The sequence below is a fragment of the Parachryseolinea silvisoli genome (assembly GCF_021190955.1).
Lineage (GTDB): Bacteria > Bacteroidota > Bacteroidia > Cytophagales > Cyclobacteriaceae > Ohtaekwangia > Ohtaekwangia silvisoli.
This window is the reverse complement of record NZ_JAIOAO010000004.1, coordinates 173,015-230,685: the sequence shown is the minus strand read 5'-3', so window position 1 is coordinate 230,685 and position 57,671 is coordinate 173,015. Positions and strand designations below refer to the sequence as shown.

The window sequence follows — 57,671 nt, the reverse complement described above, 5'->3', positions numbered from 1 at the left end:
AACCAGGTAGCCAACACACTATACCTCAACAAGGGCAATTTTACTTTTGAAGACATTACGGCCCAGGCAGGTGTGGCCGTGCCACAGGGTTGGAAGACCGGTGTGACACTGGCCGATGTAAACCAGGATGGTTGGCTCGATATATATGTATGCCGCTCTGCGCGAACGGACTCTACGCTACGTAAAAATTTGCTCTTCATCAATAACCACGACCTGACCTTTACGGAGCAGGCAGCACAGTATGGCGTGGCCGATGACTCTTATTCTACACAAGCGGCATTCTTTGATTACGACAAAGACGGAGACCCCGATTTGTTTGTACTCAACCACTCCATCCCGAAGTACGGCGGCTTTAGCAAACTACTGGCTGGTCTTAAACATCAGAAGGGCGATAAGTTTGGCAGCCGCCTGTACCGGAACGACGGCGGCAAGTTTACGGATGTGAGCGAAAGCGCAGGGCTCATCAATAACGTCTTGAGCTTTGGACTAGGTCTGGCGATTACAGATTTCAACAACGATGGATGGTCGGATCTGTATATCTCCAACGACTTTAATGAAGAAGACTATTTATATATCAACCAACGTAATGGCACGTTTAAAAATACCATTACAACTGCCACAGGGCACGTATCGTTATTCTCGATGGGCTCTGACGCCGCAGACATCAACAACGATGGCTTGACTGACCTCATCACACTCGACATGTTGCCTGAAAGCAACGAACGCATCAAACTTTCGTCGGGTGATGACAATTACGACAAGTATAATTTGCTTCTGGAAGCAGGCTTTCACGACCAGACCATGCGCAATATGCTGCAGATCAATAACGGCGACGGTACGTTTTCAGAAGTCGGGCAGCTGGCCGGTGTTTCGAATACCGACTGGAGCTGGGCTGCTTTGTTTAACGACTACGACGGTGATGGCTGGAAGGATCTATACATCACCAACGGTTATGAGAAAGATTATACCAACATGCAGTTCCTGAAGTTTACGGTAGACGAGCAGGTGAAGGCCCGTACCACCGGCACCGCGCCCAACCTGCAGTTAATCCTGGACCAAATGCCGTCCATTCAGGTTGGCAACTGTGTGTTTAAGAACAATGGTAACCTGACATTTAGCAAAATGAATACAGACTGGGGCATAACGCGGTTGTACAAATCGAACGGTGCGGCGTATGCCGACCTGGATAACGACGGCGACCCCGACCTGGTGGTCAATACCTTGAACGAGCCAGCCGTGCTATATCGCAACCGCAGTGTGGAAGATCATCAGGCCAGATTTCTGACCGTAGACCTGCGGAAGCATAATGCCGGTCGCTCGCTCGCGGGTACGCAGGTGACGGTATACCAACCGGGTCGTGTCCAGCACTATGAGTTCGAACCGGTGCGGGGGTTTCAGTCGTGCAGCTACACGCCTATGCAGATCGGCCTGGGCGCCGACAGCGTGGACTCGGTGCGTATTACCTGGCCGGATAATAAAAGTCAGCACTTTACAAAAATCTCTACCGTGCTGGAACCAGAGTATGCACAAGCCACTACTTTCTATCACTATTCGCCTACTGCAAAGCCGTTGTTCATGGCGACCCAGGCCCCCGGCTGGCAACATGTTCCGCCCAGGGTGAATGACTTTAAGCGTCAGTTTCTGTTGCCGCGGATGTACTCACGCTCGGGTCCGCGCATGGCGCAAGCGGATATCAACCACGATGGGTTGGAAGATCTCTACCTTTGCGGGCCGCAAGGCCAGCGTGGCACCTTGTTGCTGCAACGGAAAGACGGCACGTTTACGGAAGCGACTGTGTCGGTGTTTGAGCAGGATAAGGCGTACCAGGATGAAGATGCTGCCTTTTTGGACGCCGATGGCGACGGCGATGCAGATCTGTACGTGGTGAGCGGTGGCTATCAGTTCCAACCGAACGATGCCCTGCTACAAGATAGACTATACCTGAACGATGGCCACGGGCAGTTTACACGCGGTACATTACCAACGGAAACGCTGGCAGGATCATGCGTTGCTGTACTGGATGCGGACGGCGACAAGGACATGGATATATTTGTCGGCACCGGTATAACGCCGGGACAATACCCCATCGCCTCGGCCAGCGTATTGCTGATCAATAATGGTAAGGGCACCTTTACTTCGAGTACGGATGGCGTATTTACCGGATTGGGCATGATACGCGACGCGAAGGCGGCGGACATCAATCGTGATGGTAAGACCGATCTGGTCGTGGCCGGTGAATGGACACCCGTGCGTACGCTGATCAACCAGGGCGGCGCAGCGTTTGCTGATGCTACGGCTACCTTCTTTGCCGGGAACACGTCGGGCTGGTGGAACTGTCTGAAACTGGAGGACCTGGACAGCGATGGTGATGTCGATATCGTAGCCGGTAACTATGGGGCGAATCATCAGTACAACGTTACAGCGGAACACCCCGCGACGCTGGTCTATAAAGACTTTAATAAAGACAACCAGATCGATCCTTTCTTCTGTTATTATATAGGCAATCAGTCCTATCCGTTTGCCAGTCGCGATGAAGCGCTGGGGCAAGTGACGTTCCTTAAGCCACGGTTCAACGATTACACATCGTATGCCAACGCTACGCTGAGCACGATGTTTACCCCCGAAGAGCTGGACGGTGCGACGACGCTTTCCGCGCCCTTCTTATATACGGCCTATTTCGAAAATCAAGGCGGCCGATTTGTACAGCACGCATTGCCTGTTCAGGCACAGTTTGCGCCGGTATATGCTATTGCTACCAGTGATGTAGATCACGATGGCGACTCCGATCTGATCCTGGCAGGCAATGAGACAAACGTGCGTGTTCGTGTCGGCCGGTCGGATGCGCTCAGCGGTGCGGTGCTGTTGAATGATGGCAAAGGAAACTTTTCCTATCTACCTCAAAACCAGAGCGGCTTGCAGCTGCGGCATGATACGCGGGCACTTGCGGTGATTGCCACCGGGGGCTCGACTTTACTAATGAGTGGCGCTACCGGACAACCTTTGACATGCTATCGCCTGACGCAACGGCCACTCCCGTAAAATCATATACCTATACTGTATCCTATACCAAAAACGGCCACGACGAGAACTGATATCGCCGATTATACCGTTCATGTAAATATCGGTGTATGCCAGCGGCGTACACCGTATATTAATTTCACGTTAGCTATATACTCGTTATGGAAACAATACAACCTCTACGACAAAAGGAACGACTTTTCATTTTGGATGCCATTCGGGGCATTGCCCTGTGTGGCATCCTGATACTGAACATCGGTGGCTTTGCCCGGCCGCATCAGGCTTCGCGCCACCTATTAGTCTACAACGAAACATCCCCCGTGGATCTTGCCTCCTGGTACGTTACCAACTTCCTGGTGGAAGGGTCTTATCGCGGGTTGTTTTCGATGCTGTTTGGCGCGGGCATGTTGTTGCTCGTACACCGGCTCGCCAAGCAACACACGGGTCTTGCCGCAGCCGATATTTATTATCGGCGACTGATCTGGCTGTTGCTCTTCGGCTTGTTTAATGCATACGTATTGCTGTGGTTCGGCGATATTCTCTATGCGTATGCGCTTTGCGGACTGTTTTTATTTCCTTTTCGTAATAGTTCTGTTAAGCTGCTGCTGGTACTCGCGGTTTTTTGCTTTGCGGTGACGGTCTATAAAGGTTGGTCCCGCACCACCGAACGACTGGCGGTGCGCGAACGGGCACTCGCAGCCCTGGCACTTGAGAAACAGCAGAAGCCGCTGACCGACAAACAACAAGAGGACCTTAAAGCCTGGAAGACAATCGAAGAAAAAAGCAGCGTTGCCAAACTGCGCGAGGGCGCCGGGAAGAAGATCAACGAGATGCAAAAGTCCTATCCCGAAGTTTGGGAACACCTGGCCCCGATGATACGGGCATTTGAAAGCACCAAGATCTATGACGCCTTTTTCTTTGACGTGATGTTGTTCATCTTTCTGGGCATGGCCTTCTATAAGACGGGCATCCTGACCGGCGACAAACCTTTGTGGCTGTATGGCGTGTTTGTCGTCGTGGGGTATACGCTGGGATTCGGCTGGGGTATACTGGAAGGGAACGCCTACCACGCGGCGAATTTTGATTATTACCGGTACTTGGAGATCCGGCCTATCAAGATCGAGATATACCAGTTACACCGCTTGTTGGTGACATGCGGGCACATCGGATTAATCGTGCTGGCGTGGAAGAGCGGCTGGATGGATTGGTTTCTCAACGCTTTTGCTAACGTGGGACAGCTGGCATTTACCAATTACCTGATGCAGTCGGTGCTGTGCACCTTGTTCTTTCACGGCTATGGTTTGGGATTTTACGGTAAGCTTACCCGCAGCGAGCTTTGGTATGTTGTTGTGGGCGTGTGGGTGTTTCAGATTATCTTCAGCGCGATATGGCTGCGGTATTTTCTGTACGGGCCGTTGGAGTGGGTGTGGCGGAGCTTGACGTATTGGAAGCGGCAGCCGTTGGTGCGGCCTGTCTCAGGAACGATGGTAACTGCAGCATAACACTTCGGTTATCGCTGTAAAAACAGAAAGGGCGCCTGATCCAGACGCCCTTTCGTGTATTTGGAACTACTAGAAATTTGCTTTGTCAACATCCCACCAGAGGCGTGTGCCGCCAGTATTCGGACCCTTCAGGCGGGTAACCGCATTGTCGACGGCAGTACGGTTGGTCTGGAACTCAGCCTGAGGATACGGAAGTCTTCTGATCTGGACGTCCGTGTCGATCGAGCCACCACTTCTATTGACGTAAACCGGGAACAGCTTGGGATAGCCTGTGCGGCGGAATTCCGTCCATGCTTCCATGCCTTCGGGGAACATGGCAATCCATTTCTGGGTTATGATGCGCTCGAACTTGCGTTCATCGCTATCACTGTTGTCCCAGGCGATGGTGATGTTAGACATTGCGTCAATGTTGCGCTCGTCGTTCAACGGATCTACGTAATCAGCTTGTGTGCTGGTGTTGTCGGACAGGTAGCTGCCGATATTGGCACCCCACTGCTGCATCGATACCTGCACACCCTTTTCATAGTTCGCTTGCGCGTCACCTGCGCCAGCCCAGCCGCGCAGGGCAGCTTCCGCTCTCAGGAACCATACTTCGGCAGCAGACATAACGTGCTGGGCACGTGTCTGGGTAAATGTCGCCGTGTTGAGACTCGAGTAGGGCGTGTATCTCGCTTTCTCGACGATATCGGAACCTATCCGAATACCGATGTACTGGCCGGAGAAGTCGGGATCACCGGCGGCAGGAGTCGTTGTCTGCGCTACGTATATTGGCAGACGCGGATCGTTATATCCCTGCAGGTACGTGATAACGGATGCGTTGACGCGGTTATCAGCCCACTGCTCGGTAATCATGAACAGATCGCTTGTACCGTTGGTCACCTCGCGGGCGGCATCGTCGGCGGGTACTTCCATCAATCCGCCAGCGTGGGCGAGCGCCTTTTCTCCTTCACGCTTGGCAACTTCGGGAGCTACCTTTGCGATGTGCATAGCAAGACGCAGACGCAACGAGTTAGCAAACTTGATCCATTGGGTATAGTCACCTTCGTAGAACAGGTCTACCGATTCGAAAGGTTTCTGACCGTCGTTGGCAGGATTGCTTACGAATGCTCCAAGGTTATTTACGGCAGTATCGAGTTCCAGGAAGAACTGGTTATAGATATCCGACTCGCTGTCGTAGGCGATGTTCGTAGCGGACTTCCCTGCCGCACTATACGGAATAGGACCGAATTTCTCCGTTACGCGGTGCATAGCCTCGACTTTCATGATCAACGCGACAGCCCACAGGTCCGGGTTGGTTTGACCCAGGCCGCTGCGCTGCATCTGGTCGATATTTCGTAACACGAATGTATACATACCTTTAAAGGCATTGTTGTTCCAGCCGTCTACCAAACCGTAGTTCAGGTTGTTTTGAAACGAAAACGGGTTGGGGGACATCATATAGCCCGCGTATGCATCGGCACCCAGGTTCTGTGCCGTTTGATAGTCGTGGAACAGCTCGTGCTGCATCGTGGGAAACAACAGCTTCGCATCGTCACCCACGCCGGTGTTATCCGTATTATAATCTTCGAAGTTGTCCGTACAGCCCACCATTGCAGCGGCTGTCAGGAGTGCCAGAATATATTTTTTCATAGCTATGTAGTCTTTTATCGTTAGAGAGTAACATTAACCGAGAAACCGATATTGCGGGTCGCGGGCTGGCTGAAAATGTCTACACCGGAAAGACCGTTACCCGTCGAGAGTGTGAGTTCAGGGTCGAACGGAGCATCTTTGGAAATGTAGAACAGGTTACGACCGATGAGCGAGAAGCGGAGGCTTTTCACCACATTGCTTTTCATCGGGAACGTATAGCCGAGCGATGCTTCGCGCAGGCGTACAACGGTAGCGTCATACATGTATTGACCCATGATACCGTTGGGGCCGCCGGTAGTGCCGTACCATGCCTGGGCATCGACCGTCGAAACAGCTTCGCCTTCGGGGTTAACAGCATTTACGCGTATACCACCTTGCGCTCTTGCATCACCCGTTCTTTCCGAAACACCATACTGGTCCATGAGGGCTTCTGTCATCGACAGTACCTTTCCGCCGAAGCGGCCGTCTACAAGGACGTTGAGTACGAAATTACCGTAGTTAAACGTGTTGGTCCAGCCCATAGAGAACTTGGGGGTAGCGTTGCCGATGAATTCGAAGTTCGTCGTACGACGGGGAGCTCCGTTTGCATCGAGCATAACACGACCTTGCTCGTCGCGCATCAGCTGGTAACCGTAGATGTCGCCGATCATACCACCAACTGCTACCTGACCGAGGTAACCAAGGTTGTTGTTTCCTGTAACGACGAGGTTATTGATACCGCGGTCGGCAGCGATATCGATCACTTCGTTTACGTTACGTGAGCCGTTTAGCGAAGTATTCCAGGAGAACTTTTCACCGCGGATCACATCGTAGCCTACCAAAAATTCAAAGCCTTTGTTTTGCACTTCACCTGCGTTGATGTACGCGGTTTCGTAGAGGCTGGCGGCAGACGGTATCACCGGAATGAACTGGTTGAGGGTATTCGACTTGTAGTAGTTAAACATCACACTGAGGCGGTTGTCAAAGAACTTAAGGTCGGCACCAGCCTCGTACGTGCGGGTACGCTCGGGCTTGAGGGTAGCAAACGCCATCACACGACGCAGGTCTATCGCACCGGTGCTAGGATTGGTATAGTTTTGCGGATTCGTCACGTACAGCGGTACGGTGTTACCTACTTCAGCATAGTTCACGCGAACTTTCGCGAAGGTGATAGGCGAAGGCAGATCTACTGCATCCGACAGAACACCGGAGAGACCTACCGCAGGATAGAAGAACGAAACATCCGGTGTGTACGACAGGTTTGAAGACCAGTCATTACGGGCGGTGGCATTCAGATATAACCACTCGTGGTAACCAACATTAACCGTTCCGAACACAGATTGCAACTGTGTGTGGTTTTCGGGAATCGTCTTGGTGGCATTCATGTCACCGCTAGCCAGTACGTTTTGTGCCACGAAGAAGTTCGGGTTTCTCAGGCCAAGGCTACCGGGGCCTGTCTCCAGTCCAACGCGGCGGCTATCGGTAATGGAAGTACCTACGAGACCGTCAACTTTGATGGCACCTTCCATCGGAAGATTGAATGTCAGTAACGCATCGCCGTATTTTTGTGAAAGCGTCTGAGAATTGTACACGTAGAAGCCGTTGGGCGAACCGCCCGTCAAAGTAGCATGCGTACCAGAATACATCTTCGCTTCGAAGATATCTTCAATGTGGTCCATGTTGCCGCGGAGTTGCAGGCTGAGGTACTTATTGAATTCATACTTCACACTGCCTGACAGCAAGTACCGCTTGCGGTTTGCTTCGTTGGTATTTCTGTTAGCGACCCACCACGGGTTCTGACGAATATCTTCGGTATCGATCCAGTTCTGACGATCGTAGCCTGTTGCGCTGCTTATCTCATACTGATTTTTGTACGGCATGATGTCGGCGTTACGCGGGAACAGGTACAGGCCTACAAGTGGATTGAGGTAAAGACCTGCATTCGGTGCGTTGTCGATCGTTTGCGTGGTATAGTTGATGCTGGCATCTACACTCAGTTTCTTGTCCAGGAATTTGGCCGTCTCACGCAGGGAGATGTTGTTACGATCCAGATCGTTGGTCGGCATAACACCCTTTGCGCGGGTGTTGGCATACGAGAAGTATGTTTGCGCGATCTCGTTACCGCCTGACAGACTGAGGGAGTTTGTCCAGTTTGTACCCGTGCGGAAGAATTCGTCCGTGTTACGCTCACCGGTCCCCGCTGCAGCTGCACCCCAGCTTTGTTTCGCGGTTGCTGTGGTTCCGCCATAGGCATTCTGGAAATCGGGCGTATACGCCACGGTGCTTGCAGTGAAGGTCGAGTTGAAGTTTATTTGCGTCTGGCCTTCTTTGCCCTTCTTGGTGGTGATGAGGATCACACCGTTGGCAGCCTGGCTACCGTAGAGGGCCGCTGCAGAAGCGCCTTTCAGTACGCTGATGTTTTCGATATCGTCGGGGTTAAGCGTAGAAATCACGTCACCACCGTCGACGCTGGTCGAGCCACCGTAAGCGCTGTTTGGCTGCCCATTGGAGTTACCGCTGTTCGTCACAGGAATGCCGTCTACTACATACAGCGGCTGGTTAGAGCCGGAGAGTGAACGGTTACCGCGTAGCGTAACTTTGCTTGAACCACCCACACCGGATGCGCTAGGCGAAATGTTTACGCCAGGCACTTTACCGTTCAGGGTGTTCATGAGGTTATCTGTTTTTACGCGTGTCAGCTCGTCGCTGCTCACTTGTTGCGTAGCATACGTAACCGTTTTTTCAGAGCGCTTCACACCGAACGCGGTGACGACCACCTCGCCAAGTGAAAAGATGTCTTCCGTCATGGCGACGTCAATCTGTGTTCTGTTGGCGACTGCTACTTCTTCTGTACCGTAACCGATAAAAGAGAAGACGAGCGTACCTGTTGCGAGAGCCGGGTTGCTGAGGGTGTAGTTACCATCAGCATCGGTAGATGTTCCGATTGTCGTGCCTTGCAGCACAACCGAAACACCGGGCATTCCATTCCCTTCAGAAATGGACGTGACTTTTCCAGTAACCGTCTGCGCACCTGCGTAGGCACACACCAGCAACAAGAAAACTGTCAGCGGGATGCGAAACGTTGTTTTCATAAACATGTTAGCGTTTAATATTGTTAAGTTAGTTGCGGTTATTGCTAAACGCTTTTAGCTTACAGCTAAACCTATTTAGCAAAACGGGCGCAAAGTAGAATGTGCGAAAATGAAAAACAAGGACATACAACAATCGTGGACGCCAACGCTTACAACGTGTGCGTACACAATGTACTGTCCGGTTTGGAAAAGAGGGTTTAACGCACGGATTAGGGCATCCGGCCTTGCGGTGCATGTAAGATTAAATTTGCACGGCGCACATCTTCTTAATTTTTTAATGCGGCTACTTACCGTAATCTGGGGGAGTATTTTTTAAACAACGGTATACAACTGCTCGACAGAACAAAGCCCCACTGATTCAGTGGGGCTTTGACGTTACATATACACTATAGACTCGTTACTCGATGACGAGTCGCTGCTGCAGTGTTTCTTTTTCTGTCTTCAGCTGGATGAGGTATATACCTTTTTGCCAGCCGGAAACGCTAATCTGTGTCGTTCCTTCTTTCGTTACCGCAGACGTGTGCGATACCTGTCCGGTAGACGTGTTGACAATTTTTATAGCAGCTTGACCAACAGTGCCTTGTACGCTGACACCGATCATTACGCGTGCCGGGTTCGGATATACCGAGAGGGCCATACGCGCCGCTTGTGTCGTGCCGTACACTTCAAACTCGTACAGGGAATAGCCATACGTCGTACCGCGGGCAGTGCCGTTCAAACGTACGTAGCGCGCGGCTACCGCCGTGAGGGCGATGTCATCTGCAGCACCGTCGCCGGTCGTGGTGTTGTATACTTCGTTCCAGGCGTTGCCGTCGGTCGATACTTCGAGCGTGTAGTTTTTTGCATAGGCATTTTCCCACACCAGCTTCACACGGCGGATGTCGTACGTAGCGCCCAGGTCAACCGTTATGAATTGCGGATCAATGCCTTCAAGGCTCGCCCACCGGGTAGCCACGTTGCCATCGATGGCCAGGTTGGCCGGGAAGGTGGCGTCTTCGAGGGAGGACGCTACGGCTGTTTTGTTCAGCGCCAGGTTCACCAGTTGCTCTTCGCTGGCCGGTGTGCCGTATACTTCCACTTCCCACAGGGAGTAGCCATAGACGGTGTTGCGTTGGGTCGCATAGATGCGCACATAGCGGCCAGTGCCTGTTACCGGGATGTCGTTCGTGCCACCTGTGGCGGTGGTTGTGCTGTAGAGCTGTTTCCAGTCGTTGGCAGACGGATTATCAGACACTTGCACGTCAAATGCCTTCGCATACGCGGTCTCCCATACCGTGCGTACGCGGTTGAGGTCGTAGCGTGCGCCGAGGTCGATGTAGATCCATTGCGGATCGCTGAACAATGTCGACCAGCGGGTTGTCAGATTGCCGTCGACAGCATAAGCCTTCACATAGTCTGTGGTCTCTTCTGAAGAAACGGTAACGGGTTTGTTGCGTGCAATGTTCACCGGTGTTACCACGCTGACACTATTGCTTACCGCAGAGCTATTGCCCGCCGCGTCTTTTGCTTTGACGGTAAAGGTATAGGTGGTGTTCTCTACCAGGCCTGTAGCCGTATACGTGGTGCCTGTTGTAGTCGTCACCAGTACACCGTCTTTAAATACATCGTAGCCCGTAACCGCCACGTTGTCGCTCGATGCATTCCAGGCCAGGCTGACGCTGCCGGCGGCCACCGCGGTGCTGCGCAGGTTTGTCGGTGCGGTCGGTGCCTGGTTGTCGGCTTGTGTGCCGTATACTTCCAGGGCGAAGATGGAGTATCCATAGGCTGTGGCACGGGCCGAGGCGGCAATGCGCACATAGCGGCCGGTGGCGCTCAGGCCAGTATGATCATTGACCACCGTGTTGTTACCGGTGACCGCTTTAACTTGTTTCCAGTCGTTGGCGGCGGGGTTGTCCGATACTTGTATTTCATAGGCTGTGGCATACGCGGCTTCCCACGTGATCTTTACCCGGTTGACACTATACGGACCGCCGAGGTCCACATAGATCCACTGATCGTTAGAGAATGTAGACGACCAGCGTGTGCTGTAGCTGGCGTCTACCGCGTACGATGCCGCGTATTGCGGATCTTCCGTAGACGATGCCGTGACGGTTTTGTTCAGCGCCAGGTTGCCCGGCACCGGTGTGGCATTGTTACAAACATTACCGAGCGTATTGTAAATGGAGTTGATGTCGCCGTATTCGGACGCAATGTCCCAGATCATGATACCGGCGGCTGTGGTCTTGGCCAGGTTGGATTTCTGAACGTGTTCTGCCGTAGTGTTGTGCTGGTCGTAGAACGGAACACCGAGCATGCGCTTGTTTTGCGGCACGCCGCGGTTGGTCCAGTATTGCATGGCGTCGCGGGCCATGGAGTACGGGCCATAGCACATGATGTTGAGCAAATCTACGATGCTGACGTTGTCGTAGTTGTCACCATAATAAGCGCTTTCGGCGACCGCTGCTGTAAACAGCTTGCCCATGCCGTGCATGCGGGTAGCGATCACGGGAGCGAGTGCATTCCAGCGTGCTTTTGTGGTCGGATACTCCCAGTCGAGGTCGATGCCGTCGAGGTTGTATTGCGTTACCAATCGCGCGCAAGCCTCGGCCAGACGGTTGATGGACGCCGTGTTGGTAGCGATCGCTTCGAAGGGCGTGTTACCGGGCGATGAATCCAACCACCCCCCTACCGACAGCAGCACTTTTACACCGGCTGCGTGACCACGGGTCACCAGGTCGGTCAGTGCGGCGCCATTACCCACGCCGCCAATGTTACCATCGGTACCGGGAATTACGAAGGCATAACAAATGTGCGTGTACTTGCTGTAGTCAATTTTCGAAGGAGAATTGATGTAGTAGTTTCCGCCGGCTACCCACGAAGGATAGTAGCCTACGACATTGTAGCAGGTCTGCGCGAAGGCGCTACCCGCAAACAACAGCAGTGAGAATAATAGTAGTAGTTTTTGTTTTTGCATATATAGTACGATTTATCGTTTCCGCGCTGTAACTTTTAAGGCTACACTTTTTATATACCCATTAAGGGCTATGACAGCGCGTAAAAGTAAGGAGCAGGTAAGAGTACACTGCTCCGTTTAATAATTGGCGATAACCGTTCAATAATTGCAAAATACCCTTACACAGTCTATCGAAAATGTATCGGGCTCTATCGTTTACTTCAGTTACTCTTCGTATTCAAACTCCCATTGCGCTACGCCGGTGTGCTCACCCGTGTTGTAAGACTTGTAACGAATGGTCTGTTTTACGGGGAGGCCGTTGAGATAAGTATACTCGTGAGAATATGGTACCGAGGTGGGTTTGGCAGGTGTGTAATAACTGCTGCTTTGGCGAACTTTGTTGTTTTTGGATGCGCTTTCGAAGAACATGTCGGTGAAGCCCAGCAGGCTGTAGGGATTGACATTGTCGTCAAATTCATAGTACGTCTCGTTGGCAAAGCGATTGGAGTCGTCGATGGTTTTGCCGTAGACGATGTTGTCGCCGGACATCAACATGCGGTATTTGAACCACCGGCCATTGCTGCTTTGATAAAGCGCGTTGAGGGTGTCTCCTGCTTCGTAGGTAATGGTGACGTCGGTGTCGATGTCTTCGTCCAGGTGGATGGCAGAGACGCGGCCTTTTGTGTCGTACGTATAGTTTGTGGTGCTCATCGAGCCTGTTTCCGTGCGGGTGCGATCGATCCGGGTGACTTTGTTGCCGGCGTAGGTGAATGCGTCGGTCCAGAGGACGTAGAACTTTTCTTCTTCGCTCTCATACGAAGCATATTCTTCGCGTTCGAGGCGGCCGGAGGATGAGTAGAAGAATGTGCGGGAATAGCCGGGACGAAAGGTGCCGTCACTGCGTTGCATGGACATGACGACAGAGAGGAGTCGGGGCTTGGTCTCGGCGGCCTGGTGGTCATCGTCGGAGCTACAGCGTATTACGAGCAGCAACGACAGGGTAAGGTAGATCAGGGGATGTTTCATCGGGGTGTTTTTAGTATTGCAGTATAGTTAACGTGATATTGTTTCATCCGGATGTATTGTAGGAACAAAAAAAGGGCGTCTCAAAAGTCGCAAAAAAATTACTATTGTTCCGATATCTTTGCCGCATGGACGTACGGGAAATCACTGCGGCAGACACATGGTCTATCCGACACCAGGTCATGTGGCCTGACAAACCGATTGGCTATGTACAGCTGGCAGAAGACGAACAGGGACGGCACTTTGGCGTTTATGAAGGCGATCGCCTTGTATCGGTCATTTCTCTTTTTATGGATGGCCAGGAGGCACAATTCAGAAAATTCGCCACGCACACAGACGAACAAGGCAAGGGGTATGGCCGCGCGCTATTGCGGTATCTACTGGATAAGGCCGGCGATTACGGTGTCCGAAGGTTATGGTGCAATGCACGTACATCGAAAGCCGCATTCTACGAAAGGGCTGGCTTTCATAAAACCAACAGTACGTTCTTAAAAGACGGTATAGATTACGTGATCATGGAGCGGCTATTGGGTCAATCCCATTAAGAAAGCGGTTTCTGAATTTTACTCGCCACTCCTTCGGAAAGCATCATGGCGTGTTCGGGGTTTAACCACAGCATCGTTCGTCTGTGCCGCTGCCAATGCTGATTTTCAAATCCCGAGGGTTACTCCCCCACCGAAACAGCCATTAATCGCGTAAATTTTCCGCTATGCACGCAGACGACGTTCCACATCAAATCCCAGGTATTCCCGACAATATTTACGGCGGCTTTGGCCTCCGGCTTGGCTCCCTGCTGCTCGACGGCCTTTTTTGTACCCCAGTTGCGCTCCTGGCCATGTACATTCAATCCTTCGGCGGCGAAGCATACCTGCTGAGCATCCTGCCCATACTGGCATTCAACCTGTGGTACGCGGTGTATCTTCCCGCTCGAAATGGTGGTACACCCGGCAAGCTCATCGCGGGACTTACCATTCTAAAAACTACCGGACAGCCTATTGGCCTAAAGGAGGCCTTTCTGCGAAATATTGTGACATTTGCCCTTTCCATCTTTTCTGTGTTCGTCATGACCACAGCCTTATTCGCCGCCGACATGAATACCTACACCAGCCTCGGCTTTCTGGAGCGTTCCCGCTACCTGATGTCGATGGCACCCTTGCTTTTTACGATAAACACCTGGATAAACAACGTTTGGTTTTACAGCGAATTGATCGTCTTGCTAACCAACAAACAACGTCGCGCGATTCACGACTTCATTGCGGATACCGTAATCGTTAAGACAAAATACCTGCCCCAAATTCAGGCGTACATCAACCCGCCGGCTGAAGATCAGGCAGATGCCGTGGTCACGCAGGGCTAATGCGCAGTCCTGGGGATTGGCGCACGGGTATATATCCGCCGCTCGGCGTTTACGATACGCGATAGCTTTTTCAGTTGTTAGCGCGTCGCACAAGGAAAAGATCATGCACGACGCGGCGGCGGCAGCTAAATAAAAGAAGAACGCTCCTGCGTGTATAATAGCGTAAGCTTGTGCATGGCCCGCGTGCAGGCGATGTAGAGCATACTTTTGTCGACGGCGGTGTTGTAGTTACGGGCCGACACAAAAGGAACAACGACTTCATCAAACTCCAACCCTTTTGACAGGTGGGCGGTGGTAATAATGACGCCTTCGTGAAAGGCTGTACTGTCGGTTGTCAGCAAATGTACATGCGGTGAACGGAGTTCATTATACAGGTAAGCAGCCTGGTCGCGCGTCTTGGCAATGATACCAAGGGATTGATAGCCGGCTTCTTTATAGGTGGCAACATGATGTTTGATGGCGGCAGCTTCTTCCGCATTGCTCTCAAAACCTTTTACTTGCGGTTCTTCGCCGTGGCGCTCCATGGGCAGGAGGTCGGGGTTGCGGAACAGGCGTTGTGCGAAGGCGGTAATCTCCAACGTGGAGCGATAGCTTCTTAAAAGCTTTACCACATCGCCTTGCGGAAACACACGCTCGATCGTTTCCGCCGAAGATGCGCTGTACGGATTCACTTGCTGGCTGACATCGCCCAGAATGGTCTTGCGGCATTTGAACAAGCGCGACAGCACCGCGTACTGAATGGCCGTGTAGTCTTGCATCTCGTCGATCAGCAAGTGTTTTACGTGATCGTAGGCGGGTATGCCTTCCATGCGTATTTTACAATAGATCAGCGGGAAAACATCGGAATACTCCAACACCTCACCCGGCATCATGCGGAACATCTCGGGCTTGCCAATGAATTTATAGAACTCCCGGTATACTTCCATGACGTTGGTCAGCTTGAAGATGCGCGGCACGGCCTCCCATACTTTTGCTTTTTCCTGGCCGCTGAGCTTACGGTTTGTCTGACTGCGGATGTGTTGGAATACATCTTTGACTACTTCCGGAAACCGCTTCAGGAGCGGTACCCGATGGTATGTTTTTACGCGCTCCTGGATGAACGGCCAGGGCACGATCACGCCGGCGACGCGAATCTCCGTTTCGTTGAAGTAGTGATTTTCGAGGTGAATGATAAAGCGGTTGAGCTGACTGAGAAACTCGGGGGACGCTTTGAATTTAATGCGCTCAATGAAGGCAGCATCGGGATTTTCCAACACGGCATATACCTGCTCAAAGAAGGTCTGGAACCGTGACTTGTTTTCCAGCAGTGTATCGGCGAGCTCGTCCATGCCCATTTCGGGGATCTGCTCCTCTCCCAGCTCGGGCAATACGTTGGAGATGTAGTCAGCAAAGACTTTGTTGGGTGATATGATCAGGATGTCTTTGGCGGAAATCTCTTCGCGGAAGCGGTATAACAGAAAGGCTATACGGTGCAGCGCGATGGACGTCTTTCCGGAGCCGGCCACTCCCTGGATGATCATGACCGGAGCCGTTTCGTTACGGATCACAGCGTTCTGGTCGCGCTGAATCGTGGCCACGATGTTTTTCATCTTCTCATCCGAGGCCTTGCTTAGTTCCTTCTGCAACACGTCGTCGTGGATGTTGACCGAGTTTTCGATCATAAACTCCATCTGACCTTCGCGGATCTTGTACTGGCGTTTAATCGTGATCTCACCATTGACCTTACCGCCCGGCGTCGTATACCAACCCGGACCAAGCTCGAAGTCGTAGAACATCGACGATACGGGAGCACGCCAGTCGTAGATGAGGTTTGCACGCTCGTCGGCAAAGGAGTAGATGCCGATGTATACCAGACTCTCCTTGTCTTTGCCCTCTTGTAAAAAGTCGATGCGGCCGAAGTACGGGGATTGTCCCAGTTTGAGCAGCTTGCGTTTTCGGGACACGGCCGACTCGCCTGTGTAGGCCATACGGTTGATCGACTGCTCGGAAGCTACCATGTCGGCTTCATCCATGCCCGACTGGTGCTCATACAGGTATTCCTTGCTCTGCTGTAGCTCGGCCGAATAACTACGCACTGTATCATCTGCACGCCGGATGGCATACAGCAGTTTTTCCTTTATGACTTCGAGATATTCGCGCTCTTCCTGCTCTGTACGATGGATCATCGCGCAAAGGTAACACGATTTTGAAGAAAAGCGCCGGTAGCGACGGCGTCGCTTATTCCGCTATGGCTTCTGCCGGCTTGTCGACCAGCGCATATTCCAGGCCCCAATCCCGCAGCACGGTCAGAGCAGGCATCAGGGCTTTCGCTTTGGGGGTGAGAAAGTATTCTACGCGGGGCGGTATTTCGGGATAGATCACACGCTCCAGCAGCCCGTCGCGCTCGAGGTCGCGCAGCTGGGTGGTGAGCATTTGTTTGCTGATGTCTTTCATCATCATGCTCATTTTACCAAAGCGGTTGATGCCGTTGCTGACCAGGTAAATGACCAGCATTTTCCACTTCCCGCCGATGATTTCCAGTGTTGCCGTTACGGGGCAGTTCTCCAGGTCTTTTATCTTTACCGTCATAACTAGTTGGTTTTCAGTATTAGTCCATAAATACAGACTAGATCATAAAAAAGTATCTACTAACAAATATAAGACTGTCCCGTTAGTATTGCAACACCATTTCTGTTCGCGACAAGTGGCTGCGTGATTTCATTCTCACAGTTTAAAAACTTATGTATTCCATGAAAAAGTATGTCATTACCGGATCGATCGGGCACATCAGCAAGCCTGTCGTAGAGGGCCTGGTGAAAGCCGGAAAAGAAGTGAACGTTATTACCAGCGATGCCGCCAGGGTATCCGCGATCGAGGCCCTGGGGGCAAAGGCCCTGGTGGGTTCTGTGTCCGATCGCGACTTTGTCAAGCGTGCGTTTCGCGACGCCGATGTGGTATATACCATGATCCCGCCCATCTGGCAAACAAGCGACTGGCGCGCGGCGCAAAACGAAGTGGCTAGAATCTACACCGAAGCGCTGCAGGGCAGCACTGTAAAGTATGTGGTTAACCTGAGCAGCATCGGCGCGCACCTCGGCAACGGTGTAGGGCCGGTAGACGGCCTGGCAGATTTTGAAAAGATGCTAAACGGTTTACCTGGTATACAGGTGAAGCATCTACGCCCTGGCTATTTCTTTTATAATTTCATTACGCAAATCGGCCTCATCAACCATGCCGGTATACTGGGTGACAATTTCGGATTAGAAGGTCAGAAGATCCCGCTGGTACACACACGCGATATTGCCGCGGTGGCATTGGAAGAATTGCTCAACGTATCTTTTGCCGGCAAATCGTTCCGGTATATTCTGAGCGACCACCGTACGATGCAGGACGCGGCACGTGTCCTCGGACAAGCCATTGGCAAAAACATACCCTGGGTTGTCTTTACGGATGAACAAGCGTTGAAGGGAGCATTGGATGCCGGAGTGCCGGCGTCGCATGCCGGACCGTTTATCGAGATGGGCGCCATGTTGCGTAGCGGACGGATGCAGGAGGATCTGGAAAAACACGCTCCTACCCCCGGGTCGACAAAGCTTGAAGATTTTGCGTCTGAATTTCAGGCGGCCTTTACGGCAGCTTCGTAACATGGAAAAGAGCAGAGGCTGTCACAACACCTTAGCGACAGCCTCACGCTCTTCTTCTTAACCTAACTCTTTCGCCTCTATCGATTATAGTCGTTGCGGGGTTGATTCCCCATTTGCAATGTTAGCGTGCCCCCTTTCCTGATGTCGTCGAGGGCGATGAATGGTTTCTTTACCTTTCGGCCATCGAAGCTCATAGACTGCACATAGATATTACCACCGCCATTGTTCTGCGTTTCGATGACGAACTCTTTGCCTGTAGCATACGGTGCGCGTAGCTGGATTGTGATCTTGTCGAATACGGGACTGGCGATGCCAAGCGTTGGTTTTAGGTCTGTGAGGCCTTTGACGTCGAACAGGCCCATGCTGGCAACAACGTACCAGGCACCCAGTTGCCCCTGATCTTCGTCCTGGCCGTAGCCATAGCCGTGGATGCCGGTGGTTCCGTAAAACTCATGGCAAATGGCGCGTACCCACTTCTGTGTAAGCGACGGTTTTCCTGAATAGTTAAAAAGCCAGGATATATGCAGGTTGGGCTGGTTGCCATGGTTATATAGGCCTGCCAGACCGGAGAAGGCGTCGAGTGTGGTGCCACCACCGAAGGCATTCTTTTGCGATAGTGTAAAGATGCTATCGAGGCGCGCGTTGAACTTTTCCTGGCCGATCTTTTTGATCAGGGCCTCTGGATCATGCGGCACGTAGAACGTATACTGCCACGCGTTCCCTTCCTGGAATCCGCGCCAGGGTTCGCCGGGTTTAAAATTGTCGATAAATTTGCCTTCGGCAGTCTTTGGATGAACAAGCTTTAATGCGGGGTCATAAATCTGTTCCCACCCGCGGGATAGGCGCAGAAGTTTTTCATAGTCGTCTTTTTTGCCCAGGGCTTTGGCCCACTGCGCGACGGCATAGGCGCTGAAGGAATATTCCAGGGTGTGCGATGCCGAGAACTTCCACATCTCTTCCCAGTCATTGCCTTTGTCGAGGTGCGGAACGTAGCCATACTTTACAAACTGATCGACGTCCAACTTACCGGCGCCCCGCGGGCGATTCTTGCCCTCGACCTCGTTCTTGAGCGACGCCTGGTACGCCTGGTTTACGTCGAAGTCGCGGATGCCCGCCATGTAGGCGCTGGCCATGACAAGGCTGACGAAGTTGGTACCCACGCCCGAGACATAGCGGCTGTTGGCAATCCCGTCACCAAGCCAGCCCGCATCTTTATAGACCAGCAACTGGCTTTTGACGAAGTCGGAATAGTACTCGGGATAAGCGATGGCCCATAGTTGTGTGAGGTTCCAGAAGGCTCCCCACACGGCGTCGGTGTTGTAGTGATGGTGCACGGGGTTGCCACTGGCGTCGAGTGCTATTTGTCCAACGGCGCCGTCGTTCTTAGGATACGCGCCGTTTACGTCACTCGCGAGGCCTCGGCCCAGCAAGGCATGGAATAAGCCGGTATAAAACTTCACTTTGTCTTCGCGCACCTTCCCTTCGACTTTAATGCGTCCGAGGTAGTCGTTCCAGGTGGCGTGTGCCTGCGCCCGGGCCTGGTCGAAGGTAAGCTCCCGTGCTTCGGTTTGCAGATTCAACCGCGCGTTGTCAATGGACGTGTAGGAGAAGCCGGCTTTGATGGTGATGCTTTCCTGGTCTTTGGTGGTGAAGGTCAGGTATACACCGGCACCTTGACCTGTTTGCTCTGTTACGCCCGGTCGTGCTGTTGCTCCCTGGAATACACCCACGGCCGCGGGCTTCTTGTCTACTACTGCCGAGAAGTACATGCTTACTTCTGCACCGGGTTGATACTTTTGTACGTATACCGGCAGCGTAGTAACAAACCCCTCGATGCGGCCATCGGGTGTGATGTATACGCGGGCGTCTTTCACGTTTCCGCTTTCGCCTTGTTTGTTGCCGATATCAAACAAAATGTGTGACTGGTTGCCGGCGGGGAACGTATAGCGATGCAAGGCTACGCGTTTGGTAGCGGTAAGCTCTGCTTTTATACCGTGGTCTTTTAATATCACGGAGTAATAGCCGGGGGTCGCTACTTCGTCTTTCCGGTCGAATCGCGAGCGATAGCCCTCTTCGGGGTTCTCCAGTTTGCCGGGAATGGTTTTGAGTGTTCCGGTTGAGGCCATGAACACCATGCCGCCCACCTGAAACTCGTGCAGGTTCGGGAACCCCTCGATGGACTCGTGGCGGTGGTCATACCCTACGGCTTCCCAACCGCTTACGTTGCCGTAATGCGCATTGGTGGCCGGTGCAGGCTTCGCCATGCCGAACGGTACCGCAGATGGTGTATAAAAGAACCAGCGGCTGTGGGCCGTGCCGATGTTCGGATCGACAAACTGCGTATAATCTTCTTGTGCCAGGGCCGCCGTGGCGACGGTTGTCAGCAGGCACGCGGTCAGTATTGTTTTCAGGGATGGTATACGCATGGAAGTTTATTTTGCTTTGCCAGGTTCAATGCCCCACTGCATATTCGGCTTGTTGCCCATCACTAATGTCAGCGTGCCACCTTGTAGTAAATCCTTTGCCGGGAATTTAAAAGAGGTAAGCGGCTTGCCGTTGAGTGTGGCCGATTGCACGTATTTGTTGTTGCGTGATGCATTCTTTGCTTCGATTACAAATTGCTTGCCGCGACCGTAACGTCCGCCGAGGTCGATCACGATCTGTTCATACAGCGGACTGGCGATTTCGTATACCGGTTCTGTACGACACCCCCCGTCGGTTTGAAAGAGGCCTATTGACGCCATCACAAACCACGCGCTCATCTGCCCCTGGTCTTCATCACCCAGGTAGGCATTTGCCATGCCGCCACCATAATATTCTTCCAGGATCGAGCGGCTCCACTTCTGCGTCAGCCACGGGTAGCCTACCCAATTAAACAAGAAGGCAAAGTGCATGGATTGCTGGTTGCCTTGCACGACCGGGTAATCCCAATACTGGTCGTTGGGCGCATTGTAGCGCCAGGGCTCACTGGCTACGAAACCCCAGTGGAGCCGATCGACAAATGTCTTCTGTCCAACCACGTTCGCGAGGGCCGGTACATCTTGCGGCACAAAGAAGCTCAACTGCCAGGAGTTTCCTTCTACGTAGTGGTGGTTGCGGCCGGACTGGAAAGGATCGAACGGCTCGGTGAACACACCTTTGCTGTCGCGCAGTTGCGCATAGCCGTTCTTCGGGTTAAAAGCATTCCGCCACCATTCGCCACGCGCGGCAAAAACTTTGTAGTCTGCATCTTTGCCCAATGCTTTCGCGAACTGCGACACCGTCCAGTCGTCGTACGAATATTCAAGCGAATTGGAGAACCGCCCAAGGTCGGACGGCACATATTTATACTTCATGTACGCCACCAGATCGCGGTTGCCCGCGAAGCCTCCCGCCACAGGGCCGGCGGGTGTCGTCTGCATTTTCTTCATGGCCTGGAAGGCCTTCTCGGCATCGAAGTCGCGGACGCCCATCTGGTAAGCCGATACCATCAACGGTATTTCGTGCTCGGCCACCATCACCGGTATATATTCCATACCGGCAGGGCCCTTTGCCAACCAGCCGCTTACATCGTACATCGCCAGCTGCGAGTTCACCCACTTCGACGACCACTCCGGTGTCGCCAGGTTCCACAACTGATTCAGGTTCCAGAATGTATTCCAGAAGGCGTCACATCCCAGGGCCAGGTGGTTGGGGTTGGTGAATTTCTGTTTCGTTTCGTCCGGCGCCATCCACTCGCCGTTCACATCGCTCCACGTATTGCGGCATAGCGAACGGAAGAAGTTGGTATAGAAACGCACTTTCTCCAGCCTGTTATCGGTTGTGACGGTGATACGCGACAGGTAGTTGTTCCACACGCTCTTTTGGTTCTCTACCACGGCATCGTACTTCCAGCCGAAGGGTTTAGTAATTTCCTTTTCCAGGTTTTCACCCGCGTTCGCAATGCTCACCAGCGATATGCCCGAGCGGGCCTGTACGACAGCTGATTTCTTAGTATCAAACTCGACGTATACACCGGCGTCCTTCAGGTCTTTGCCTTGCAGCTTGCTAATGTCTACCTGCTCATCGTTGAGCCAGCCACCGATCTTCTTGATGGGTTGGTCAAATTCGATAACGAAGTTGACAGTGTATTCCTGGTCAGCATCATCGCTCCACACGGTGGGGCGCGGTGATATCTGGTGGCTGCGACCCTCGATACGATAGTCGCTCATTTTCCTGATCTCAACGTCTAATAATTTATAGTCATATTCGGCCTGCACGTGCAGGTCGATCATGACACGGCCATCCTGGTCTTTCGGGAAGGTATAACGTTGGAAGCCGGCACGCTCTGTGGCTGTTACTTCGGCCCAGATACGTGTATCAGGCATATATACTTTGTAATATCCCAGCGGAGCTTCTTCTGTAGCCTTGTCGATACGCGATCGGTAGCCACCGTCCGGATCGAACTGGTCGCCTACTTTGGTTTGCAAGGCACCGTTGGTCGGCATCATGCCGAGGCCGGCCATAGTCCACTCGTGGATGTGTGTAAAGCTGCCAATGGTCTCGAAGGTAGGTTGATAACCAGCCTGCCAGCCGATGTTCTGGTTATCAGGGCTGAGCTTTACCATGCTGAAGGGCATCCATGGTCCGGGTGCGATCATCCAGCGTGAGTGCGCCGTGCCGATGCGGGTGTCGACATAATCCGCCGGCGTTTGTATTTTACCAGCCGCACGTTGGATGGAGCCGGCTTCCATTTCTTTGCCATTCACCAGAATGCGGTACTGGCTTGTCGTCTGTTTGGTAACGGCCGGCATAGGCGCTTCGAGTTGATAACGGGCCGAGTCCAGGGTGCTTTGTAATATCGTCTTGCCGTCGAGCTGTACTTCAAGGCGGGGGGTGCCCGCCAGATGTTCTACGTCTACCAACAGTGGCTGAATGTTTTTCTTTCCGCTTTTTACTTCATAGGATGCGGGTTTTACACTGCGCAAAAAAACGTCGTCGTTGGCCGTCAGCGTAACGCCGTTCGGGCCTTCCAGTCGTATATGATCAAATACTACCCACGAACCTTCCAGCACGGTGATCATGATTGCATTGCCGCCACGGCGGATCACGCCGTCGCGCAACGGGATCTCCAGAATCCGTTCGGCGTTTGCCGGGATGTTCCCGATCAACGATGCGTCGGAGCTGCCTTTCAATAAGAACTTCTCGAATTGCTGTTCATTGATACCGACCTTGAGGAGCGACTTGCCGGGGTGCGTGTCAACCAGGTCGATGACGAGTTTCCAGGGGCCACCGGCGGGCAATGTTTTTATACCAAACAGAATGTTGATCTCGTGTGTACGCCAGCCCGACGTACCCCACGTTCCACCCCAGGTGTCATCGGGGCCGGGCAGCACATACGGAAAGTCTCTCGTGGCATCCGAACGTCCGACCAGGAAAAAACGGTCCTCGAATCCGAAGTCCTTACTTAAGAATTTTTTATAGTCTACCGGACCCAGGGCCAGGTCGGCACCCGAGTTGTCGTTCTTGCCAATACTCCAAATATCGGTCGCTACGGCACGATCCACGCCGATCAGGGCAAATAGACCTAGCAAAAGTATTCTTTTCATCATGCTATTGTTTAAAACTTCTTCCGCTGGCTCCTACCCTTTCTTTTTCCAAATCTGCTCAATCTCTTCCAGGGTCTTCCCTTTCGTTTCGGGAATCATCCGGTACGAGAAGACCAGTAGTATGACAGCGTTGACCATGAAGATCCAAAATGTATAGGCGCCGCCCAGCTGCTCCATCATCACGGGCGTCCACTGCGTGATCAGCGCCACGCCGATCCACAGTACGACGGTGGCCAATGACATGGCTACACCGCGTGTTTTCGTAGGGAATATTTCAGAGATGATAACCCAGGGAATGGGTCCAAGCGAAGATGCGAACGAAGCGATGTAACCAATGATGAACACCATCAGCCAGGTGTTGTTGCCTACCTGCAGGTAAAACAACAGGCCAATGGCCGCCAGGCAGATGACCATACCCGACACACCCCACAACAACAGTGAGCGCCGGCCAATCTTGTCAATAAAAGCGATAGCCACGAACGTAAAGATCGTGTTGGTGGTCCCGATGATGACGGTCTGCACCAGCGCCGCATCCTGGCCCATGCCAATACTTTTTAAAATCTCCGGAGCATAATAAATAATTGCATTGATACCTGTTATCTGCGAGAACAATGCCAGTACGACACCTACGATCAACGCTGCGCGCAGTCCTTTAGAGAACAACTCGCGGACAGTACCTTTTTCCTCGTGCAGTGTAGTAAGAATGTCTTGCAGCACGATGCGCGCCTGGATGTCACCGTTGAGCTTCTTCAGAATCTTCAATGCTTCATCGATCCGGTTTTTGCTCGCCAGCCAACGCGGACTTTCCGGCACGAAGAAGAGCAGGCCGAAAAAGATGATTGCCGGCACTACTTCCGAGCCCAGCATATACCGCCAGCCCAGCTCTACGTTCCAGGCTTCGTTACCCATGCTGGCGATCTTCATGTTGATGAAGTAGATCAGGTTTATGCCGATCACAATCGCCAGCTGATACAGCGTCACCAGTATGCCGCGGTACTTCGCCGGCGCGATCTCGGCAATGTACAATGGTGACAACATCGACGCGGCGCCCACGGCAATGCCATTAATAAACCGGGCGATAACAAACTGCGTGAGGTCCACCGGAATGGCCGAGCCCACCGCCGAGACGGCAAAGATGATGGCGGTCAGGACCAGTACTTTCTTGCGGCCGATGGCATCGCTGACGTAGCCTGTACAGAGTACACCGAAGATACATCCCCAGATAGCGCTGGATGCTGCCCAGCCCGTCATGGCAGCGGAAAGTTGAAACTTGGTTTGCAGATAACCAATGGCGCCGGCGATCACTGCTGTATCGTATCCAAACAGCAGGCCGCCAAAGGCTGCTACGAGCGATATCGTTACAACAAACCGCATATTGGCACGGGGGCTTTCATTGACCGGGCCGGCCTTTTCTATTTCTGCTGCTTTTGCGTTCACATCCATAAGACATAAAAATTTAGCGCCGCCCTATATCCTCTCGTATGAATGAATGGTACAGGTGCAGGTACTCGGTTGTTTAGTTTCGTACAAATGCTTTGATCGTGGCGCACTGTTGTCCAACAGACTCACCATGTGGCCTAACCGTATACTCTCCTACGGCTGCTGGCACAATAAATGTTTCTGCATAGTGTACCACAAACGGCTCAAATGCGCCGGAGGGGCTTTCGACAATCGCTTCTCGTCCTTCAATCAGGTTAAGCACATTGACTGTGTTATCCGTATGATGTGGCACTGTGCCGGTAAACCAATGCCGACGGGTCTCAATGAATTGCGAGGCATGCAAGCCCGTTTTTTCTTCGATCCAACCGTCGCCCTGTCCGATCTTCTCAACGGCATTGATAAGGTTTTCCTTTGTCCACTCCGTCTGACGATCCCATTGAATTACTTTCTCACCATGGTCAATGTGAATGGGACGCGGCCTGCCGTCAAGGCCTAAGCGATCCCAGTCCCACAATTTAAAGGTGAAGATGTAGGGGGTGGCGCTGATCTCCAGCACCATGCTGTTGCGCCCGGAGCAATGTATCGTTCCCGCGGGGATGAGCACGTGGTCGTGTTTCTTTACAGGCCACTTGTTTACGTACTTTTCGGCATCGAACTTACTTGTTTGCTGAGCTTCTCGTAGCTTATCAATCACCTCCGTTGGATTTATACCGTTCTTTAGGCCGAGGTATACTACGGCGTCCTCGCGGGTATCCAGCATATAGTAGCTTTCGTCCTGTGTGTAGTCCAGGCCGAAGTGCTCTTTGATATATTCTTTTGTGGGGTGTACCTGTAAGCTCAGGTTGCCCCCGTCCATGGTATCGAGAAAATCGAAACGAATGGGAAACTCTTTGCCAAAACGTTGGTAAATATGCTCCCCCAGCAGCGACTGCGGATACGCGAACACCAGGTTGATGGACGGTATTTCAACGACATGCTGCCCGAATTGCAGCAACAGGCTGTTCTCTTCAGGCACACAGTCAAAACACCAGGCATAATTCTCTGCAGACTTGTCGAGGTCGCATACTTCCTTCATCCACTGTCCACCCCACGGGCCCGGATCAAAAAATGGCACCACGCGGAAAGGCCTGTGCGATGCCAGTTTCAGTCCATGCCGAACAGACGCGCCGCGCACAAGCTTGGGCTCATCGTGTTTATTCGTATCCAGGACATAGTCCCATGAGTCCATCAGGGTTTGTTTGTGGCGGTCCAACACGCGCCAGTCTACAAAGAATCCTTGTTTATATTGCTGTGCGAAAGTATCCTGTTGGTTGTGCACGCCCAGGTTGTTCACCTCGTGCCGGCGCATGCGCAGTTGAATTTCCCACCGCGCCATGTCGGCATAAACCAGGATATCGCCCCGGCCGACCATGGCGGCAGCGCCCTCTCCTACTACCACGGTCACGCCCTGGCCAGATGCCACTTGCTTTTTGAGCGTCTCAACAGCTTTGGGGTCAAAGTAATCCTGGATTTCCAACGATGTCAGTTTACCAAAAACACGGTCATCCGTCAGGTAGGGATATACCATCTTGCGAATGTCCTCCTCATTCTTATACGCCGTGCGGGCGACAACAAAGGAATCATATACCAAGGTTTCGCGCAGGGTCTTCTCGAGGGGCTCCGTATACACCCCCTGGTAGCAATCGACCACCAGCACAACGTTTGGCTGTTGTTGTCGTTTTTCGGTAATATGTTTCTGAAGCTGGGTAGCTATGTGTTTCCAGCCTGCCCAGCAATTCTCGTCAGTCGCCTCCACCCGGATAGCCGGATGTTTATCATAATTTGATGTTATCGTAGTTCCGTTAACCGCTGCTCCTGCTGTCAAATCGCTTCTATTCATCATGACCCTTATCTGTCTTTTCATTTGTGCATTTCGCCCACACTTACCCATTTTGTAAAAATGTGTGTATGTATGAACATTCAACAAGTCAAAACTAGCGCAAATGTTTGAACCACCAAAAAAACGGCTCTCTTTTTATCGCCAGTGGCGTAAAACATCAAATTTTGTAGCGTAAAAAGTTATGAAAAGCGAATTCCGTTTTGGCTTTAAAGAACATGCACGCGACGTGAAACTTTAAATTAACAGGTGAAGGAGGTATAGCTGTGACTGTTGCGAGGTTTCTCTCTGTTATGTCTTTCGGTAGATGAGTATTGCATAAAAAAAAGACCGGCTGAGAAACTCAGACCGGCCGGGCTAACCTCGCTTGTCAAAAACGATTTTATAAAATATGGAGCGCTTGTAATACTTCGATTATACCATCGGGCAGTGCGACGCCGCTAAAAAATATACCGACGGAAAAGACTTTGTGCTCGGATGCTGCGCGGCGGATAGCCAGCGGCAATGAGCTTACTGATAAGGTCGAGAATAACAAGGCAAACAACAACGTAAGCACCAGTACGCCTATCGGCTGTTGCACCACAAAGAGCAATGTCATGACGGGTACGATCAGGAACAAGCTGCCGTAAAAAGTCTTACGCAGCCCCAGTCGCGTGACCACGTTGCTGGCTGGCCATGAGGCAATGGCCGACAGCACCAGAATATATACCAGTAGTACCTTGCCGTTGGCAGCATGCAGCCACGCGCCGATGTGCGGTTGCAGCACATCCGGGAAGAGATTGAACATGACCGTGGTGGCCGTGCCCAACGCTATGCCCAGTAGGAAAATGTGGCCATAGCGTGCTTTGCCCAGATCTGCATCAGCGTCTGCTTCTTTCTCTCTGCCGGCCTGCGTTTTGAACAGGTGCAGCGAGTTCTTTTTCAGGGCCAGGCCGGATAGGGCCACGACTGCCCCACCCGCCATGAAGGTGGCCGGTGCGCCGGCGTAGTCGATGATGTCGACAATGACAGGTTCCAGCGCATAGACCAGGTTGCCGATGATCGTGAGTAAAGCCATGGCCCGTGGCAGCTGCTCGACGGGGGTAAAGAGTTCAAGCGTGGACAGTGCCGGGCTGGTGAAGATGCTCATGGCGATGAGCCAGCAGATAATCAACACCGGCAGTATCCATTTAAAAGTTTCGCCGGGGTGTGCCAGGAGCGTAAAGGCTACGGCCATAAAGATCATGGCGGCAAAGCTGATGCCCGCCGAGATAATGGGAATACGATGTCCCTTCTCGGCGCGATATCGGTCGCCCAGCAAGCCGGCCAGGGGTGGTGTAACGGTCACAATGATAGCTTCTGCCACGACGAGCAAAAGCGAAAACTGCGTGAAGTGAAATTCAACGAGCAGCTTGGGTTGATAGCGTTGGTACGCTATCCAGCCGATGACCACCGAGGCATACAGGGCGGCCAGGCTCCAAAGCTGCTTCCACCGGATTTCCGGCTCGGGTTTCATGGCAGCAAGAATTTTCATAAAGGTGTCTCAGGTGCCTTATCTACGCAACGCGATGGCCCGGTGGATTTCGATCCGGCCAGATTATTCCTGCCCCTGCATTTTGAGGCCATTTTACCCGCGATCGTATGCTCATTTTCTTTATTTTTGCGGCCTTATGGACCCTGGCGGCAGTTACAACCGCTGCCAAAACGGTGCTCCATGAGCCCAATACTTATTGATATGCTTTCGACAAAATATAACCCTGCAGAAGTAGAAGACAAGTGGTACCAGTACTGGATGAAAAAAGGCTTTTTCCACGCCAAGCCGACTTCCGGAAAAGAACCATACACCATCGTCATCCCGCCGCCGAACGTGACCGGCGTGCTGCACATGGGCCACATGCTGAACAACACCATCCAGGACGTACTCGTGCGTAAAGCACGTATGGAAGGCAAAGAGGCCTGTTGGGTGCCGGGCACCGACCATGCCTCGATCGCCACGGAAGCCAAGGTCGTTGCCATGCTACGCGAACGCGGCATTAAGAAGTCAGACCTCTCCCGCGACGAGTTCTTAAAGTATGCGTGGGAATGGAAGGAAAAGTACGGTGGGATCATCCTTGAACAGCTGAAAAAGCTCGGTGCCTCCTGTGACTGGGATCGCACCAAGTTTACCATGGACCCCGACTACTATGACGCCGTGGTCGATGTTTTCATCGACTTGTACAACAAGGGTAATATCTACCGCGGCATGCGCATGGTCAACTGGGACCCTGCCGGCAAAACGGCATTGTCGGACGACGAAGTTATCCACCGCGACGTTCCCTCGAAATTATACCACATTCGCTACGCCATCGAAGGCAGCCAGGATGAGTATGTAACCATCGCGACGGTACGTCCCGAAACGATCATGGCCGACGCGGCCATCTGCGTTAACCCTGCCGACGAGCGGTACAAACACCTGAAGGGCAAGCGTGCATTGATCCCGCTGATCGACCGCGCTATTCCCATTATAGAAGACGAATATGTCGCGATGGATTTTGGCACGGGCTGTTTGAAAGTAACGCCCGCGCACGACATGAACGACAACGAGCTTGGCCGCAAGCACAACCTGGAGGTGATCGACATTCTTAATGAGGACGGCACGCTGAACGAAAAGGCCAGGCTATACATTGGCGAAGATCGTTTCATCGCACGGAAGAAGATTGCCAAAGAACTCGAAGCTACCGGCTACCTGGTGAAGGCCGAAGAGTATACCAGTCATGTGGGCTTCTCGGAAAGAACGGACGCTGTGATCGAGCCACGCCTGTCACTGCAGTGGTTCCTGAAAATGGATACCATCACCAAGCCGGCGCTGGAGCACGTCATGAATGACGACATTCAACTTATTCCGCCGAAGTTCAAGAACACCTACAACCACTGGATGAGCAATGTGCGGGATTGGTGCATCTCCCGCCAGCTGTGGTGGGGGCACCGTATACCGGCATGGTATAATGCCGCCGGCGACCACGTAGTAGCGAGAACCGAAGCCGAAGCTCTCACGCTCTTCCAGGCCAGGAACCCGAACGTTACCGCCGCCGAAATTCGCCAGGATCCCGACGTGATGGACACCTGGTTCTCGAGCTGGCTGTGGCCTATCGCCGTTTTTGATACCACGGTATTTAAAGATGGCAACGCCGGCAACGCCGACCTGAATTATTTTTACCCCACCAATGACCTGGTGACGGCTCCGGAGATTCTTTTCTTCTGGGTGGCGCGTATGATCATTGCAGGCTATGAATACCGCGGCGCCATGCCGTTTAAGAATGTATACCTGACGGGCATTGTGCGCGACAAGCAAGGCCGCAAGATGTCGAAATCGCTGGGCAACTCACCCGATCCGCTCGATCTCATTGCCACCTTCGGCGCCGACGCCGTGCGCACGGGTATGCTGTTCAGTTCCCCGGCGGGCAATGACTTGCTGTACGATGAGAAGCTGATTGAGCAGGGCCGAGACTTTAACAACAAAATCTGGAACGCTTTTCGATTTGTGAAGGGCCTGACAGTAGCCGACATACCGACTCCGGAAGAAAATACTACGGCTGTCGCATGGTTTGACGCACAGCTGCAAGCGTCGCTGACCGAGTTAAACGACCACTTCAGCAAATTCAGAATGTCGGACGCTGTGAATGCCGTACGCAAGCTGGCGTGGGACGACTTCTGCTCGTGGTACATCGAAGCTATCAAACCGGAGTTTGAAAAGCCGATCGACAGGATGACGTATAACCGCACGGTTGGTTTCTTCGAAACCCTGTTGAAGGTAATGCACCCGTTCATGCCGTTCATTACCGAAGAGCTGTGGCACGAACTGCAAGATCGCACCGAAGACGACTGTGTGATCCGAGCAGCATGGCCTGTGGTGAGACCGTTGACGCCCCTGGAAGACGACCTGATGCTGGAAGCACGATTGGCGTTTGAAATTATTACCAAGGTACGTAACACGCGCAATTCAAAAGGCATGTCGCCGAAAGCGACGCTGACGCTACTCGTCAAGAATAGTGAGACGGTACCCGTAAAGGCATTCTGGCCGGTGGTAAAGAAGCTGGCAAACCTGGATGACATTAAGTTTGTAACGGAGGCGCCGGCGGGGCAATCATCGCCGTTCCTGGTGCGGTCGACTGAGTTCTTTATTCCATTGGAAGGAAAAGTGGATGCTGAAAAGGAACGCAAGGAACGTGAAGAAATGCAGAAGGAATTGATTTACCAGCAGGGATTTTTGGAGAAGGTGAATCGGCAACTTTCGAATGAGAAGTTTGTGGCGGGTGCACCGCAGAAGGTGCTGGACGCGGAGAATAGAAAGAAGGCAGACGCTGAGGCAAGGATTAAAGCGCTGGAAGAAGCTTTGAGCCGGTAGGCATCTCTGGCTTGTGCCTGTAAAAAAAGGCTTTCTGAGATCATCAGAGAGCCTTTTCTTTTCCTGGTTGACGGAAAAGTAAACATATCCATTCCAGGAAACTATGCCGGAAAACATACATCCGCTGCTGAACAACCGAAGTAATGCGGTGGCCGGAGAGGACGTTGGCTTTTCCGTATCTGGTGGCTACCGCGAAGTAGCACCTTTGGGAATGAAGGGATGCTGATTAGATTCTTTGGGCGGTTTTGGCAGTATGCTTGGGAGCCTCCTTTTTCGTATAGGTAGGACAAGTGTACTGGCTGCACGCTGAGATGAAAGCTGCTAAGAGTGCGAATGCAACAATCTTTTTCATGTTATAGAATTGGTTACTAACAAAAATATGGTTCTTTAATAAGAAAACAAATGCGAAAAGGTGCAATCGACGCGGTTTTCTTACTCCACCATCAAATTACATCCTCGAATATCACTATTGTCCATCCGTCCAAGGACCTCAAATGCGCCTGATCCATATACTTTTCCCAGGTCTTCGGTTTCCAGGAAGGAAATCGTCTGGAAGTTTGCCAGGTCTACGACGTTAATCCCCGCCGTTTCATCAAGTAACCCCTTGCGTAGCGGATCCGTCACTTCCCGGCCCGTAATACGCATCCAGGGTGGGCATTTAAATGTATATTTTCCGGTTGTATAGGCCTGGGAAAGTAACTCAGTCATGCCGTATTCGGAGAATACCGGTCGCGCATGCAATCGTTCATATAAGGTTTGGTGCAGCGCGGCGCGGGTAATTTCCTTGCGTCGCCCCTTCATGCCCCCGGTTTCAAAGATCAGGCAATGGCTGAGGTCGACGTCGTGTTTTTCAGCCAGGTCCAGCAAGGCAAACGATACTCCCCACAGGATGATCTTTTTAGCGGTATGGCGCAGCTTCTCTACATCGGCCAGCAGCTTGTCTGTCTGGTGCAGGTAGTACGCCGAATATTCGGATTGGCTGTTTTTTATGAAATAGTCCATCATGGCAATGAGCGACGAACCTTGCCGCTCGAGGTACGATGGTAACAAGGCCAGGAAATGGTAGTCTGTCAGGGGACCAAAAAAGAACTCAAAACACCGCTGGGCGTGTCGATGGTAAAAGGCCAGCTGCCCGACGCCGTGACGACTCGTGGCCGCCCCGGTGGTGCCGCTGCTGGTAAAGATCACTTCGGGCGTCCATTGGCCGGTTTGCAGAAAATGCGTCTTAAAAAACGATATGGGTAAAAACGGGACGTCCTGCCAATGCCTGATCGCGGCCGGGGCTACGCCCAGGTGACGAATAAAGGCAGCGTAAACGGGGTTGTTCCCGGCCTGGAAACGAAATACCTCCAAAGCAATATCATTGAAGGTGTCATCGTTTACCGAGTATAATTTCGATTCAAAATTTTTAAAAGTATCCAAGCGTCGTTAACTTGACCGGGTCCAAAAATACGGAAATGAGAGTTATAAAAAGTTTGTGCCTGTTTGGTGGTTTGGCGTGGATGATCAGTGCCTGCTTTGAGTCGCCTGAATATCCCAATACGCCCAAAATAGCCTTTGAAGGCGTCTCTTTCCGTGAAGTGAACGGCTCCGACTCGCTGACCCTGTCCATGTCGTTCCAGGACGGCGACGGCGACCTGGGTTTGGACGCAAACGACCCGCGCTACCAGGCAGCTCCCTATAATTCGTACACCTACGCGATCAAGAATGGTTCACCGGGTGGATTTGACAAGGGCATTGTACCTTTCCGCATTGCCGACGACGACACGCAAGCGCTCGGACTCGACCGGATCGACTTCATCCGCCCCACGACCCAAAATCAAGGGATACTGTTGACGGACAAGGCCCTGGACGATCCGGCGTATTACGCCACCATGCCGGCGGACATCTATCCCAACACTTGTACTACCTATCATTTCGACTCCGTGTACGTGCTGGAAAGCGACAACCTCATCGATGAAACATTTACAGTAAAGAGACGGATTGCCATACAAGGAGACAACCTTCTGAAAGTAGAAGGCCGTTTTGTAGTCGAACGTAACCCGACCTCATTCAACATCGAAGTAGACTTCGAATATCTACTGAAAACCGACCAAAATCCGAATGGTGAGTGGACTTCTTACGACTGGACGCGCGATAGTGAGGCCAAGACCTGTGCACCGTCTTTTGACGGCCGGTTCCCCGTACTCACACAAGACGACGGATCGTTGGATGGGATCATCCGGTACCACATGGTGTCGGAAGGTTTCGTCGGCATCTTTGGCATGAGTACACAATTACGACTGACAATCAAGATTCGCGATCGTGCATTGAATGAAAGTAACACCATTGTCACACCGCCCTTTACGCTTGCCGAGATCCGACGGTAACAGCGCCGCGGTAGCACCAGTATAAAAAAATAAGCCGGCTAAACCGGCTTATTTTTTTTATCGATATAATGACGGGAATCTGTTGGCGTCTGTTTCGTGCATCATTTCATACACGACTTCGAACACAGTCTCCGGATTGGGCTTTGTAAAATAATCGCCGTCGGATGCGTAGGCCGGGCGATGTTCGCGCGCAGTGATTGTCACCGGCTTCGCATCGAGGTAACGATAAGCATTCTGTACCTCGAGCACCTGCTGCATCATAAACGAGCTCGCGCCACCCGGTACATCCTCGTCCGCGAAGACGATGCGGTTGGTTTTCCTGACCGAGTCGGCAATGCGGTGGGTCACGTCAAACGGCAGCAGTGTCTGTACGTCGATCACCTCGCACGAGATGCCGGCTTGCTCCAGTGCTTCCGCAGCTTCCATCACTACGCGGCACATCGATCCGTATGTAACGATGGTCACGTCGGTACCCTCGCGGAGTACTTCGGGCATGCCCAGGGGTATCGTGAACTCGCCGACGTTATCGGGAATACGTTCCTTGAGGCGATAGCCGTTGAGGCATTCGATGATCACTGCCGGGTCGTCTGCCTTTAACATGGTATTATAAAAACCTGCCGCCTGTGTCATGTTACGCGGCGTAATGATATATATCCCCCGTAAGCTGTGCAGCAACATGCCGATCTGCGAGCCGGCATGCCATACACCTTCCAGGCGGTGACCACGGGTGCGGATAATGAGCGGAGCTTTTTGTCCTCCCTTGGTACGGTATTGCAAGCTTGCCAGGTCATCTGACAGTGTCGGCAAGGCGTAGATAAAATAATCGAGGTATTGTATTTCGGCAATAGGGCGCAGGCCGCGCAGGGCGGTACCGATGCCCTGGCCGATGATGGTACACTCGCGAATGCCGGTATCGGTCACGCGCAGCTCGCCGTGTTTAGCTTGCAGCCCTGCAAAGCCCTGGTTTACGTCTCCGATCTTGCCGACGTCTTCGCCAAAGGCCAGCACACGCGGGTCGCGTGAAAGGGCGGCGTCAAAGCATGCCTGCAGTACTTCGCGTCCGTCTACGATGGACGAGTGCTCGTTATACTTTGCTGGAATAATCTCCTGTTTCAGCGCCGACTCGTCGGACTCGCTATACAAATGTGAGCTATAGCGACTGTGGTTGTCTTTTTCAGCAGCGGTCAACCACGCGATGAGCGCGGTCTTGGCATCGTGGCTTTCTTCGCGGAATAAGCGTAATGCTCTTTTCGCGGCACGCATGGTCTCGAGTCGTGTAGCGTTGATGGTCGTCGTTAACTCGTTGCGCAGCAAGGCTATCTCCTCGCTGTTGCGGCTCATGCCTTCGGCTTGTTCGAGGATCGTCGTTACCTGAAGCTGGTCGCGTTTTACATCTTCTGTGAAGGCTTTCCACGCGCGTTCTTTGGCCTGGCGTGCAGTTTGTTTCGCTTCCTTCTCGATATCGTCGAGCTCTTCCGGCAGGATCATGACTTCCTGGACGAGCCACTCGCGCATTTTTTTAACGCAATCATGTTCGACCTCCCACGCCAGGCGCTCTTTGGATTTATAGCGCTCGTGCGAGCCCGACGTCGAGTGCCCCTGGGGTTGTGTCAGCTCTTCGACGTGCAGCAGCACCGGTATATGTTGCTCGCGGCAGATCGTCTCGGCACGCTGGTAGGCCTCCATCAGCGCGGTGTAATCCCAGCCGTTGACGGTAATGATCTCAAACCCGTTTTCGGTTTCGGTGCGCTGCAGGCCCGCAAGCATTTTCGAGATGCTGCCTTTAGTCGTGTGATACTCTTGCGGTACGGAGATGCCATAGCCGTCATCCCAGATCGATGTTAGCATGGGCACCTGCAATACACCCGCCGCGTTGATGGCTTCGAAGAACATGCCTTCCGACGTTGAGGCATTTCCAATTGTACCAAACGCGATCTCGTTGCCGTTAACGGAGAAGTCTGTATAGCGTTGCAGGTCGGGATTGTTGCGGTATAATTTAGACGCATATGCCAGGCCCAGCAGACGCGGCATCTGCCCGCCGGTGGGCGATATGTCGGCGCTGCTGTTTTTTATATCGGTCAGCTTGCGGAACCGGCCTTGCTCGTCGAGCGTGCGGGTGCCGAAGTGGCCCGTCATCAAACGACCTGCTGTGGATGGATCCGCCACGATGTCGGTATGGGCGTATAATTGCGCAAAGAATTGCTGTATGGTTAGCTCACCGATGGCAAACATAAAGGTCTGATCACGGTAGTAGCCTGAACGGAAGTCGCCGTTGCGAAACACCTTTGCCATCGCAATTTGGGCGAGCTCTTTGCCGTCGCCGAAGATACCGAACTTGGCCTTCCCCATAAAGACTTCCTTGCGGCCAAGTATGCTGGCTTCGCGGCTTTCCAACGCCAGGCGATAGTCGGAGAGAATCTCTTTTACTCTCGCCTGTGTGAATCGGGTCTTTGCTTCTTTAATCACGCTCAAGATTTCCGGATTTTAGTGCTTGTGTTCAGATCAAAAATAGACAATAGTTTTACGTTTCAAAAGCGTTTGGCCGACGGGGTCCTTCGCAACTGCTTTTTTTCGATGGCGCGAATACAAATTTTATTTCGAGAATAGTTCTTCTCCAACATTTTTGTTGAACGAAAGGAACATTAACAGGCAATTATTCCGATTAAAAATCATCTTTTGCCAACTCCCTGTTTGTGAGCGGGTGGCTGCTATATTTGCACGAAATTCTAAACCATATCCAAGCATGATCATTGGCGTACCGAAAGAAATCAAGAACAATGAGAACCGTGTCGCGCTGACTCCGGCAGGCACACAGGAACTGGTAAAACGCGGCCATACCGTATATGTCCAAACGACAGCAGGTTCCGGCAGCGGTTTTCAGGATGACGAGTATCAAAAGGCCGGTGCCACGTTGTTGCCCACCGCAGCCGACGTCTTCGCAAAAGCCGAAATGATCATGAAGGTAAAGGAGCCTGTCGAACAAGAGTATAAATTAATCCGCAAAGATCAGCTGGTCTTTACCTACTTCCACTTTGCATCGTATGAGCCGCTGGCCAAAGCCATGCTCGAAAGTGGCGCCATCTGTCTCGCATACGAAACGGTAGAACGCGCCGATGGCAGCCTGCCGTTGCTGGTGCCGATGTCGGAAGTAGCCGGTAGAATGTCTATTCAGGAAGGTGCTAAATACCTCGAGAAGCCGCTCAAAGGCCGCGGTATTCTCCTCGGCGGCGTGCCGGGTGTAAAGCCTGCTAAAGTACTGGTATTAGGCGGTGGTGTAGTCGGTACCAACGCTGCGAAGATTGCCGCCGGTATGGGTGCCGATGTAACGATCGTGGACCTCAACCTGACCCGCCTGCGTTACCTGGACGACGTCATGCCAAAAAACGTGCACACACTCGTATCAAACGATTATACCATCCGCGAGCAAGTGAAGGACTCCGACCTGATCATTGGTGGTGTACTGGTGCCCGGTGCAAAAGCGCCGAAGCTTATCACCCGCGACATGCTGAAGACGATGCGTCCCGGCACAGTACTGGTGGACGTAGCAGTAGACCAGGGCGGCTGTATTGAAACGTGCCGTCCGACAACACACGAAGACCCAACCTTTATCATCGACGAGGTCGTACACTATTGCGTGGCCAACATGCCGGGCGCGGTGCCCTATACTTCTACGCTGGCGCTGACCAACGCTACCCTGCCGTATGCCATCCGGTTGGCCAATCAGGGCTGGAAGAAGGCGTGCCAGGAAAGTCAGGAGCTGCGCCTGGGCTTGAACGTCATTCAAGGGCAAGTAGTGTATAAGGCTGTCGCCGACGCTTTTAATTTGCCTTATACCGACGTCAGCAACTATTTAGCCTAATTGTAAATTAAACGGGCCTGACGTAAGTAATTCTTACACCTAAAACAAACAGGTCTTCCATAACAAGGGGCCTTCCTGCCGTCAGGAAGGCCTTTTTTGGTCTATTCCCTCCCCTTACGACGTTAGGTTCCGGTGCAAATTCCACGCAACCCGCCTTTGGAGGATCGCGTTACATATCCTATTTTTAACGCTTAAATTAATCTGGATAACCCCTCGGCATGGAAATATTCCTTCACGCGGAAACCTGGCTTGCCTTGTTAACGCTAACGTTTTTTGAGATTGTTCTTGGGATTGACAACATCATATTCATTTCCATTGTTTCGAACCGCTTACCTGCCGAGTACCGGGCCCGTACCCGCAACATAGGCCTCTTACTGGCCATGGGCGTACGTGTCTTGCTGCTACTGACCATTACCTGGGTGATGAAATTTACCCGCCCCCTGTTTGAAGTACCGCACTGGATGGCTGAAGACGGTGCCATCAGCGGCCGTGACCTCATCCTCATCTTTGGTGGTATGTTCCTCATTGCAAAGAGTACGCGAGAGATCAACCACGAGATGGAAGGCGAGGACGAGCTAAGCGCGGAAAGCGGTCAGAAAAAAGTGAACATATCAAATGTTATTGTACAGATCGTATTATTGGATATCATCTTTTCGTTTGACTCCATCCTGACGGCTGTCGGTTTGACCAATGAAATTATCATCATGATCATTGCCGTCGTGCTATCGATCGGTATCATGATGATTTTCTCGGGTAAAATCAGCGAGTTCATCAACCGTCACCCATCGATGGAAGTGCTGGCCCTGGGCTTCCTGATCCTGATCGGTTTTATGATCTTTCTTGAGGGGCTTGGTAAAGATATTCCGAAAGGATATATATACTTTGCGGTGGTGTTCTCGATGGGAATCGAGATGATCAACATCCGCGCACGCGGCAAACGCAAGAAAGTCAAAGAAGAATTTCATGAGTAACGACGAAGCCTTACGCTACCCCATCGGTCGCAACGAGGGTAAAGCCTCGTATACCGCGGCTGAAATTACTGCGCTGATCGATCGCATCGAGGCTGTGCCCGCGGAGATCGAAAAGCTCTTCAAAGGTCTTTCCCCGCGTCAGTTGGAAACGCCGTATCGCCCCGGTGGATGGACTGCCCGGCAGGTGTTACACCACATTCCCGATAGCCACCTGAACGCCTACATCCGCACCAAGTGGACGCTGACGGAAGATACTCCTACCATCAAAGCATACGACGAAGTCGCCTGGGCCCAAACGGGTGAGATTATTGCCGACCCCGCCCTGGCGGTTGCGCTGCTGAAAAGTCTGCACGCCAAGTGGGTCCCCTTGCTGCGTTCGCTGCGCGAGCCGGAGCTGCAACGTTCGTTCTTCCACCCGGACTCGAAGAAGCACATTCGCCTCGATCAGTTGATTGCCAGCTACGCATGGCACGGCGAACACCACGCCGGGCACCTCAAGATTGTGGCGGCCTTGTCGTAGCATCCGGTATTATGCCCCTTGTGCCCTACAACCCTCCGTTCTTTCTCTTTAACCGCCACCTGGAAACCATCTTTCCAGCCCTGATGCGCTCGGTGGAGCTTCCTCCCTACACCCGCGAGCGCATCGAAACGCCCGATGGCGACTTTCTCGACCTGGACTGGCTGTCCCGATCCCAACAGATCGGGAGGACTGGTGATGCCGGCATGCGGCCTTTGCTCATCCTGTCGCACGGCCTGGAAGGCGACTCACAACGTCCGTATATCAAGGGCATGGCCAAAGCCTTTCTTCTACAGGGCTTCGACGTGCTGGCCTGGAACTTCCGCGGCTGTGGGCTGGATATGAACCGCCTGCTGCGCTTTTATCACAGCGGTGCGACGGAAGACCTGGACCTCGTCGTACAACACGCCATCCAGCAAGGCTATACTCAAATCGACCTGGTCGGCTTTAGCCTCGGCGGCAACCTTACACTGAAGTACCTGGGTGAGCGCACCCTGCCGCCGGCCATTCACCGCGCCGCGGTGTTCTCCGTACCGCTCGATCTGCACGATGCCTGCCTGGAAATTTCCAGGCGCGAAAACTGGATCTATGCACGCCGTTTTTTGAAGAGCCTGAAATCGAAGATCACCCGCAAGGCTGCAAAGATGCAAGGCCTCGACACAAGCCGCCTGGAGCACATTCGTACCATCCTCGAGTTCGACGAATATTATACCGCCCCGCTGCATGGCTTTGCCAGTGCATTGGATTATTACAAACGCAATAGCTCAATCCATTTCCTGGATGGCATCCACGTGCCCACGTTAATCGTCAATGCTGTGAACGATCCTTTCCTCGGCAAAAACTCTTTTCCGATGGAGCGACTCGCAAAGCATGCATCGGTCACCTTTGAGTGCATCACGCGGGGTGGCCACGTGGGCTTCGCACAAATCAATAAAAATGGGTTATATTGGAGTGAAGAGCGCGCGTTGCAATTTATCTTGACGTAAATTGCCGACCTAATACCCCCGGCCACTATGATCGATCGCTATAGCATTACTGCGTCTGCCTCTACGCTCAGTGACCGTTTCGGAGTAGACGTGCCAGAATTCTACAAGCCGCGCTACAACGCCACCACCACCCAGCTGCTACCCGTCATTACCCATACCGCCCCGCAAGGCATTTCTAATTTCTACTGGGGCACCTCCCCTGCATGGGCGAAGAACAAAACCCTCAGTGAAAAGATTATAAACGTCCGCACCGAAACGATCCTCGAAAAAGCCGCACAACAAAAGTCGATCATCAAGAATCGGTGTATCGTTCCCGCCGATAGTTTTTATGGCTGGAAGCGCGCGGGTAAAAAGAGCTTTATTCCCTTTCGTTTTGTAGCCCGGGACTCGGGATTGTTTTCATTCGCCGGTACATGGGACGAGTATGAAGATACAGAAGGCAATCAGTTTCACACCTTCTCGGTTATTACCGTGCAAGCGAATTCGCTCGTAGCGTCGGTGCAAGATCGTATGCCGGTGATCCTGGATCCAAAGGAAGAGGCTGTGTGGCTCAACAAGGAAAGTACAGAGGCAGACCTACTGGGATTGTTGAAGCCGTTAGAAGCAGAATATTTAAACCACTACTCGGTATCGCCACGCATTAGTGACAATGCTGCCGACGTGCCGTCGTTGATTATACCAACCCCGCCGGCTGATCAGTTCGGGAATTTGACTTTGTTTGATTAACGGGGATACGTTAGTCTTCTGACCGGACCAGGGTAGGCACGCCAGGCACGTGCCATTAGAATCCATCGTCGCTTTCCTCCTCCTTCTTCTCTTCGGCAGGAGTTTCCTCAGCTTGATCGTCGCCTTTTTTCTTCTTAGCCTTCTTCTCTTTTTTCTTCTTCGCGGGCTTTTCGGGCTCGTCGCCTTCGGGCTTGGCTTCTTTTTTCTTTTTGCGTCCAAACAACCCTTTCTTCTCTGGCTCGGGTTGTGCGAGTTGGGCGTCAGCTTGTTGCTTTTGTTCTTCTTCGTCTACGTAGTCGAAGTCGTCGTCGCGCGGTTCGGGCGCTACGACAGAGTCGGCAGGTTGTTCCTTGTCCTTTTTCTTCCTGAAGAGGTTTTTAAAGAATCCACCTTTTTTCTTCGCGGCCTTTTCCTCTTTCGCGGCTTCCGCCTGGCCAAGCTTGGCAATGCGCACGTCCGGCAATACAAGGGATTTACGCAGGTACCACATGTAGTTGTCCTGCTCTACGTTGAAGGTAATTTCGGTGACGACATATTTAGGTGTCGATTTTAGCATCTTGCCGGTAGCCGGATCGATGTGGGCAGTGTCGGAGTATTCGTACTTCAACATCCGAAGTTCCTTGTCTTTGGTGATGACATAGATGCTGTCGCCTTCGGCTTCTTCGGACGTGGTGTCTTGCGGTACGTCTTCGATGTAAATACTATCAATGACCGAACGGGCCGCCAGGTCGAGCTCCGCTCCTGGCACCACGCCGTCTTCTCCATTCAGGCCCAGGCTGTCGTAACCTTCCTTCAGAGAGTCGGGTACTTGCACGTAGACATTCTTCATAGGAACGGTCTGCATGCTGCGAATCTTCTTGCGATATGACGTGGGCTCGGCAATGAGGTATTTGTTCTTGCTGGCTGTCAGCACTTTAGGAGTGGAATCGTCCTGAAAATAGCTAAAATGCTTGCGTAACGCGTCCTTATCGTAAATGAACGCGCTTTGATACGCAGGGCAGATCATGCGCTGTGTACAAGCAGTCAGGAACAGGCTACAGATGAATAAAACAAAAAATGCCCTCAGCATGAACAGGGTAATTCAAACAAAAATAAAGAATTTACCCATAACTCCCCTGATAGCGTAGGATTTATGGCATTTTGCGCTCGATTCATGCCTCTCTTAACGCGTTTTGCTGCTTTTTCGTCAGTCCTGACACTACTAAATTGTAAGAATTATCGATCCACTGCTGTAAAAGGCGATTTGGAACCGACCCGTCCAGAACGACCGTAATCCAGTGTTTTTTGTTCATGTGGTAGCCTGGCTGCACGGCGGCGTACTCTTCTTGCAGCAAAATGCCCTGTTCAGGATCCACTTTCAGGTTGATGCTTGCGAACTGGTCAACGTCGGTCAGGGCAAACATTTTGCCCATAACCTTGTACACCAGGATGTTCTCACCAAACGGGAATTCCTCGGTTACCGCCTTCTTGGCGTTGCACCAACGCATAAAGTGCTCCAGGTCCATATCACAGCCGGGGCTTGATGACCAGCTTAAAGATGAGGTATAGCACACCGATCAGGAAGATGACAATGGACAGTTTATTGACACCGTGCATCATCTTGATGTTGATATTGCTGGGGCGTGCCGGATCTTTCTTGCGAAAGAAGTAATTGCCTACTTCCCCCATACTAAAGAATTCTTTTATACCGCTCCGCTTCTTCGCGGCAGGTGCAGATGTTTCTGCCTTTGCTTTATTGTCCATGATCGTGCTCTTAGCGTAAAACATTAGTTCACCGATTCCTGTTCAATCCAGTCGCCGTGTTCGCGGATCAGGTTGATCAGCTCATCAACCGCCTCGACTGTCGGCACGTTTTTGCGTACGACTTCCTTGCCTTTGTACAGTGTAATGCGGCCGGGGCCGGAGCCTACATAGCCATAGTCCGCATCGGCCATTTCGCCAGGCCCGTTTACGATACAGCCCATGATACCGATCTTGATGCCCTTGAGGTGACTGGTGCGCACCCGAATGCGGGCCGTAGTCTCCTGCAGGTCGAACAACGTACGTCCACACGAAGGGCAAGATATATACTCGGTCTTCGAAATACGCGTGCGTGTGGCCTGGAGGATATTAAAGGCGGTGTCGTTTACGAGTTTGTCGGAGCCGCTGCGTACGGTCTCCAGGAAGAGGCCATCGCCGAGGCCGTCCACCAGCAAGCCGCCGGTGTCGGTTGCTGCGTAGAGCTGCAGTTGCTCGCCGTTCAGGTCCTGATACTGGCGGCCGATGATGACCGGTACGTCGCAGCCCTGGTTAATCAGTTCGACGAACAACCGGCGCAGTGCTGCCATGGCATGGGCATTGTCGGTCGTCGCCAATAGCACCGCCGTAGTGTCTTGCTTCAGCCGTACCAACAGGGCCTGGTCCATGTCTTCGGGTGTTACGCGCACGAAGTTAAGCACCGGTGATTGTTCTACACCGCGCAGATATTCGGAGACGGGTATTACCGGATAGGTTCTGTCTTTCCCGCGCTGCGTCAGCCAGGTGGCGTGGTGGTACAATAATCCCAGCGTGCCGGGTATTTCAAAGTCGACAGCATGATCACCCAGGAATATATAGTCGCAGGCGGTGTCGGTTATGTTCCATTTGTCGAGGGGCACCGAGTATTGATACCCCACCGCAAATAAAGAAGCCACGGTGATCTTATCGCGTCCCGAAAGGTCGGTTATGACGCGAGGCACGGCGTGTGTCCCGCCGATGTTGAGTACTTCGCGTGTTACACGACGGTTGTATTCAAACGGTGTGATGGGATAATGCACGATGGGCGCAATCGGCGTATGGCCGACGCGATGCTCGTAGCGGGCGGCTAGCTCGCGGGCCACCGGCACCTCAGCTTCAGGTTCTTCCGTGAGCGATACACGAATGGTATCGCCCAAACCATCTTCGAGCAAGGTACCAATGCCGACCGACGATTTGATGCGACCGTCTTCGCCATCGCCCGCCTCCGTCACACCCAGGTGCAGCGGGTATGGCTTCAGTCCTTCTTCGTCGAGCTTCTGCACCAGCAGGCGGTACGCTTGCACCATTACCTGCGGGTTGCTGGACTTCATGGACAGCACAATATTGAAGTATTGCTCGTCTTCACAAATGCGGAGGAACTCCAGTGCCGACTCGACCATGCCCATGGGGCTGTCGCCATAGCGGCTCATGATGCGGTCTGACAACGAGCCGTGGTTGGTACCGATTCGCATGGCCGTGCCGTGCTCTTTGCAGATGCGGATCAGCGGCAGGAATTTCTCGCGTATACGGTTCAGCTCGGCCTGGTAGCTGGCTTCGGTGTATTCAATGGTCTCGAAGCGTTTTTTATCGGCATAGTTGCCGGGGTTGATCCGTACCTTTTCAACAATACGGGCAGCCAGCTCAGCAGCGTTCGGTGTAAAGTGAATGTCGGCCACCAAGGGCACTTTGTAGCCGCGCAGATGCAAGCCTTTGCGGATTTCGGCCAGGTTCTGGGCCTCTTTGATGCTGGGGGCCGTAATACGCACATATTCGCACCCGGCGTCGACCATGCGGATCACCTGCTCGATCGAGCCCTGCGTATCCATCGTATCGACGGTCGTCATAGACTGGATCCGGATGGGGTTTGTGCCACCCATCGGCACGTCGCCAATGTTCACTTCCAGGGTCTGGCGCCGGCTGTACTGCACCAGGCTGTTACAATATTGCTTTAAAGCGTCAATAGACTGATTCACACACGCTGATTTTAGGGCAAAGGTAGGGAAAAAGACGTCGCTACAGGTCGCCCAGGAGGGGTCTGATGACGATTTCCTCCACTACACTCCGGTGAGACAACGCATAGGCGCCATAGACAGTTTCAGCAACATCTTCCACCTTCATAAAACGTTCGTCGGGAAGGTCCGTGCCGTCCCAACTGGCCGTGCGGGTGGCCCCGGGAATGACCGCCGTTACGCGGATGTTGTGCGGCATCATCTCCTCGCGCAGGCATTTGGTAAAGCCCAACAAGGCAAATTTGCTGATGGCATAAGACCCGCCATTGGGGTATGCCTTGATGCTGGCTACGGAGCAGATGTTAAAAATATGGCCCAGCCGATTGCGTTTCATATCCTGGATCAGCCCGCGTGTAGTGCGGTAGGCGCTGTAGAGGTTGGCGTGGATCATGCTCTCCAGGGTACCTTCCGGCTCGGTGGCAATGTCGCCGGGAATGAAGTAGCCCGCGTTATTTACCAACACCTCCAGTGGTCGGCCCAGCTGTTGAACAAACGTACAAAACGCCTTTACCTGGTCTTTGTCTGACATGTCGCCCAACCTGACGTGTACCGTAATCCCTGGATGTGCTGCCTCTACCGCCGCCTTCAGTTGACGCAGGTCGTCGTCGTGACGGGCACATGTCGCAATATCAAATCCGTGGGCGGCAAATTTCTCGATCACGGCCCGCCCTATTCCCTTGGTTCCGCCGGTCACGGCAATCAGTCTGTTCATGATATTTTATTCTATCTTTAGCCCAAGATAAAGATTGCGTTTGTTTTATTTCAGCTATGATCACGGAGATTGGTAAGTACTTTATGTTTCTCGGTACGATGCTCGTGCGCCGGGAGTCTTTTAAAACATATTACAAGCTTGTACTGGAAGAATGTGTCTCCGTAGGCATCGGCTCCGTGTTTTTGGTGGCCCTGGTGTCAACGTTTATGGGCGCCGTTACAACGGTGCAGACGGCGTTCAACATGGTCAGTGACTTTATTCCCGATTATGTGATCTCGCAGGTCGTGCGCGAAATGATCGTGCTGGAATTGGCGCCCACCATCATTGCCGTGATCTTCGCCGGTAAAGTTGGCTCGGCGATGGCCAGCGGCCTGGGCACCATGCGCATTACGGAACAGATCGACGCACTGGAGGTAATGGGCATTAACTCGATCTCATACCTGGTGCTGCCCAAGATCATCGCCTCCCTCATGATGTATCCGCTGCTGGTGGTCGTCGCCGGCGTCTGCGGTATGGTGGGTGGATACCTGGCCGGTACACTTACCGGTATCATCTCGCCGAATGATTACGTATTGGGGCTGCGCTCCAGCTACAATGAATTTACCGTCATCTTTGCGCTTATCAAGTCCGTGGTATTTGCGTTCCTGGTGTCGTCTATCTCTTCGTATAAAGGATATAACACCCAGGGCGGCGCCCTGGAAGTGGGTGTGTCCAGCACCCAGGCTGTTACCAGCAGTGTAATTGCCGTGCTGGTCGCCGACTATTTACTGGCCCAACTTTTACTCTCCAAATGATCAAGATCGACAATATAACCAAGTCGTTCGGCGAGAAGGTCGTACTGAACGGTGTAAGTGGTGTTTTTGAAAAAGGTAAACCGAACCTGCTGATCGGCGCCTCGGGTACCGGCAAAAGTGTATTGCTGAAATGTATCGTCGGACTGGTGATGCCCGACAAAGGCGAAGTATTTTATGACGAGCGCCCCTTTTATGCGAGCGACCGCGACGTCAAAACGGATATCCGCCGCGAGATGGGCATGCTCTTCCAAGGTGGGGCATTGTTCGACTCCAAGACGGTGGAGCAAAACGTGATGTTCCCCCTCGACGTACTGACCAACATGAGCCTGGAAGAAAAGATGGACCGCGTCAACATCTGTCTCAAGCGCGTAAGCCTCGAAAACTCCAATAAAAAGATGCCTTCCGAGATCAGCGGGGGAATGAAAAAACGTGTGGGCATCGCACGGGCGATTGTTAACAATCCCAACTACCTGTTTTGTGACGAGCCCAACTCCGGCCTCGACCCGCAGACGTCGGTGTTGATCGACGAGTTGATCCAGGATATCTCCGAAGAGTTTGACATCACGACCATTGTCGTCACGCACGACATGAACTCGGTGATGGGTATCGGCGAAAAGATCATGTTCATCTACAAAGGCCAGAACCTGTGGGTCGGCACCAAGAACGATATTACCCACTCCGGCGTGCAAGAACTGGACGACTTCATCTTCGCCAACAAAGTGATGCGCAGCCTGCGCCAGCAGCAGTAACAGTCCCCCTACCCTTTCTTACGGAACACCAGGTCGGTCTGCTCGATCGCCACCACGCGACTGTATAGCTCTTTCAGGTAGTGGTATTCTTCGGAAGAATAAACTGCTTTCTTGAGTTGCATGGAATTGTGCAGGCTAAGCCGGTTGACATTCTGTTGAATATCAAACAGGAAGCGGCCGCCGTCGTTTGGTAACGCCAGGCCGACTTTTGCAGGGGGATCTACCAGCTCGTAGCTCTCAGGAAAGTTCATCGTAAAGACCAGTGTTCTTTCAATGGCCACACCAAAGTCGACCGGATACAACCGCTCCACAGACTTAAAAGGATTCTCACGACGCTTCCATGCAATAAAAGGACTGAACAGAAACCCCTTTGCATTCGACTGATCGAACACCTGAAAGGTCAGCTCCATTTTCTCTATCAGCGGCTTTTCAATTTCTTCTTTGCCCACCGCTTCATATTTAACAACCTCCACACCGGGATAGTCGGTGCCAAAGTCTTTGAGGTACTCCTCCTGGTTGGTAAACTCCGCCATTTCCATTCTCTTGTAAAGGGCAGCGTAACCGGTATAGGTGGTTTGCAACGTACCCTTTAGTGTACCGTCGGGTAATAACGTCACGTCTACCACCTGGATTTTTTTAGATTTGTCAGAAGGCTTCAACTCATACCAATACGATTCCTTCTCGGCCATGACGCGCCCCTTGCCGTTCAGGCAACGATCGGGCAACATACCAAAGGGCAGATAGGGTATGGTAGCGTCGAGCAGGTACGATTTGCCCTCGATATTGACCTTGGCTACAACATAATTAAAATCACTCATCACCGGGTGTATGTCGGTGGGCAGACCGTGGTTGCGGGTGGAGAGAATCAGGGGCTCTACATCCACTTTGGCATACCGCAGGGCGGCGATGAGCGACAGATTAATATCGCCAATATTGCCCGTTTTCTTTTCGTACGCCTTGCGAATGCCAAACTCGGCCACGCATCCATAGGTATCGTTCCAGGAATACCGGCGTTTGATATGATCGTATACCTGCCGGGCGCGTGCGAGGGGATCTTTCTCTATCAGCACCGCAGCAGCCGTCAACTCGTCCAGCACATGTCGCCCCGACTTTAATTGCCCACCGAAGTCATCATCATGTCGCATCTCCTCCTCCACATCTTTCCATTCTTTGGTGAACTTGTCTTTCCGCCCATCAAAATACTGAACTTCAGACAACTCGAAATTGATGCAGGACAGAAAGTTTATCTTCGCTGTCATATACTCTTCTTCACGAAAGGCGGGAACGTCTTTCATCGCCCATTTATACCGGGCACAATCCGCACGACCACCCCCGGGAGCAAAACAGTCTTTGACCACTTCGCCCTCCTCCATATCCAGCTTCAGGAAACCGCGGAGGGTAATATTAAATTTATAGTTTCCCGGAATGGAAGCCCAGTACTCGCTGTAAATCTTCGGTATGTCGGACTGAAACTCCCAATCACGGAAGTTGAAGAGAAACGGCGATTCCAATATATAACTATACTCGATCACGGTTCCCTGTTGCACATTGGGAATCGCAAACTTGGTTGCGTCCCAATATTGATTGAGATCCTGTTTAAATATATTTTTTGGATCAAAACGGGTCTCTTTCATGGACCCGTTCTCGTAGTTATACGCTGATGCGCGAATCTTGCGCACAGTTTCCTTGCGGGAATCGTTGTGACGGAGGGGGATTTCGATATTTGCCAGGCGTATGCCGCTTTTCTTCAGGATCTTAATACGCACATGGTACTCTAACAACAGGTTGTAGTCATTGCCGTTGTCCATGTAAGCTTCACCAAATTCCTGGAGCACAACGGCCTCGGCGGTGGTGTCCTTTTCATACCGTTTCATGTCCAGCTCGCGGTAGGTCGTCTTACCATATTCAAAGCCGTGGTCCTGAGCGGTCGCTGCAAGACCAGTATAAACCAACATCAGTGCAAGCAGAAATCGGGTGTACATAGATGACTAAAAAACTGTTTGTAAAATTTCTTCAAGATAAAAGTTTAATACCTTTCGCGCATGAAAATCGGACTGCTTTCGGACACGCACGGTTACCTCGACCCGGCCGTCTTCCGGCATTTTGAATCGTGCGACGAGCTTTGGCATGCAGGTGACATTGGTGACAGCATACTGGACCGGCTGCACGCATTCCGCCCGGTGCGGGCTGTATTCGGGAACATCGACAGCCGTCCCCTGCAAACATCGCTGCCTGAAGATCTTTTCTTCACCTGCGAAGGCGTGCACGTGTGGATGACCCATATTGGCGGCGTACCGCCTAACTATAACCCACGCATAAAAAAGATCCTGAAGTCCCGCACGCCACCCGATATCTTCATCTGCGGCCACTCGCACATCCTGCGGGTGAAGCGCGATCCCGGCTTTAACAATATGCTTTATATCAATCCGGGCGCGGCCGGCAATCACGGCTTTCATGCCATAAAGACGCTGGTGCGATTCACGATCGACAGTGGTCAAATCGGTAACATGGAAGTGATTGAGCTGGGCAAACGCGGTGCATTAACACCGGTTGAATAGGTGTTATCAGAAACGATAGGTCAGGGCAATGCCGCTGCCTCTCAGATTCATGGATACGGATTCGGCTTCCTGGCGTTTCAATGCGCGGTTATATTTTGCAGCACCTTTCGCCCACAAAATGACGCCGGGCACGACCATACCTGTACCCCCTACCATCATTAAAATACCCAGCGCCGCCTGGGGGTCACCTTCTTCGTAGGTGGTACCGTTCTGGGTATAGGTATTATAATAGTCGTCGTCTGCATTGTTATAAACGATGATACCGCCTACCAGCATGCCCGCGCCGAGAATGGTCAGGATACGCCCCGCCTTGCGCATGCGCTCGCCAGGCAAGCGGGCCGGATGGTATTCACCCAGGCCTTCGAAGGTTTGTACACGTTGTACGATCGGGCTTACCGTGTACGCAGAGGATGTAAAAGAAGTGCTTGTCGAAGCGTTCGCCAACAGACCGTAGTCAGCTTGTGCGGATGCCTGCAGACCAAACAAGGTCAGCAATACCGCAAGGGTTAACGTGTATTTCATACTATTACTGAATACGGAACGGCATACGATGGTAAGCTGGTGCTTACTATACGTATTGATTGAGCATCACCGGCATCACCAGCATGAGGATGTCCTCGCTTTCGTCTTTCTCCACCGGCAGGATCACACCAGCCTTGTTAGGAGCCGACATGGTCAGGCGAATCTTGTCAGAGTCGCAATTGGTTAACATTTCGATCAGGAATTTAGCGTTGAATCCGATCTCGATGTCTTCACCATCATGCTCGCAAGAGAGTCGTTCGTTCGCTTCGTTAGAGAAATCAAGGTCTTCGGCTGAGATCTGCAGCTCGCTGCCGGTGATCTTCAGACGTACTTGGTGGGTTGTTTTATTTGCGTAAATCGAAATACGTTTCAGGGCGCCGAGCAGGTCATTGCGCTCGATCGTCATGGTGATGTTGTTGGCCGTCGGAATTACGTTGTCGTAGTCCGGGAAGCGCTCATCGATCAGGCGGCAGATCATTTTGATGTTGCCGAACTTAAAGAAGGCGTTCGACATGTTGAAGTTCAGGCTTACGTCGGTGTTTTCCGACGGCAGCGTCGCCTTCAGCAGGTTCAGAGCCTTGCGGGGGATAATGATGGAGTTGCCGTTTTCCGACTTCACGTCGGCGCGGCGGTAGCGCACCAGGCGGTGGCCGTCAGTGGCTACGAAGGTAGTGTTCTTTTCTCCCAGGTTGACGTATACCCCCGTCATGGCCGGGCGAAGCTCGTCGTTGCTGGTAGCGAAAATGGTATTGTTTACGGCGCGAGACAGAACTTCCGTTGAAATCTCTGCGCTAAAGTCATTTGAAACCACCGGCACTTTCGGGAAATCCGTCGCATTCTCACCCGACAGCTTGTAACGGCCGTTGTCGGAAATGATCTCTACACTGTATGTCGATTCGTCGATTGAGAATGTTACAGGCTGCTCAGGCAGGTTTTTGAGCGTATCCAACAGGATACGAGCCGGCACGGCAATATTGCCCTTCTCTTTAGATTCTACTTGAATTTCGGTGATCATCGATGTCTGCAGGTCAGACGCCGTTACCGTTAGTCCACCTTTCTCCAGTTCAAACAAAAAGTTCTCCAGAATGGGTACAACCGGGTTGGTGGTAATCACACCATTGATATTAGAGAGTTGCTTAAGCAGGTAAGCAGAGTTAACAATAAACTTCATTCTAGTAAAGTAAAAAGTGGTTAGTTCTAAAGCGGGGACAAAGTTATAAAGAAAACCGAATAATAAAATGGCCTGGAAAATGCAAAAAAACCTGGACAATTTGAATTATTCCTTCGAAAAAAATGCTTTTGGCTGAATCAACGACAATAGATCGCTTTCACGAAAAACAGCCCAGTCACGCCGGTCGATTCTACCGATGAGCGGAACGGCCCTGGCAGAAACATCCGTGGATGACGGCCGGAACGGAAAGAGCTCCAGCGTATACGCGGTCCCGCCCACGTCCCTGACTTCGATAAAAAATAGCGGCGCCATTTTTCCCAGGCTGTCGAGTACGGGTGAAGGAGTCTGATACTCTTGCACTTGCAGCAACGACACCGCATCCAGATAGTTATTGAGCTTGGCGGTATCGGTCTGTTCCAGTGCGAGTCCGCGAATACCAAAATACTGGTGATCATCCAGCTCAACGCGAAACCCGGCGGTCTCTTTTCCTGGAAATTTAGCCTCCAGGCTGCTGAAATTGCGCCAGTTAAATCCAAACACATACCGGCTGCGCCACCCCTGCTCTGCCAATTCAAAAATACCAGCGGTGTAAACCCGGTACCCGGGAATGGTCACGACGTAGGGTGTATCGCCAGGTCGCATAAAATATGCCTGAGTTTTTTGACGATTGCCCCCTGCATAAAATACGTCGATCTTTTCACCACCCGAAATAAGAGTGACTTCAACACCCGACTGCTCCAGCACTTTTGCGATCGAGTCGCGCTGTACTCCGGCCACGGGGCGACGGGGTTCGGCCTGGCGCAGGGTGGCAAACAACACATCGATCATGCCGCGGTCGGCATCGAATTGATCGTTCACCCGCCACTGCGACCCACTGAATTTCAATTGCGTCGCACCAGCAGCCGAACGAAGCACCACTTCGTTGATAGTCGTCAGGTCAGCCGTCTTAAAAAGATCTTTGTTGACGGTAGGAGCTTCGCCACGACTGTTGAGCCAAAGCATACCCGCCGTTGCCAGTAGCAATGCCACCAGCGTAATAAGCCGTTGTTTGTTTCTCTTCTCCTGCATCATCCGAATCGCGCAAATTTTTTCTTCCGCCAATACATACGCACGACACCAAAGATCGTCAGCAACACCAACGGCACCACCAGGTTCAGGAATTGCCACGTAACACGCTCCTGCTTCACCTTCTCCCGATCCAACGGACGGATCTTGATCTGTTTACTACGCGCTTGAATAAGCCCCTGCTCATCGACCAGGTATGCCACGGCATTCATCAACAGGTCGCGGTTCGCAAAAATATAGTTCGTGAACGGATAGAACCCCAACGGCTGCGGCTGGTGGCTGCGGGGGTTCACTTCGTTGATCGCCAGGTCGGCATCGGCCAGCACCACCAGCCGTGTCGGAGCGCTGTGATCCCGAAAGGTTTCTTTTGTTTCACCGTCGGGCAAGAACCGGTTTTTATACAGGGATGTAAAGGAACCTTCCAACAAATAGCCTACAGGCACACCGTCTTTCGAGAAATCTTCCGGGCGTACATCCTGACGGAGCGCATTCGCGCTGATGTTTACCGGCGCCATCACCGTACGGGTTTGTGCGGACGTAAACAGCAACGGCGTCTTCTTCACGCCCGGCGCCTTGACCGTGTCGATACTACTGATAAAGCGCGTCACGACGGCATCGAGGTTACGGGTGATGGGGTGATCGGCATAGCGATTGATCAGCGGGAAGAACGGCCACTCCATCATCTGCATTTGCGGCTTGCCACCGGTCTGGCCGGTTACGATGGGGTACTGCGCCGACTGCAGATCCTGCACGAGGTCGGGGTTGATACGCACGCCGTATTTAAACAATTGGTCGTCGAGGTTCTCGGCATAGGGCAATGCCAGGTAGCCTGCTACAGCAGCACTGTCCATGCGGGCGTTGAGCCGGTCGATCAGGAACAACACCTTGCCGCCTTGCATGATATATTGATCTAACCGATATTTCTCTTGCTCGGAGAATGCCGTGACGGGACGTACCATCACCAGCGCATCATAGGTCTCCGGCGATGGCGTCGTCGCCAGACTTACACCGCGTTCCACTTCGTATACCTGGCCCAGGTCGCGGTACAGGCTTACGACCTGCATACTGTCTGCCTCGCCATGACCACGCAGAAAGCCAATGCGCTTGCGATCGGTATTGGTCAGGGTATATAAGGCATTGATCAGTTCGTACTCGACCGTCTCGATGGATTGGTTGATACGTTCATCGGATGTGCGGGCGGTGCTACCTTTCAACAGCATAACACCCGTCTCTATACCGCCGGAGGATATAACAGCGCCGGGGAAGATGATCTTCTCGACGCGTTGACCGTCGCGTGTATCGATCACGTTTGTCGGTTGAATACCACGTTGTGCCAGGTCGGCCATAAACTCCGACTGAGCTTTCTCACTGCCTGCCGTCTGTGGATTCGTAAACGTGATGTGCAACTTACCGGGGGCATATACCCGGAACTCGTCCAGCGTCTCGCGAATGGTTTTCTGAAAGCGGCGAAAGCCGGCGTTCAATTCGCCCTCCAGGTACACTTCGATGTATACATCATCTTCCAGCGCGCGCAGAATGGCCTTGGTCTGGGGCTTGATGCTGTAGCGTTTCTCTTCGGTCAGGTCCACCCGGAAGAAATACCGGGAAGCCACCAGGTTAACCAGCAGCACGAATACCACGGCATTGGCCAGTAACAAGAAATCGCCCGTCTTTCTGCTTTTCCAGTTTACCATTGCCTGCTTCCGATAATGATTTTGGTGATGGACAACAACAGGAATATGACGCTGCCAAAGTACAGCAGGTCGCGGCTGTCGATCAGCCCCTTGCTTAATGAATCGTAGTGATACAAGATGCCCAGCTGCCGGATCGCAAGCGTGTTGGCTGACCAAACATCGAGTGTCGCCAGTGAGTCAAATCCGGAGAATAATACAAAACACAGGAACGCCGCCACGATAAAGGCAACGATCTGGTTAGGCGTGATAGAGGATGCCAGGATACCGGCGGCACAAAACACCGCACCCAACAACGCCAGGCCTATGTACGACCCGGCAATACCGGCCGTGTCCAGGTTACCCGGCGGATTACCCAACTGGTATACCGACACATAGTACAGCAAGGTCGGCAGTAAGGACACCAGTACCAGGGCAAAACCTGCCAGGTACTTGCCCAGAATGATGTCCCAGTCGCGCAGCGGTTTGGTCATGAGCAGCTCCAGCGTACCGGCTTTGCGTTCTTCGGCAAAGCTGCGCATGGTGATGGCGGGAATGAGGAAGATAAAAACATACGGCCCCATGGAGAACAGCGTATCCATGTCGGCATAGCCGTACTCGAGCACAGAAGTCTCGGGAAAAAACCACATGAACAACCCAATCACCGTCAGGAACGCGCCGATCACCAAATAAGCGATCAGGGAGTTCAGGAAGCTGCTGAATTCTTTAGAGAGGACCTGGAGCATGTTTTAGAACGCGGCAAAAATAAGGTTATTTTTCTGCATTTGGGGTGGCGCTTCCGGCTGTGAGCGTATGAAAAATAGTTTCCAGCGAATTTTCTTCCTGCTGCAGACCGATCAGCGACAAGCTGTGATCCGCCGCAAACCGGAAGATCTCCGGACGCACGTCAACTTCCGCAGACGTCAATGCAAAGCGGCCACCTTCCAGTGCATGCACCTCCGTCACACCCGGCAGGCTCCGCAGTTGTTCGGCGCTTACACCCCCGGCAAACTCGGCAATCACAACACGCTGGCCACCGCTGCGGCGCAGCAGATTTTCCAGTCGGTCGTCAGCGACAATAACACCTTTGTTGATCACGATCACGCGGTCGCACAGCGCCTCCACCTCTTGCATAATATGTGTGGAAAACAATACCGTCTTGTCGCGGCTCACATCTTTGATGAGCTTTCGAATCTCCACCAGCTGGTTGGGGTCAAGCCCCGACGTGGGCTCGTCCAGGATCAACACACGGGGGTTGTGTATGAGCGCCTGCGCCAGCCCCACCCGTTGGCGGTATCCCTTGGAGAGCGTCTCAATCTTTTTGTTTTGCTCGCGCGTCAGGCCACAGCGTTCGACCATGGCTCCCACCGCACTGCGCAAGGCGTCGCCCTGCATGCCGTAGAGCTTGCCGACGAAATGTAAATATTCATGCACAAACATGTCCAGGTACAAGGGATTGTGCTCGGGCAGATAGCCCGTGACCTTTTTGACCTGAAGCGGCGCTTCGACGACGTCATAGCCGGCCACGTGCACCTGCCCCGACGTGGGCGGCAGAAAGCAGGTGGCAATCTTCATGGTTGTGGATTTGCCAGCGCCGTTCGGACCGAGGAAGCCTACGATCTCGCCTTCGCCGACCGTAAAGGATATTTCGTTCACAGCTTTTTGCTGTCCGTACAATTTGGTGAGGTTCTTTATTTGCAGCGACATGCTTGAGAAAGAAAAGGCAAGTTTAACGCTTTTTTAAACATGTTCAGAAGTATGAATCCATCGTTTACGCCAGATTGCCCCTGCCGGCCGCCAACAGCCCTGGTTTGATTTCTGCGTGATTCCTTCTAATATTACCCACTTGTTACAACCACGCCGTTCTGCTCTTCGCGTGGGTAAAGAACAACCACGCGTGGGGCAAGCATGAAGAAAATAAAAGACATCGTAAACCGGGACCTGGTCAATCTGACCAACTGCGAAAGCGAGCCGATCCACATTCCCGGCAGCATCCAGTCACACGGGTTCCTCCTCGGTGTAAAACAAGCGCCCGATTTTATCATAGACTTCGTCAGTGCCAACGCTGGGGAATTTATCGGGGTCTCTCCACAGCGTTTACTAGGTCAGCCACTGCGCACCATTTTTTCCGATCAACCCTTCCAGGAATTTACCGACTACCTCGACCACGGCGCAATCGATGCTTCGCAGCCATTTGTATTCCGCACGGTGCAGATACCTTACAACACCACACTGCACTACAGCGGTCCTGTCCTGCTGTTGGAATTCGAGCCCTTTCCCGATGGCAGCCAGAACCTGCCCGACCTCTACAACCAAACACGGCGGTTCATCTCGCTGATGGAGGATGCGAGCTCACTGACGGATCTGTGCGAGACTATCGCCGCGGAGACACGCAGCATCACTGGGTACGACCGCGTGATGATCTACCGCTTTGACAAAGACTACAACGGCAAGGTCATTGCCGAAAATAAACGCGACGACCTGGTGCCCTTTCTCGGCCACCACTATCCACACACCGACATTCCGCCGCAGGCACGCGCACTATACCTGCGCAACCTGCTGCGCATTATTGCTGATGTTCACTACACCCCCGTGCCCATCCTGACGCTCGACGACAATACGCCTGACAAGAACCTTGACCTGAGCCTGTCGATCTTGCGTAGCATCTCGCCCATTCACATCGAGTACCTTCAAAACATGGGCGTGGCCGCTACGCTGACCATCTCGTTGGTGCAGCAAAAAAAGTTATGGGGTTTGATCGCATGTCACCACTACTCGCCTAAAACCTTACCACACTTTACACGCCTGTCTGCACAGCTGCAAGGTCATTTTCTTACCTCACAATTAAGCGTACGAGAGATTGCCGACAGCTATGAGCTATCGCAAGAAGTAGAAGCCAACTACCAGCGGTTGCTACCCGTCCTGCGCCATGAGCATGATTTTCTAACGGGCTTACAGCACATGCCCGCGCTGCTGGACCTCACCCACGCGGAGGGCGTTGTGATCATGAGCGAAGGTAAACTTTACAGCGCTGGCGCGGTGCCTCCCGAGCCCGCATTGCGCAAGTTGATACATTGGTTGCAAGAAACTGTACAGGGTGAGCTGATTACTGCGCGCCTGCACGACCTGTATCCCGAAGCCGACACCATACGCGACACGGCTGCCGGCATCATTTGCAATTCGCTCGTTGATACGACACAGGACCTGATCCTTTGGCTGCGGCCGGAGGTGGAGAAAACGATTGACTGGGCGGGAAATCCTGCCAAGGCCGTGCTGCCCAACGAGCAAGGTGTACGCCTGTCACCACGCAAATCATTTGACCTGTGGCGCGAGACCGTACGCAACCAAAGCAAGGAGTGGCATAGTGTTGAAATACAAGCCGCCGCACGGCTCACGTTCTCGCTGCAACGCCAGCTGCTTCTCTCCTACCTGAGCCGTGAAGAAGCGCGCTACCGCAAGCTGAGCGAGAAGCTACAAGATACCAACGCCGAGTTGGAGAACATTCAGTGGATCGGCACCCACGACTTGAAAGAACCGCTGCGTAAGATCCAGATCTTCGCCTCGCGCATCTTGTCCTCGTCGTTCGATGCGCTGCCCATAACCGTCGCCGACCCGGTGGGACGCATGATGAATGCCGCCAACCGTATGCAGTCGCTGCTGGACGATATCATGGCGTATTCGCTGCTGACCAAAAACAACGAGAACGCCTTTGCCTCGTGTGACCTGAACCAGGTGATCCGCGAAGTGCAACACGAGCTGAAAGAAGAGCTGGAAGAAAAGAAAGCAACACTCCACACCGATACGCTGCCGACGCTGGCCGCCATACCCTTCCAGATA

General features: G+C 52.7%; 41 protein-coding genes (2 of these 41 running past the window's edge). 16 read left to right on the top strand and 25 right to left on the bottom strand.

Features of this window, described 5'->3' with window-relative positions; translation table 11 throughout:
- Both K7P01_RS23945 and K7P01_RS23940 read left to right on the top strand, forming a co-directional pair.
- Window positions 1-3,039 carry the 3' portion of a VCBS repeat-containing protein gene (locus tag K7P01_RS23945; RefSeq protein WP_267297111.1) on the top strand. Its footprint begins 264 nt before the window's first position, so the window shows 3,039 of its 3,303 coding nt (coding positions 265-3,303); its start codon lies beyond the left edge, outside the window; its stop codon occupies window positions 3,037-3,039.
- A gap of 140 nt (window positions 3,040-3,179) precedes the next feature.
- Window positions 3,180-4,520: a DUF418 domain-containing protein gene (locus K7P01_RS23940; protein ID WP_267297110.1), complete on the top strand. Its 1,341-nt coding sequence runs from the start codon at window positions 3,180-3,182 to the stop codon at window positions 4,518-4,520.
- Between the two features lie 69 nt (window positions 4,521-4,589).
- On the opposite strand, the gene K7P01_RS23935 is transcribed toward K7P01_RS23940, so the two are convergent.
- The 4 genes from K7P01_RS23935 to K7P01_RS23920 form a co-directional block, all read right to left on the bottom strand.
- Window positions 4,590-6,149 (bottom strand): SusD/RagB family nutrient-binding outer membrane lipoprotein, encoded by a 1,560-nt coding sequence (locus K7P01_RS23935; protein ID WP_267297109.1) that lies wholly within the window; start codon window positions 6,147-6,149, stop codon window positions 4,590-4,592.
- A gap of 20 nt (window positions 6,150-6,169) precedes the next feature.
- A complete protein-coding gene (locus K7P01_RS23930) occupies window positions 6,170-9,220 on the bottom strand; it encodes a SusC/RagA family TonB-linked outer membrane protein (protein WP_267297108.1) in 3,051 nt (1,016 codons plus the stop codon).
- A 397-nt stretch (window positions 9,221-9,617) separates the two neighbouring features.
- Window positions 9,618-12,173, bottom strand: a complete 2,556-nt coding sequence (locus K7P01_RS23925; protein ID WP_267297107.1) for a discoidin domain-containing protein — start codon at window positions 12,171-12,173, stop codon at window positions 9,618-9,620.
- Window positions 12,174-12,377: 204 nt separating this feature from the next.
- Complete coding sequence (locus K7P01_RS23920) at window positions 12,378-13,178, bottom strand: hypothetical protein (RefSeq protein ID WP_267297106.1); 801 nt, start codon at window positions 13,176-13,178, stop codon at window positions 12,378-12,380.
- Between the two features lie 125 nt (window positions 13,179-13,303).
- Here K7P01_RS23920 and K7P01_RS23915 point away from each other — a divergent pair, with 125 nt between their 5' ends.
- Entirely contained in the window at window positions 13,304-13,720 is a 417-nt protein-coding gene (locus tag K7P01_RS23915) for a GNAT family N-acetyltransferase (protein WP_267297105.1), read from the top strand.
- A 164-nt stretch (window positions 13,721-13,884) separates the two neighbouring features.
- Complete coding sequence (locus tag K7P01_RS23910; RefSeq protein WP_267297104.1) at window positions 13,885-14,532, top strand: RDD family protein; 648 nt, start codon at window positions 13,885-13,887, stop codon at window positions 14,530-14,532.
- Between the two features lie 125 nt (window positions 14,533-14,657).
- Here the strand turns inward: K7P01_RS23910 and K7P01_RS23905 are convergent, their stop codons facing one another.
- Together K7P01_RS23905 and K7P01_RS23900 are read right to left on the bottom strand one after the other, a co-directional pair.
- Window positions 14,658-16,697, bottom strand: a complete 2,040-nt coding sequence (locus K7P01_RS23905) for a HelD family protein (protein WP_267297103.1) — start codon at window positions 16,695-16,697, stop codon at window positions 14,658-14,660.
- A 52-nt stretch (window positions 16,698-16,749) separates the two neighbouring features.
- Window positions 16,750-17,100, bottom strand: a complete 351-nt coding sequence (locus K7P01_RS23900; RefSeq protein WP_267297102.1) for a winged helix-turn-helix transcriptional regulator — start codon at window positions 17,098-17,100, stop codon at window positions 16,750-16,752.
- Window positions 17,101-17,261: 161 nt separating this feature from the next.
- On the opposite strand from K7P01_RS23900, the gene K7P01_RS23895 reads away from it, so the two are divergent.
- Window positions 17,262-18,155 carry an NmrA family NAD(P)-binding protein gene (locus tag K7P01_RS23895; RefSeq protein WP_267297101.1) on the top strand — a complete coding sequence of 298 codons (894 nt, stop codon included), beginning with the start codon at window positions 17,262-17,264 and terminating at the stop codon, window positions 18,153-18,155.
- A 77-nt stretch (window positions 18,156-18,232) separates the two neighbouring features.
- Here the strand turns inward: K7P01_RS23895 and K7P01_RS23890 are convergent, their stop codons facing one another.
- From K7P01_RS23890 to K7P01_RS23870, 5 genes are all read right to left on the bottom strand, one after another.
- Window positions 18,233-20,581: a GH92 family glycosyl hydrolase gene (locus K7P01_RS23890; protein ID WP_267297100.1), complete on the bottom strand. Its 2,349-nt coding sequence runs from the start codon at window positions 20,579-20,581 to the stop codon at window positions 18,233-18,235.
- Window positions 20,582-20,587: 6 nt separating this feature from the next.
- Entirely contained in the window at window positions 20,588-23,722 is a 3,135-nt protein-coding gene (locus tag K7P01_RS23885) for a GH92 family glycosyl hydrolase (RefSeq protein WP_267297099.1), read from the bottom strand.
- Between the two features lie 33 nt (window positions 23,723-23,755).
- Window positions 23,756-25,165: a sugar porter family MFS transporter gene (locus K7P01_RS23880; protein ID WP_267297098.1), complete on the bottom strand. Its 1,410-nt coding sequence runs from the start codon at window positions 25,163-25,165 to the stop codon at window positions 23,756-23,758.
- A gap of 73 nt (window positions 25,166-25,238) precedes the next feature.
- A complete protein-coding gene (locus K7P01_RS23875) occupies window positions 25,239-27,044 on the bottom strand; it encodes a class I mannose-6-phosphate isomerase (protein WP_267297097.1) in 1,806 nt (601 codons plus the stop codon).
- Between the two features lie 376 nt (window positions 27,045-27,420).
- Window positions 27,421-28,551, bottom strand: coding sequence for an MFS transporter (locus K7P01_RS23870; RefSeq protein WP_267297096.1), 1,131 nt, complete (start codon window positions 28,549-28,551; stop codon window positions 27,421-27,423).
- A gap of 180 nt (window positions 28,552-28,731) precedes the next feature.
- On the opposite strand from K7P01_RS23870, the gene K7P01_RS23865 reads away from it, so the two are divergent.
- On the top strand, window positions 28,732-31,401 hold the full coding sequence (locus tag K7P01_RS23865) for a valine--tRNA ligase (protein ID WP_267297095.1): 2,670 nt from the start codon (window positions 28,732-28,734) through the stop codon (window positions 31,399-31,401).
- A gap of 432 nt (window positions 31,402-31,833) precedes the next feature.
- Here K7P01_RS23865 and K7P01_RS23860 read toward each other — a convergent pair whose 3' ends face one another.
- Window positions 31,834-32,823 (bottom strand): acyl-CoA synthetase family protein, encoded by a 990-nt coding sequence (locus tag K7P01_RS23860; protein ID WP_267297094.1) that lies wholly within the window; start codon window positions 32,821-32,823, stop codon window positions 31,834-31,836.
- A 35-nt stretch (window positions 32,824-32,858) separates the two neighbouring features.
- Between K7P01_RS23860 and K7P01_RS23855 the strand changes: the two genes are divergently transcribed.
- Window positions 32,859-33,770 (top strand): hypothetical protein, encoded by a 912-nt coding sequence (locus K7P01_RS23855; protein WP_267297093.1) that lies wholly within the window; start codon window positions 32,859-32,861, stop codon window positions 33,768-33,770.
- A 57-nt stretch (window positions 33,771-33,827) separates the two neighbouring features.
- On the opposite strand, the gene K7P01_RS23850 is transcribed toward K7P01_RS23855, so the two are convergent.
- On the bottom strand, window positions 33,828-36,242 hold the full coding sequence (locus K7P01_RS23850; protein WP_397311135.1) for an alpha-ketoacid dehydrogenase subunit alpha/beta: 2,415 nt from the start codon (window positions 36,240-36,242) through the stop codon (window positions 33,828-33,830).
- Between the two features lie 271 nt (window positions 36,243-36,513).
- Between K7P01_RS23850 and ald the strand changes: the two genes are divergently transcribed.
- The 5 genes from ald to K7P01_RS23825 all read left to right on the top strand — a co-directional run bounded on the left by ald (window position 36,514) and on the right by K7P01_RS23825 (window position 40,829).
- The gene (gene ald, locus K7P01_RS23845) at window positions 36,514-37,629 is read left to right on the top strand and encodes an alanine dehydrogenase (RefSeq protein WP_267297092.1); all 1,116 of its coding nucleotides are present in this window, start codon (window positions 36,514-36,516) and stop codon (window positions 37,627-37,629) included.
- Window positions 37,630-37,847: 218 nt separating this feature from the next.
- The gene (locus tag K7P01_RS23840) at window positions 37,848-38,600 is read left to right on the top strand and encodes a TerC family protein (protein WP_267297091.1); all 753 of its coding nucleotides are present in this window, start codon (window positions 37,848-37,850) and stop codon (window positions 38,598-38,600) included.
- Window positions 38,593-39,120, top strand: coding sequence for a YfiT family bacillithiol transferase (locus K7P01_RS23835; protein WP_267297090.1), 528 nt, complete (start codon window positions 38,593-38,595; stop codon window positions 39,118-39,120). Before K7P01_RS23840 ends, K7P01_RS23835 begins: the two co-directional genes overlap by 8 nt.
- Window positions 39,066-40,103 carry a YheT family hydrolase gene (locus tag K7P01_RS23830; RefSeq protein ID WP_317987630.1) on the top strand — a complete coding sequence of 346 codons (1,038 nt, stop codon included), beginning with the start codon at window positions 39,066-39,068 and terminating at the stop codon, window positions 40,101-40,103. Before K7P01_RS23835 ends, K7P01_RS23830 begins: the two co-directional genes overlap by 55 nt.
- A gap of 27 nt (window positions 40,104-40,130) precedes the next feature.
- Window positions 40,131-40,829, top strand: coding sequence for an SOS response-associated peptidase (locus K7P01_RS23825; RefSeq protein ID WP_267297089.1), 699 nt, complete (start codon window positions 40,131-40,133; stop codon window positions 40,827-40,829).
- A 55-nt stretch (window positions 40,830-40,884) separates the two neighbouring features.
- On the opposite strand, the gene K7P01_RS23820 is transcribed toward K7P01_RS23825, so the two are convergent.
- From K7P01_RS23820 to K7P01_RS23800, 5 genes are all read right to left on the bottom strand, one after another.
- The gene (locus tag K7P01_RS23820) at window positions 40,885-41,898 is read right to left on the bottom strand and encodes a hypothetical protein (protein WP_267297088.1); all 1,014 of its coding nucleotides are present in this window, start codon (window positions 41,896-41,898) and stop codon (window positions 40,885-40,887) included.
- A gap of 82 nt (window positions 41,899-41,980) precedes the next feature.
- Window positions 41,981-42,334: an MmcQ/YjbR family DNA-binding protein gene (locus K7P01_RS23815; RefSeq protein WP_267297087.1), complete on the bottom strand. Its 354-nt coding sequence runs from the start codon at window positions 42,332-42,334 to the stop codon at window positions 41,981-41,983.
- Between the two features lies 1 nt (window position 42,335).
- The gene (locus tag K7P01_RS23810) at window positions 42,336-42,572 is read right to left on the bottom strand and encodes a DUF6728 family protein (protein WP_267297086.1); all 237 of its coding nucleotides are present in this window, start codon (window positions 42,570-42,572) and stop codon (window positions 42,336-42,338) included.
- A gap of 23 nt (window positions 42,573-42,595) precedes the next feature.
- A complete protein-coding gene (gene ispG, locus K7P01_RS23805; protein ID WP_267297085.1) occupies window positions 42,596-44,557 on the bottom strand; it encodes a (E)-4-hydroxy-3-methylbut-2-enyl-diphosphate synthase in 1,962 nt (653 codons plus the stop codon).
- A gap of 40 nt (window positions 44,558-44,597) precedes the next feature.
- Window positions 44,598-45,305, bottom strand: coding sequence for an SDR family oxidoreductase (locus tag K7P01_RS23800; protein ID WP_267297084.1), 708 nt, complete (start codon window positions 45,303-45,305; stop codon window positions 44,598-44,600).
- 59 nt (window positions 45,306-45,364) lie between these two features.
- Here K7P01_RS23800 and K7P01_RS23795 point away from each other — a divergent pair, with 59 nt between their 5' ends.
- Window positions 45,365-46,099, top strand: a complete 735-nt coding sequence (locus K7P01_RS23795) for an MlaE family ABC transporter permease (RefSeq protein ID WP_267297391.1) — start codon at window positions 45,365-45,367, stop codon at window positions 46,097-46,099.
- Window positions 46,096-46,848, top strand: a complete 753-nt coding sequence (locus K7P01_RS23790) for an ABC transporter ATP-binding protein (protein ID WP_267297083.1) — start codon at window positions 46,096-46,098, stop codon at window positions 46,846-46,848. Before K7P01_RS23795 ends, K7P01_RS23790 begins: the two co-directional genes overlap by 4 nt.
- 8 nt (window positions 46,849-46,856) lie before the next feature.
- Here K7P01_RS23790 and K7P01_RS23785 read toward each other — a convergent pair whose 3' ends face one another.
- Window positions 46,857-48,830, bottom strand: coding sequence for a DUF3857 domain-containing protein (locus K7P01_RS23785; protein WP_267297082.1), 1,974 nt, complete (start codon window positions 48,828-48,830; stop codon window positions 46,857-46,859).
- A gap of 60 nt (window positions 48,831-48,890) precedes the next feature.
- Between K7P01_RS23785 and K7P01_RS23780 the strand changes: the two genes are divergently transcribed.
- The gene (locus tag K7P01_RS23780; protein ID WP_267297081.1) at window positions 48,891-49,406 is read left to right on the top strand and encodes a metallophosphoesterase family protein; all 516 of its coding nucleotides are present in this window, start codon (window positions 48,891-48,893) and stop codon (window positions 49,404-49,406) included.
- Between the two features lie 6 nt (window positions 49,407-49,412).
- Here K7P01_RS23780 and K7P01_RS23775 read toward each other — a convergent pair whose 3' ends face one another.
- The 6 genes from K7P01_RS23775 to gldA form a co-directional block, all read right to left on the bottom strand.
- Window positions 49,413-49,928 (bottom strand): hypothetical protein, encoded by a 516-nt coding sequence (locus tag K7P01_RS23775; protein WP_267297080.1) that lies wholly within the window; start codon window positions 49,926-49,928, stop codon window positions 49,413-49,415.
- Between the two features lie 46 nt (window positions 49,929-49,974).
- On the bottom strand, window positions 49,975-51,099 hold the full coding sequence (gene dnaN, locus K7P01_RS23770; protein ID WP_254085641.1) for a DNA polymerase III subunit beta: 1,125 nt from the start codon (window positions 51,097-51,099) through the stop codon (window positions 49,975-49,977).
- A 105-nt stretch (window positions 51,100-51,204) separates the two neighbouring features.
- Window positions 51,205-52,170, bottom strand: a complete 966-nt coding sequence (locus K7P01_RS23765) for a DUF4340 domain-containing protein (protein WP_267297079.1) — start codon at window positions 52,168-52,170, stop codon at window positions 51,205-51,207.
- Entirely contained in the window at window positions 52,167-53,858 is a 1,692-nt protein-coding gene (gldG, locus tag K7P01_RS23760) for a gliding motility-associated ABC transporter substrate-binding protein GldG (RefSeq protein ID WP_267297078.1), read from the bottom strand. Before gldG ends, K7P01_RS23765 begins: the two co-directional genes overlap by 4 nt.
- Entirely contained in the window at window positions 53,852-54,580 is a 729-nt protein-coding gene (gldF, locus tag K7P01_RS23755) for a gliding motility-associated ABC transporter permease subunit GldF (protein ID WP_267297077.1), read from the bottom strand. Before gldF ends, gldG begins: the two co-directional genes overlap by 7 nt.
- Before the next feature lie 25 nt (window positions 54,581-54,605).
- Entirely contained in the window at window positions 54,606-55,541 is a 936-nt protein-coding gene (gldA, locus tag K7P01_RS23750) for a gliding motility-associated ABC transporter ATP-binding subunit GldA (RefSeq protein ID WP_267297076.1), read from the bottom strand.
- A 201-nt stretch (window positions 55,542-55,742) separates the two neighbouring features.
- Between gldA and K7P01_RS23745 the strand changes: the two genes are divergently transcribed.
- On the top strand, window positions 55,743-57,671 hold the 5' portion of the coding sequence (locus K7P01_RS23745) for an ATP-binding protein (RefSeq protein WP_267297075.1). The gene runs 351 nt beyond the window's last position; the window shows 1,929 of its 2,280 coding nt (coding positions 1-1,929); it begins with the start codon at window positions 55,743-55,745; the stop codon falls past the right edge of the window.

What these genes read in the sequence shown, in the direction of transcription:
- K7P01_RS23940 (WP_267297110.1), top strand. Translation starts at nt 3,180, where the DNA reads ATGGAAACAATACAACCTCTACGACAAAAGGAACGACTTTTCATTTTG.
- K7P01_RS23935 (WP_267297109.1), bottom strand. Translation starts at nt 6,149, where the DNA reads ATGAAAAAATATATTCTGGCACTCCTGACAGCCGCTGCAATGGTGGGC.
- K7P01_RS23930 (WP_267297108.1), bottom strand. Translation starts at nt 9,220, where the DNA reads ATGAAAACAACGTTTCGCATCCCGCTGACAGTTTTCTTGTTGCTGGTG.
- K7P01_RS23925 (WP_267297107.1), bottom strand. Translation starts at nt 12,173, where the DNA reads ATGCAAAAACAAAAACTACTACTATTATTCTCACTGCTGTTGTTTGCG.
- K7P01_RS23920 (WP_267297106.1), bottom strand. Translation starts at nt 13,178, where the DNA reads ATGAAACATCCCCTGATCTACCTTACCCTGTCGTTGCTGCTCGTAATA.
- K7P01_RS23915 (WP_267297105.1), top strand. Translation starts at nt 13,304, where the DNA reads ATGGACGTACGGGAAATCACTGCGGCAGACACATGGTCTATCCGACAC.
- K7P01_RS23910 (WP_267297104.1), top strand. Translation starts at nt 13,885, where the DNA reads ATGCACGCAGACGACGTTCCACATCAAATCCCAGGTATTCCCGACAAT.
- K7P01_RS23905 (WP_267297103.1), bottom strand. Translation starts at nt 16,697, where the DNA reads ATGATCCATCGTACAGAGCAGGAAGAGCGCGAATATCTCGAAGTCATA.
- K7P01_RS23900 (WP_267297102.1), bottom strand. Translation starts at nt 17,100, where the DNA reads ATGACGGTAAAGATAAAAGACCTGGAGAACTGCCCCGTAACGGCAACA.
- K7P01_RS23895 (WP_267297101.1), top strand. Translation starts at nt 17,262, where the DNA reads ATGAAAAAGTATGTCATTACCGGATCGATCGGGCACATCAGCAAGCCT.
- K7P01_RS23890 (WP_267297100.1), bottom strand. Translation starts at nt 20,581, where the DNA reads ATGCGTATACCATCCCTGAAAACAATACTGACCGCGTGCCTGCTGACA.
- K7P01_RS23885 (WP_267297099.1), bottom strand. Translation starts at nt 23,722, where the DNA reads ATGAAAAGAATACTTTTGCTAGGTCTATTTGCCCTGATCGGCGTGGAT.
- K7P01_RS23880 (WP_267297098.1), bottom strand. Translation starts at nt 25,165, where the DNA reads ATGGATGTGAACGCAAAAGCAGCAGAAATAGAAAAGGCCGGCCCGGTC.
- K7P01_RS23875 (WP_267297097.1), bottom strand. Translation starts at nt 27,044, where the DNA reads ATGATGAATAGAAGCGATTTGACAGCAGGAGCAGCGGTTAACGGAACT.
- K7P01_RS23870 (WP_267297096.1), bottom strand. Translation starts at nt 28,551, where the DNA reads ATGAAAATTCTTGCTGCCATGAAACCCGAGCCGGAAATCCGGTGGAAG.
- K7P01_RS23865 (WP_267297095.1), top strand. Translation starts at nt 28,732, where the DNA reads ATGAGCCCAATACTTATTGATATGCTTTCGACAAAATATAACCCTGCA.
- K7P01_RS23855 (WP_267297093.1), top strand. Translation starts at nt 32,859, where the DNA reads ATGAGAGTTATAAAAAGTTTGTGCCTGTTTGGTGGTTTGGCGTGGATG.
- ald (WP_267297092.1), top strand. Translation starts at nt 36,514, where the DNA reads ATGATCATTGGCGTACCGAAAGAAATCAAGAACAATGAGAACCGTGTC.
- K7P01_RS23840 (WP_267297091.1), top strand. Translation starts at nt 37,848, where the DNA reads ATGGAAATATTCCTTCACGCGGAAACCTGGCTTGCCTTGTTAACGCTA.
- K7P01_RS23835 (WP_267297090.1), top strand. Translation starts at nt 38,593, where the DNA reads ATGAGTAACGACGAAGCCTTACGCTACCCCATCGGTCGCAACGAGGGT.
- K7P01_RS23830 (WP_317987630.1), top strand. Translation starts at nt 39,066, where the DNA reads ATGGCACGGCGAACACCACGCCGGGCACCTCAAGATTGTGGCGGCCTT.
- K7P01_RS23825 (WP_267297089.1), top strand. Translation starts at nt 40,131, where the DNA reads ATGATCGATCGCTATAGCATTACTGCGTCTGCCTCTACGCTCAGTGAC.
- K7P01_RS23820 (WP_267297088.1), bottom strand. Translation starts at nt 41,898, where the DNA reads ATGCTGAGGGCATTTTTTGTTTTATTCATCTGTAGCCTGTTCCTGACT.
- K7P01_RS23815 (WP_267297087.1), bottom strand. Translation starts at nt 42,334, where the DNA reads ATGGACCTGGAGCACTTTATGCGTTGGTGCAACGCCAAGAAGGCGGTA.
- K7P01_RS23810 (WP_267297086.1), bottom strand. Translation starts at nt 42,572, where the DNA reads ATGGACAATAAAGCAAAGGCAGAAACATCTGCACCTGCCGCGAAGAAG.
- K7P01_RS23800 (WP_267297084.1), bottom strand. Translation starts at nt 45,305, where the DNA reads ATGAACAGACTGATTGCCGTGACCGGCGGAACCAAGGGAATAGGGCGG.
- K7P01_RS23790 (WP_267297083.1), top strand. Translation starts at nt 46,096, where the DNA reads ATGATCAAGATCGACAATATAACCAAGTCGTTCGGCGAGAAGGTCGTA.
- K7P01_RS23785 (WP_267297082.1), bottom strand. Translation starts at nt 48,830, where the DNA reads ATGTACACCCGATTTCTGCTTGCACTGATGTTGGTTTATACTGGTCTT.
- K7P01_RS23780 (WP_267297081.1), top strand. Translation starts at nt 48,891, where the DNA reads ATGAAAATCGGACTGCTTTCGGACACGCACGGTTACCTCGACCCGGCC.
- K7P01_RS23775 (WP_267297080.1), bottom strand. Translation starts at nt 49,928, where the DNA reads ATGAAATACACGTTAACCCTTGCGGTATTGCTGACCTTGTTTGGTCTG.
- dnaN (WP_254085641.1), bottom strand. Translation starts at nt 51,099, where the DNA reads ATGAAGTTTATTGTTAACTCTGCTTACCTGCTTAAGCAACTCTCTAAT.
- K7P01_RS23765 (WP_267297079.1), bottom strand. Translation starts at nt 52,170, where the DNA reads ATGATGCAGGAGAAGAGAAACAAACAACGGCTTATTACGCTGGTGGCA.
- gldG (WP_267297078.1), bottom strand. Translation starts at nt 53,858, where the DNA reads ATGGTAAACTGGAAAAGCAGAAAGACGGGCGATTTCTTGTTACTGGCC.
- gldF (WP_267297077.1), bottom strand. Translation starts at nt 54,580, where the DNA reads ATGCTCCAGGTCCTCTCTAAAGAATTCAGCAGCTTCCTGAACTCCCTG.
- gldA (WP_267297076.1), bottom strand. Translation starts at nt 55,541, where the DNA reads ATGTCGCTGCAAATAAAGAACCTCACCAAATTGTACGGACAGCAAAAA.